Below are 55,172 nucleotides of genomic sequence, written 5' to 3'. Positions count from 1 at the left end.
TTTATCGCCTCTGCTGTTGTTGCTCTTGCTGCCATGGGTAGCTCCGGTGCTTTTGCCCAGAACAATCTGTACGGTGAAGCCGCTCTGGCCATCAATCTCGTGGCCACAGCCAGCAATGTGAGCCGTGCCGAAGTGACCGGCCAGTACCTGCAGGCCCGCCAGGCTGGTGCCCTGCCCGTCAGCCAGGAAGCTGCTTTTGCTGCGGCTCCTGCTGCTCCTACCGCCCTGACCCGTGCTGAAGTGCGTGAAGAGGCTCGTCACTATGTCATCCTGGACGGCAGCAATCGCAAGATCTACCGCTAAGTCCTCTCAACCACCGCCGGGCTCCTCTCCTGGCTGGCTGAGAACAACAAAAAGCCCCGCTTTGCGGGGCTTTTTGTTTTCGGGCGTCCCAAACAACAGACGACTTAAAAACTCTCGTGCGGAGCCAGGTAACGCCACTGACCGACGGGCAGATGGCCAAGGTTGACGCGGCCAATCCGCACGCGTTTGAGCCCCGTCACAAACAGGCCCACCTGCTCGCACATGCGCCGGATCTGGCGCTTTTTGCCTTCGGTCAGCACAAACCGCAGTTGCTCGGGGTTCTGCCAGCTCACCTGCGCGGGCCGCAACGCCTGGCCGTCCAGGCTCAGGCCATGGCACGGCAGCGCTAGTTTTTCGCGCGGGAAGGTCGCCTGCACATTCATCGTTTCGGCGCCGTAGCTGACACGCACCAGGTACTCCTTTTCGATGTTTGAATCTTCGCCAATCAGCTGCCGCGCCACACGCCCGTCCTGCGTCAGCACCAGCAAACCGATGGAATCAATGTCAAGCCGCCCGGCCGGCGCCAGGCCGCGCAATTGCTCATGGCCCCAGCGCATGCGGCTATTGCATTCCGACCAGCGGTTTTGCGGCTGCACCAGCACCACGGCGGGTTCGTGGCCGTCTTCGGCCTGGCCACTCACGTAACCGACTGGTTTGTTGATCAAAATCGTGACCTGCTGGCGTTGCTGCTGCTCGGCCTGGCGATCTACCTCGATACGCGCATCCAGCGCGACAGGCTGCCCCATCACCGCGGGCGCGCCATTCACGCGCACCCAGCCGCGCGCAATCCAGTCATCGGCCTCGCGCCGCGAGCACAGGCCCAGCTCGGCCATGCGTTTGTTCAGGCGTATGGTGGTGCCGGTGGAAGCGCCGGGGGAGCCGGCAGGCAGGGCAGCCGCTGCGCGTATGCGTACAGCGGCGGGAGCAGGTGGTTTGGGGGGAGTGGATTCAGCCATGGGATATGGCTGATTTTAAGGCCGGGCTACCCGTTTGGCTCAAGCCAGGGGATTGGTGAGCAGCCGGTAGCCGACAGCCGTTTCAGTCAGGAGGTGCTGCGGCTGCGCCGGGTCCGTTTCGAGCTTCTGGCGCAGGTGCCCCATATAGATACGCAGATAATGGCTTTGCTCGGCGTGCGACGGCCCCCAGACCTCACGCAACAGCTGGCGGTGCGTGAGAACCCGGCCAGCGTTGGCCATCAGCACACTCAGGAGGCGGTATTCGATCGGCGTGAGATGCACCTCTGCGCCGCCGCGCCGCACAAGCCTGGCCTGCCGGTCCACCTCAACCTCGCCAAAACGGAACACCGGGTCGGATTCTTCAGGGCTAGCGTGGTCACCCGTCACGGCACGAGGCCGGCGCAGGTTGGCGCGCACACGCGCCAGCAGTTCGCCGACGCCAAAGGGTTTGGTCAGGTAGTCATCTGCACCCGCGTCCAGCGCAGCAATCTTGTCGGCCTCATCGCTTCTGGCCGACAACACGATGATGGGCACACCCGACCAGCCGCGCACATCACGAATCACATCGAGCCCGTCGCCGTCGGGCAAACCCAGATCCAGCACAAGCAAATCAGGCTTGCGCGTGCCTGCTTCGGTGAGTCCTTTTTTGGCCGTATCAGCCTCATGCACCTGCCAGCCTTCGGCTTCGAGCGCAGAGCGCACAAAACGGCGAATCTGCGGCTCGTCTTCAATCACAACAACAATGGGGCTGGGCATGAAAGGAGTTTAGGCCTGTTCAAACGCGGGCGGCTCTCGGCGCGGCAGGATCACGCGAAACTCTGCGCCGCCACCGATCGCATTGGCCGCCTGGATCTGCCCCCTGTGGGCATCCACCACGGCCTTGCAAATCGCCAGCCCGAGCCCCACACCTGGTGTGGCCGACTCAACCTCACCACGCGTGAATTTGTCAAACAGGCCAGCCTCACCGCCCTGAAGCTGGGCAGGCAAACCCGGCCCGTGGTCACGCACGGTGAACACCAGCGTGTCGGCTGTCACGCTGGCGCTGACAACAACAGGCGGCGCGCCGTACTTGGCGGCGTTCTCCAGCAGGTTGACGAGTACACGCTCCATCAGCACAGCATCAAATTCAACCAAAGGCAAATCCGCCGCTACATCGGTTTGCACCTCGCATCCGGCCAGCGCGTGCCGAGCCGCACGGATCGCGGAGCCCACCACTTCCTCGGCGGATTGCCATTCCCGTCGCAACTGAACCCCGCCGTTTTGCAGGCGCGCCATGTCCAGCAGATTGGTGACCAGGGCGCTGAGCTGGCGCGCCTGCTGCGTCATGGCCCTGGCTGTCTCTGCCTGCGGATCGCCCAGCGGTGGCGAAGAGCGCTCCAGGGACTCCGCCAGCCCGATCAAGGCCGTCAGCGGCGTGCGCACATCATGTGAAATGGCCGCCAGCAAGGTATTGCGCAGGCGCTCTGACTCCATCTGCACCACGGCCTGCTGGGCAATCTCTACATAATGAACCCGCTCCAGCGCAATCGCGATCTGCCGGGCCAGCGTGTCGAGCTGCTGCAACTGTTCGGGAATCAGCAGCCAGCGCGACTGGGCAGGCCGCAAGGCCAGCACGCCACGCACCCGCATCGGCGCCTTGAGCGGCACGTAATGCCAGGGTTGCGCCGACAGGGTTGAGGTGGCCAGGCCTGCCGCCTGTTCATTGCGAAAGGCCCAATCAGCCACGCTGCTGTCAAAACCTTGTGGCGCCGACGCCGAATCGGCCGGCAGGGCCAGCTGGTCATTGGCATCGGTGACCAATACCAGGGCCTCCCCGCCGAAGTTGCGCCGCACGGCGGCCTCGCTCAACTCGGCGACCTGCGTGCTTAAAAGGGCCGCCGAGAGGTCGCGCGTCAACTCAAACAGTGATTGGGCCCGGCGTTCCCGGCTGGAAGATACACCAGCCTGAAAACGCAGGCCCGCCGTGAGTTGCCCGGTCAGCAGGCCCACCACCAGCATGACGCCAAAGGTCACCAGGTATTGCACATCGCTCACGGCAAACGACATGCGCGGCGCCACAAAAAAATAATCAAAGGCCGCCACATTCAAAAAGGCCGCCAGCGCGGCCGGGCCGCGGCCGAACTTCAGCGCGACCAGCACCGTACCCAGCAAAAACAGCATGACGATGTTGGCCAGGTCAAAAAAGCTCAGCAACGGCAACGCCAGCAAGGTAATTGCCACGCTGCTGCCCACCGCCCAGGCGTAACGCGGCAGGTTGTCGTGCCAGGCCGCGGCACTGTCTTCTTCGGGGTTGCGCCGCACGGCACTGCCCAGGCGCCGCGCGCTGTCGGCGCGGCCTGCCTCCACGATGTCCAGCGTAGGCGCCAGCGCGGCCAGCCGGCGTGTCATGGTGCGCCCACCCAGGAGCCCCAACCGGCCGGCCCAGCCAGGCAAGTGAGGACGCCCCACCACCAGCGTGGCGCAATTCTGCAGCTGCGCCTGCGCGACCAGTTCCATGGCCGCATCGCTACCGCTGAGCACGGCTGTAACCGCCCCCAGTTCTTCGGCCAGCTTGATCACCGCCAGGACCCGGTCGCGCTGCGCGACTTTCAGCCGCTGCAGGCGGGGTGTTTCGACGTACACCGCGTGCCAACGCACATTGAGCTGGCCCGCCAGCCGGGCAGCCGTGCGCACGGTTTGCTCAGCGCCTTCGTGCGCGCCTATGCAGGCCAGGATGGCCCCTTCGGTGTTCCAGACAGAAGCGATGGATTGTTCAACACGGTAGCTGCGCACGTCGTCTTCAACGTGCTCGGCGGTGCGCCTCAACGCGATCTCGCGCAAGGCAATCAGGTTGCCCTTGCGAAAGAAGTTCTGCGCCGCACGCTCGGCCTGGTGCGGCAGGTAGACCTTACCGGCCTTCAGGCGCGCCATCAGTTCGTCGGGCGTGACATCCACCAGGATGATTTCATCCGCATCGTCCAGCACCGTGTCCGGTACCGTCTCATGCACCCGGATGCCGGTGATGGCACCCACCGTGCCATTGAGGCTTTCCAGATGCTGAACATTCAGCGCCGACCAGACATCGATGCCGGCCTCCAGCAGTTCCTGCACGTCCTGCCAGCGTTTGGCATGGCGCGAGCCCTCGACGTTGCTGTGCGCCAGCTCATCCACCAGCAGCACCCCCGGCTTGCGCGCCAGCGCAGCGTCCAGGTCAAACTCCTTGAGCAGTCGCCCCCGGTAAGGCACATCGCGCAGAGGCAGGGCCTCAAGCCCCGCCAGCAGTTCTGCCGTGTCGTCGCGGCCGTGTGTTTCGACCACTCCCACCAGCACATCACGGCCCGCCCGGCGCTCGCGCTGGGCGGCGCTGAGCATGGCGTAGGTTTTACCCACACCGGCGCTGGCGCCAAAATAAATGCGCAGCTTGCCGCGGCGCGCACGCGCTTCGTCACCGCGCAGTTGCTCCAGCAACTGGTCCGGGTCGGGACGATAATCCGCGTTATAGGCCATCAGGTGAATGCTTGCGCGTCAGGTGGTACATGCAAAAGCGTAACACCTTGGCGCAGGGCGGCTGCGAATATCCTCTCCGCATCCGCGTACATCAAAAGGTTTTGCTTGCGGACAGCAGCAGGCCTGGCCTGGCTACCTGACGGGCATTGAGTCCGGCCGAGTCGCCCGTCTGGTAAAAGCGGCGGTCGGCATTGGTCCCCACCAGCGCCAGGCTCAGATTCACACCTGCAAACTCCTTGCCCACCGACACCTTGTAGTCGGTGTATGACAGTTCCCCGTAACGGCGAACGCTGGCGTGCCCGGCGTGCAGGCCCAGCGTGACCTGCCGGCCCAATTCGATGTTGTAGTTCAGGTCCAGATAGGTAGTTCCTTTTGAACTGCCGCGGTCAGGCAGGGCGCTGAAAAAGGCATACCCCGCGGTACTGCCGTTCAGGCCAAAGTAGTCACTCACGGCATATGACAATTTGCCGTTGAAGCCCCCCTGCGTCAACCCAAAATAAATCTCCGTCGTGTTGTATTTGTTGCCGGTCGGCGTTGCCGGCGCGCTGTTGAGCCGGGCCTGTGGATACAGGTAATGGAGTACCCCGATATCGCCGCTCAGGTCTTTTGTCACTGGAAAGCGAAAACCGCCGTACAGATCGACCTCAAGGCTGGCACCGTTGTTGTAGGCATTGGACGAAACACTGGAATTCCAGTTACCCAGGTAAAAGCCGCTGGCATGCGTGTAATCAAAGCCGCCCTGTATGGCCGGCTGGCGATAGCTCTGGGAGACGCCGCGAAAGCGGTAATCGGAGACCAGCGCGACATTGCCTGTAAGGCTGTGCGGCGATACTGTATCGGCGGCCGATGGCCCGGGTGTTTGCGCCTGCGCAGCGCCCATGGCGCACAGCATGCCGGCGGTTACGGAAAAAAGGCGGTTTTTTAAAATTGCTTTCATCTGTCTTCTTCTGTTTAAAAATGATTAAAAGGGGAACGTTGCGTTGTCAGGACCCCTGCCGCCACCGGCATCAGTCCCTGTGTTTGCGTTTTTTTGCCGAATCGCCGCGCCACACAATCAGCCAGGCCACGCCAAGCGGCAGCCCAAACATGGCGAGTGCACAGAGCGCGTACAGCAGGTCAGACGCCATGCGTCAGGCCATGCCGCTGCAGGTGGTGCCGCCAGGAACTCAGGTGGCCGATCTCTCCGTCCGGAACGCAGGCCATGATGCGATTCATGACCTCGTCCGCCATGTGTTCGGGCAGGCGTATTTCCAGCCGGACGCGGTTTTCGTCGAGCCGCGGAATGCAGCGCAGAATGCCTGCCCCCTCACACTCAGCCAGCGCGCGGCGCACGAACAGCGCATCCCGGCTGTGGACGGTGACATCCAGTACCAGCCAGGTGAGGCCGGTTCTTGAGCCTGAAAAGGAAACAGTTGATCCAAACGATTCACGGTAAGCGGCATAGGCCATGGTTGTGTCTCTTAACGAAGAGCCTCCAGCGCCAGATTGAGCTTGAGGACATTGACCCGTGACTCGCCCAGAACACCCAGTAAGGGCGTCTCGGTCTGGGCATCCACCAGACCCTGGACTTTTTCAGGTGACAGTCCGCGCGCTTTGGCGACGCGGCCGACCTGGTAGCGTGCGGCCGCTGGACTGATGTGCGGATCCAGCCCGCTGGCCGATGCGGTAACCAGGTCTACCGGCACGGGTGCCGTATTGCCGGGGTCGGCAGCGCGCAAGGCGTCTACGCGGCCCTTGACGGCATCCGTCAGCGCAGGATTCAAGGGCCCCTGGTTGGAGCCGCCGGAAGCCGCCGCGTTGTAGGGCATGGGGCCAGTGGCCGATGGACGGCCCCAGAAATGTTTCGGGTCGCTGAAGTTCTGGCCTATCAGCACCGAGCCAACGGGTTTGCCGTCACGCAGGACCAGGCTGCCTGCTGCCTGCTCCGGAAACAGCATCTTTGCCACACCGGTCACCACCAGCGGGTAAGCCACGCCGGTAATAAGGGTGAGCAAAAGGAATAAAACGAGTGCGGGACGAAGTATGTTTTTCATGATTTTCTTTCTTGTGGCCAGGGCGTTACAGGCCGGATCAGGCCAGGTTCATGGCGACAAGCAGCATGTCGATCGCCTTGATGCCAATGAAGGGCACGAGCAGGCCGCCAAGTCCGTAAATAAGGAGGTTCCGGCGCAGCAGCGCGGCGGCACCCACAGCGCGGTACTTGATGCCTTTAAGTGCCAGGGGAATCAGGAACATGATGATCAGTGCGTTAAAGATCACCGCCGACAAGATGGCCGATGACGGGCTGCCCAGATGCATGACGTTCAGCGCCGAAAGCTGCGGATAGGTGGTCACAAAAATCGCCGGGATGATGGCGAAATACTTGGCCACGTCATTGGCAATCGAGAACGTCGTCAGCGAGCCGCGTGTCATGAGCAGCGCCTTGCCGGTTTCGACAACCTCGAGCAGCTTGGTCGGGTTCGAGTCAAGATCCACCATGTTGCCGGCCTCCTTGGCCGCCTGGGTGCCGCTGTTCATGGCAACAGCCACGTCGGCTTGCGCGAGCGCCGGTGCGTCGTTGGTACCGTCGCCCGTCATGGCGACGAGCCGGCCTTCGGCCTGGTACTGGCGAATCAGCTTGAGTTTGTCTTCGGGCGTAGCCTCGGCCAGGAAATCGTCCACGCCGGCCTCTGCAGCAATAGCCGCCGCCGTGAGTTTGTTGTCGCCGGTGATCATCACCGTCTTGATGCCCATGCGGCGCAGTTCCCCAAAGCGCTCCTTGATACCGGACTTGACGATGTCTTTCAGTTCTACCACGCCCAGCACGGTTTTGCCGTCAGTCACGGCCAGCGGCGTGCTGCCGCGGCGCGACACCTCGTCGGATGCACGAATGACCTCTGCGGGCACACTGCCGCCCAGTGCCTCCACATACTTGCGTATTGCATCAACGGCACCCTTGCGCAACTGGCGCGTGCTGCCGTCAGGCTGCCTGACGTCAATCCCGCTCATCCGGGTCTGGGCGGTAAATGGCACTTCGGCCGTCGAGCCAAGCAGCGGCGTCGCAGCGTTGAGCTTGTGGGCCAGCGCCACAATACTGCGGCCTTCGGGGGTTTCATCAGCCATGGAGGCCTGCATGGCGCAGCTTGCAAGCGTGAGTGCCGGCACACCGGGTGCAGGCAAAAAGGCCGACGCCTGGCGGTTGCCGTGGGTGATGGTGCCGGTCTTGTCGAGCAGCAATACATCCACGTCACCGGCAGCTTCCACCGCGCGGCCCGAAGTTGCAATCACATTCGCCTGCATCATGCGGCTCATGCCGGCCACGCCGACTGCGGACAGCAGGCCGCCTATGGTGGTGGGAATCAGGCACACCAGCAGGGCGACCAGAGCTGTGACACTCACGGCCGAGCCGGCCTTGACCGCCTCGACGCTGAATATCGAGTACGGCAACAGCGTCACCGTCACGACAAGAAACACAATCGTCAGCGCCACCAGCAAAATCGTCAGCGCGATTTCATTCGGTGTCTTGGCGCGTTTGGCGCCCTCGACCATGCTGATCATGCGATCCAGGAAGGATTCGCCCGGGTTGACCACGATGCGCACCACCAGCCAGTCGGACAGGACGCGCGTACCGCCGGTCACGGCCGAGAAGTCACCACCGGACTCGCGCACCACAGGCGCCGACTCCCCGGTGATGGCGCTCTCGTCCACCGTGGCCACGCCCTCAATGACCTCTCCGTCGAGCGGCACCATGTCACCGGTTTCAATGAAGACGACATCACCTCTTTTCAGGTTCTCCGCCTGCTCAGGCAACCAGCTTTTGCCATGAAAGGTTTTGGCGGCCGGATCGGTGTACTTTTTGGCCCAGCTGCTCTTTTTCAGGCCGCGCAACGATGCGGCCTGGGCCTTGCTGCGGCCTTCGGCCAGGGCTTCGGCAAAGTTGGCAAACAGCACCGTAAACCACAGCCATACGGCCACGGCAAAGATAAAACCCGCCGGGGCCTCACCCGCGCCCTGGAGTGCCTGCAGGCCCAGCAGTGTGGTGAGGATGCTGCCGATATAGACAACAAACATCACCGGGTTGCGCCACTGCACACGCGGGCTCAGTTTGGAAAACGCCGCAAAGATGGCGGGCTTGAGCAGCGCCGGATCCAGCAGTACGAAAGGTTTTTTTTCAGTCATGTTGTTACTCTTTTCCATCACGCTCATTTGCCGGGCCAGAGCATCAGGTGCTCAACCACCGGGCCCAGGGCCAGTGCCGGTACGTAATTGAGCAGGCCCACCAGCAGCACCGTACCGATCAACAGCATCACAAACAGCGGGCCGTGGGTGGGCATGGTTCCCGCCGTGACAGGCAGACGTTTTTTTCGTGCAAGCGCACCGGCAATCGCCAGCACCGGCACGATCACGCCGAAGCGGCCCAGCCACATGGCCAATCCCAGCATCGTGTTGTAGAACGGCGTGTTGGCGGACAGGCCGGCAAAGGCGCTGCCGTTGTTGTTGGCAGCCGAGGTGAAGGCATAGAGGATTTCGGAGAAACCGTGCGCACCCGGGTTGGCCACGCCTATCTTGCCGGCACCCGACATGACGGCGATAGCCGTTCCCGCCAGCACCACCACAGGCGTCACCAGGATGGCGATCGAGGTCAGCTTCATCTCATGCGACTCGATTTTCTTGCCCAGGTACTCCGGCGTCCGGCCAATCATCAGGCCCGCAATGAACACTGCCAGGATGGCGAAGATCAGCATGCCGTAAAGACCGGTTCCGACACCACCGAATACCACTTCGCCGAGCTGCATCATCACCATGGGTACCATGCCGCCCAGCGGCGTGAAGGAGTCGTGCATGGCGTTGACCGCGCCGCAGGAGGCCGCTGTCGTGATGACCGCGAACAGGCTGGAGGCATTGATGCCGAAGCGCGTTTCCTTGCCTTCCATATTGCCGCCAGCCTGCAGGGCGCTGACGCTCTGGTCCACGCCCAAGGGAGGCAGCAACGGATTGCCCGCCTGTTCGGCCGGCGTGATGGCCACGACGGCAAGCACAAACATCACCGTCATCGCGGCCAGCACGGCCCAGCCCTGGCGCTGGTCACCCACCACGCGGCCAAAGGCAAAGCACAGCGCTGCAGGGATCAGGAAGATCGCCAGCATTTGCAGCATATTGCTCAGTGCGGTCGGGTTCTCGTACGGATGGGCCGAGTTGGCATTAAAGAAGCCTCCACCGTTGGTGCCCAGCATCTTGATGGCCTCCTGCGATGCGACCGGGCCCATTGCAAGCGTTTGCGTGCCAGATGTCATGTCCTCCACGATCGGGTTGCCCTTGTCGTCTTTCAGTTGCTGGCCATCGGCGCCATTTTTAGGCACCTGATAACTCGTGGTCTCCAGCGTGGCTACTTCCTTGTAACTGTCGAAGTTCTGGATCACGCCCTGACCCACCAGCGTCAGCGCCAGCACCAGCGACAACGGCACCAACAGCCAGGCCGTGACACGTGTCACGTCGACCCAGAAGTTGCCTATGACCCCAGTGGAACGCGCGACAAAACCGCGAAACAGGGCAAAGACCACCGAAATACCGGTTGCAGCCGAGAAGAAGTTCTGCACTGCCAGCGCCAGCATCTGCGTCAGATAGCTCATGGTCGACTCACCGGCATAACCCTGCCAGTTTGTGTTGGCAACAAAGCTGATGGCAGTGTTAAACGCCGAGTCCGGCGAGACATTGCCCATGCCGGCCGGATTGAGTGGCAGCCAGAACTGGAAACGCTGCAGCGCATAGACCGCCAGCACGCCCACAGCATTGAAGGCCAGCAGCGCCAGCGCGTACTGCGACCATTTCATGTTGGCACCGGCAGAGGTGCCGGCCAGGCGGTACAGCGGAGCTTCCACCTTGTACATCCAGCCGGGGAGCTGGCCGGAATACAGCCGGACCAGCCAGATCCCCAGCGGCCAGGCAGTGACCAGCAGCACGCCGAGAAAAAGGGCCAAAAGACCCCATGAAGAATTGCTCATCAAAACTCCTCGGCGCAGATCAGCGCATAGACGAGGTAGGCGAGCAGCATGATGGCGCAGACGCCGCCAAAGCCGTACAGAATGTCGAGACTGATCATGAGCGGCCTCCTTCGGGCTTCTCGAGCTTCTGGAAGCCCCAGACCAGCAAGACCATCACACCCCACAGGGCGGCGGCACCAAGAATAAAAGCGAGATCCATGACTTTCTCCAACTAGCTGATAACGATGGAGGGAGTTTCGGATTCGGCGTGTAAAAACGGGGTTGAAAGACCGGTGGCCGGTATAAAGAAAGCGTAAAAATCCGGGGTTTCGGGTCTGCCCAGGCGCAAGCTGGGTCTTTTTTCAAGCCCCCGTATGAGACTTCATCACCACCCGCAAGTGCAGCGCGCGCAGGACGTCGATGTCGTCCAGCAGGTTCAAAGCCAGCGGCAGCAAGGACACATCCGGGTCACCGGCATCCTCCAGCAGCAAGGCCAGACACGCGGCCTTGGCGTGAAGCACCTCCATGGCCTGAGACACCCCTGCCTGCGTTTCCATCGCACGGCCCGGCTAATGCATCAAGCCGCGAGCCAGCATGTAAAGGCCTATGAGCAGCAGCCCCGAAAAAAACAGCCGCTTGAAGCCCTTCTCGCCTACATGCCAGCGCAGTGCCTGGCCCGCAGCCATGCCGAGCAAGGCGGCCGGCAGGGGCAGCAGCAGACTCCAGCCGCCGGGCATTTGCCCCACGCCAAAGGAACCGTCAAACACCAGGCGCAGGAAAAGCGCAATTGTGGAAACCGTGAAAGACAGGCCCAGCGCCTGCACGAGTTCATTTTTCTTTAGGGACAAAGCCTGCAGGTAAGGCACGGCCGGAAACACAAACACGCCTGTGGCCGCGGTGATCACGCCTGTCGCCAGTCCGGTGGCGAAGGAATACACCCCCTCACCACGACGCGGCACCGCCAGTGGTGTCGCAAACAGTCCCAGCAGCGCATAGACAATCAGCGCAGCGCCCAGGCCAACCGAGGTGAGGTGCGCATCCAGCGTAACCAGGCTGACCGGTGCCCACAGCGTTCCCAGAATCACGCTCAGCTGCAGCGGCCACAGGCGCCGCAACAAACCGGCCAGCGCGGCGCCACCCCACATCTGCCAGGCATTCGTCAGCAACGAAGGCAGGATCAGGATGACCGCAGCCTGCGCGGGCGGCATGACGCCGGCCAGCAAACCCATGGACAGCGTCGGCAGCCCCAGGCCGACCACACCCTTGACCAGTCCTGCGAGCAGGAATACAACGGCAACAATGCCCATCAACAGTGTTTCCTGTCCCGTGCCGGTGATGTGGGTCAAGTTCATGCGGTCGATTCTGCGTGGTGCGGAGCCCGCGCTCAAGCGGTAATATCCGCCTGGAGCCTTCGCCATTTCCGAAGGCAAAAACTGTTCTTGCACCACCATGCCCGCCAGCATCCGTTTTGACCTTATCGACCTCCGGCTTTTCCTGCACGTCATCGACATGGGCAGCATCACGGCCGGCAGCAAGCGCTCGCACCTGGCACTCGCCTCGGCCAGTGCGCGCATACGCGGCATGGAAGACGCGCTGGGCGTGCCCTTGCTGGAGCGTCTGCGCGCGGGTATCAAGCCCACCAAGGCCGGCCTGGCCGTGGCCCACCATGCGCGGCTGGTGCTGCAGCAGATCGAACGCATGCACGGCGAGATCGACGACTATGCCGGTGGACTGGCGGGCAGGGTCCGCCTGCTGTCCAACACCGCCGCCATCACTGGCTACCTGCCGCAGGCGCTCGCGGATTTCCTCAACACCCACCCGGCCATAGACGTCGAGCTGGAAGAGCGCCCCAGCCATGTGATCGTGTCTCAGTTGCTGACCCAGATCGCCGACCTCGGCATCGTGGCCGATTCGACCGACGTTTCCAGCCTCGAGTCCAAAGCCTTCCGGCGCGACCGGTTGGTGCTGGTGGTCCCGGCCAGCAGCGGATTTGGCAGGCAGCGCCAGATCGCGTTTGCGCAGGCGCTGGCCCATGATTTTGTCGGGCTGGATGAAGACAGCGCCATGCATCAACACCTGACACTGCAGGCCGAACGCCTGGGGCTTCGCATGCGCACACGCATACGGCTGCGCAGCTTTGAGGCGGTCTGCCGTATGGTGGAGGCCGGTGTCGGCGTGGCCGTGGTGCCGGCGATCGAGGCCGAAAGCCATGCGGGCACGGGCAAGCTGCGCATTCTCAAACTGGCGGACCCGTGGGCAGACCGGCAGTTGCTGGTCTGCGCGCGCCGGTTTGACCAGCTGTCGACGCCGGCGATCCGGCTGGTGGAAGCGCTGTGCGCGCCGGCCCCGGCCGAGGCACCCGCACCCACCCTCGGGACATCAAGGCGATAAAGTCATGCCCATGAACGCACCAGCCGATCCCCACGCCATCACCAGCCTGACGCAACTGGAGGCGCTGTTCGGCGCCGTTGCCGCACCGTCTCTCCAAAAAGAGGTCGACTACCTGCACCCGGCCTATCAGGCGCTGATTCAGGCCTCGCCGTTCGCCGTGCTCGCCACCGTGGGGCCCGGCGGGCTGGACGCCTCGCCGCGCGGAGACCCGCCGGGTTTTGTGGCGATCCAGGACGACAGGACGCTGCTGTTGCCGGAGCGGCGCGGCAACAACCGCATCGACAGCCTGCGTAACCTGCTGGTCGACCCGCGCGTGGCGCTGCTGCTCCTGATTCCCGGTGTCGGCGAGACTCTCCGCGTCAACGGCCGGGCCCGCATCACGACCGGGCCCGATATCCTGCAACGCTTCTCAATGGAAGGAAAGCCGCCGCATTGCGTCATCGTGATTCATGTCGAATCGGTGTTCTTCCAGTGCGCGCGCGCCATACAGCGCTCAAGGCTCTGGCAGGCCACGCCACCAGGCCGGCCGGACGTGCCCACGCCAGGAGCCATGCTGCAGGCGCTGACGGCGGCGGCCATTGACGGCGAGCAATACGACCGCGAATTGCCTGCACGCCAGAAATCCACGCTGTACTGAAACTGCGAGCGGCCATCACCCCCAATTCAATCGCATCTAACACCGGCCGGCTTAGGTCCGGTCCTCGCCCTTGACCGCAAACACGCTGGATCGTAGCGCGTCCAGATCCAGCACGCGCAGGCCGCCGTATTCCACCCGTATGGTGCCCTGCGCCTCCAGGGCGGCCAGTGCCTCGTTGACGCGCTGGCGCGACAGGCCGACAAGATAGGCCATCTCCTGCTGCGTGATGCGCAACACCTCGCCCACGCCCGGGTACAGCACCGGATTGAACAAGGCCGCCAGGCTGCGGGCCACACGCGCATCAGGATTGTTCATGCGGTCAATCTCGCGTGCGGCAATGAACTGGCCCAGGCGTTCATTGAGCTGATTCATCACAAAACGGTTAAAGCCGATGGAGTGGTCCAGCAGCCAGTGAAAGGTATCGACCGGCAGGCCGGCCACCACGCTTTTACGCAATGCCTGGATGTTGTAGCGGTAAGGTTCGCGCTTGAGCGCCGTGCCTTCGCCAAACCAGCCACCAGGCGGCACACCAGTGAATGTCATGGTCATGCCCTGCGCGTTGTCGCTGCTCATCTTGAGCAGGCCCTGCACCACACCAAACCAGTAGGTCACCGGTTTGCCAAGACGGCAGACATAGTCACCGGCCGCAGCATCCCCCACCTGCAGCTCCGCCACGGCGCGGGCACGCTCGCCCGGCTGCAACAGGCGCAGCCAGGGTATCGCCTGCAGCTCATCCGCCGTGGGCGGCCTGCGGCGCTGGTGAAGGGTCAGGTCAATGGGCATGTTTTGCATCCAGACAGGGAAAACACGGATATGGGAAGGTATTGGGGTCCAGGCGGCTTTGCCATGCCCACCCCCGATGGACGCCTTATCCGATAAAAGTCGCCATCCCCGGGCACACCCCAGTAGGACTTACCCGGAAATTGTCGTCGTAATGACACCATGACGTCAAATGCAGTCCTACTATCCGTTCCATACCAGCAGCATGTCCTTAACCGGGCGCTGCCTAAAAACGGAGACAAGAACCGAATGCAGACCACGTTTCCCCGACTGCTGCTCAAACACGCTGCCGAGCGCCCCGACGCGCCCGCCATGCGCGAGAAGGAATACGGCATCTGGCAGGCGCACAGCTGGGCAGGCATGGCCGCCCTGGTAGAACACATTGCCTGCGGCATGCACCACGCCGGCCTGCAGCGTGGCGAGCACATGGTGGTGGTCGGCAGCAACCGCCCGCGCCTGTATGCCACCATGTTGGCAGCGCAATCACTGGGCGCCATACCGATCCCCCTTTACCAGGACGCGGTAGCCGCCGAATGCGTGTTCCCCATCACCAATGCAGACGTCCGTTTTGCGATGGTGGAAGACCAGGAGCAGGTCGACAAGCTGCTGGAGATACGTGACCGTTGTCCGGACCTTTCAAACATCGTGTTTGACGACCCGCGCGGCCTGCGCAATTACAACGAACCCGGGCTGGTTTCGCTGGACCAGTTGATAGCGGCCGGCAAGGCCTTTGCCCTCAGCCAGCCCGGCTGGTTCAGGGCTGAAGTCGAGAAGGCCGGCCCCGACGATGTGGCAGCGATGTTCTTCACTTCGGGCACTACCGGCAACCCCAAAGGCGTGGTGCACACGCACAACACCCTGCTGGACCGCGCGCGCGCCGGCGCCGACTTTGACAAGCTCACATCACAAGAAGAAGTGCTGGCGTATTTGCCGCCGGCATGGATAGGGCAAAACATCTTCAGCTACGCGCAATGGCTGGCCTGCGGTTATGTGGTGAACTGCCCGGAGAGCGCGAGCACGGTCACGATTGACCTCAAGGAAGTGGGCCCGACCTACTACTTTGCACCGCCACGCATCTTTGAAGGCCTGCTGACCACCGTCATGATCCGTATGGAAGACGCCGGTCGCATCAAGCGCGGCATGTTCGACTTCTTCATGGCTGTCGCCAAACGTGTTGGCCCCGATCGCATGGATGGCAAGCCGGTGGGCGCACTGCAGGCACTGCTTTACGGCCTGGGCAATCTCATGGTGTATGGCCCGCTGCGCAACACCCTGGGCTTCTCGCGCGTACGCGTAGCCTATACCGCCGGAGAGGCCATAGGCCCGGACCTGTTCACGTTTTACCGCTCTATCGGCATCAACATGAAGCAGCTTTACGGCTCCACCGAAACCGCCGTGTTTGTCTGCCTGCAGCCGGACAACGAGGCACGTGCCGATACCGTCGGCGTGCCCATCCAGGGCGTGCAGATCAAGGTGGCCGACAACGGCGAGATCCTCGTCAAATCGGCCGGCCTGCTCAAGGAATATTACAAAAACCCGGCAGCCACCGCCGAAGTGCTGACCGCCGACGGCTGGTACCACACCAGCGATGCCGGCTTCCTGGATGCCAGCGGCCACCTGAAGATCATTGACCGCGTGAAAGACGTGGGCCGCATCAGAGGCGGCGCCAACGACGGCGCCATGTTTGCACCCAAGTACGTGGAAAACAAACTCAAGTTTTTCCCTTACATCAAGGAAGTCGTGGCCTATGGCGATGGCCGGGAAAAGGTCTGCGTCTTTATCAACATCGACTTTGATGCGGTCGGCAACTGGGCCGAAAGGCGCAACCTGCCCTATGCGGGCTACACCGACCTGGCGCAAAAACCGGAGGTCTACCAGCTCATCAAGGAGTGCGTCGAAAAAGTCAATGCCGACCTGAGCGCAGACACCTTGCTGGCCGGCTCTCAGGTCAGCCGTTTCCTGGTGCTGCACAAGGAGCTTGATGCCGACGACGGCGAACTGACACGCACCAACAAGGTCCGACGCGGATTCATCGCGGACAAATACCTTCCGCTGGTCGACGCACTGTACGGCGGCAAGGCCGAACAGTTTATTGAAACCGTGGTGAAGTTTGAAGACGGCCGCAGCGGCAGCGTGAGCGCTACGCTTAAGATCGGCGACAGCCAGACTTTTGCGCCGGTAAAGGCAGCAGCATGAGCAAAAAAATAGGCGATGTCATCCTCGACATCAACAACATCAGTTTGAGCTTCGGCGGTGTCAAGGCACTGTCGGACATTTCCTTCAACGTCAGGGAGCATGAGATACGCGCCATCATCGGCCCCAACGGTGCCGGCAAAAGCTCCATGCTCAACTGCATCAACGGCGTCTACTCCCCCCAACAGGGCTCCATCACCTTCCGCGGCCAGACCTTCAAGCACATGAACAGCCACCAGGTGGCCGTCATGGGTGTGGCCCGGACCTTCCAGAACCTGGCGCTGTTCAAGGGCATGAGCGTGCTCGACAACATCATGTCGGGCCGCAACCTCAAGATCAAGAGCAACCTGCTGCTGCAGGCGCTGCGCATAGGCCCGGCCGAAAAAGAAGAAATCAAACACCGCGAAGCGGTGGAGAAGATCATCGACTTCCTTGAAATCCAGGCCTACCGCAAGACCCCCGTGGGCCAGTTGCCCTACGGCCTGCAAAAGCGCGTGGACCTGGGCCGCGCGCTGGCCATGGAGCCGCAGGTGCTGCTGCTTGACGAACCCATGGCCGGCATGAATGTCGAGGAAAAGCAGGACATGTGCCGTTTTGTCCTGGACGTCAATGACGAATTTGGGACCACGGTGGTGCTGATCGAACACGACATGGGCGTGGTGATGGACATCTCCGATCGCGTGGTGGTGCTGGACTACGGCAAAAAAATCGGCGACGGCACGCCCGACGAAGTACGCAACAACGAAGACGTGATCAAAGCCTACTTAGGCACCAGTCATTAAGCGGCAGGACTAACAAGATGGCTTTTTTCTTAGAGACACTCCTTGGCGGCCTGATGGCCGGCATGCTGTATTCGCTGGTCGCGCTGGGCTTTGTGCTGATCTTCAAGGCCTCCGGCGTCTTCAATTTCGCGCAGGGTGCGATGGTGTTGTTTGCGGCGCTGGCGATGGCTCGCTTTTCGGAATGGATTCCACAATGGACCGGCATCAGCAGCCTGCTGCTGGCCAATGTCGCCGCCTTTGTGATCGCCGGCGCCATCATGTTCGTGGTGGCCTGGCTGATCGAGTTCCTGGTGCTGCGCCACCTGGTCAACCAGGAGGGCGCGACCCTGCTGATGGCCACGCTGGGCATTGCCTACTTTCTCGAAGGCCTGGGCCAGACATTGTTCGGCAGCAGCATCTACAAGATCGACATCGGCATGCCCAAGGAGCCTATCTTTGTGCTGGAGTCGGCCTTCCAGGGCGGCGTGCTGATCAATAAAGAAGACCTTTATGCCGCGCTGATCGCCGCGGTGCTGGTGGCTGCACTCAGCGTATTTTTCCAGAAGACGGCCACCGGGCGGGCCCTGCGCGCCGTGGCAGATGACCACCAGGCCGCGCAGTCCATCGGCATCCCGCTTAACCGCATCTGGGTCATCGTCTGGTGTGTGGCGGGTGTGGTGGCTCTGGTGGCCGGCATGATCTGGGGCAGCAAGCTCGGGGTGCAATTCTCGCTCGCCACCGTGGCCTTGCGCGCCCTGCCGGTCGTGATCCTAGGCGGCCTGACTTCAGTGCCGGGCGCGATTATTGGCGGGCTGATTATTGGCGTGGGTGAAAAACTTTCCGAAGTCTACCTGGGCCCCTTTGTCGGCGGCGGCATTGAAATCTGGTTTGCGTATGTGCTGGCGCTGGGTTTCCTGCTGTTCAGGCCACAAGGCCTGTTCGGCGAAAAGATCATTGACCGCGTCTGAACATGACAACCCCCACGTTTTCCACTTCGTGTAATGCACTGCCCCCCGAGGGGGCGGGCCTTGCTTGGGGCGGCCCGGCGCTGCGTCCGTTCCCTCCTTTTTACATCGCACATCGTTAAGCGCGCACTCCTATGCTTTACAGAGAAAACGGCCAATTCAAAACCACCTACCGGGCAGACCAGCAGATCTTCCCAATCCTGCAGGACCGCATCGTCGTTGGCCTGTTCCTGGTCTTTGCATTTGCCGCTGTGCCCTTGCTGGCCAGCGACTACCTTTTTCGCGCCATCCTGATTCCGTTTTTGATCATTTCGCTGGCTGCGCTGGGTGTCAACATCCTGGTCGGCTACTGCGGCCAGATCTCGCTGGGTTCGGGCGCCTTCATGGCCGTGGGGGCCTACGGGGCCTATAACTTTTTTGTGCGTGTGCCCAACATGCCGCTGATCCCGGCGCTGATACTGGGCGGGCTGTGCGCGACCTTCTTCGGCATTTTGTTCGGCCTGCCCAGCCTGCGCGTCAAGGGCCTGTACCTGGCTGTCGCCACGCTGGCAGCACAATTCTTCAGTGACTGGATGTTCCTGCGCATCAAGTGGTTTACCAATGACTCGCCTTCCGGCTCGGTATCGGTCGCGGACCTGCAGGTGTTTGGCCTGCCAATTGACAGCGCACAAAGCAAGTACTGGCTGTGCCTGTCCATCCTGGTGGTGATTGCGCTGCTGGCCAAAAACCTGGTACGTGGGGCGATCGGCCGGGAATGGATGGCCATACGCGACATGGACGTCGCCGCCGCCGTCATAGGCATACGCCCCATGTACGCCAAGCTCAGCGCCTTTGCAGTCAGTTCCTTCATCATTGGCGTGGCCGGAGCACTGTGGGGCTTTGTACACCTGGGCTCCTGGGAGCCGGCGGCATTCTCGGTGGAGTTTTCCTTCCGCCTGTTGTTCATGGTGATCATCGGCGGCCTGGGCTCCATCCTGGGCGGCTTCCTCGGAGCCGCCTTCATCACCATCCTGCCGATTGTGCTGAGCCAGGCCCTGCCGGCCCTGACGCGCCTGTTTGGTTATGAAATGGGCACTGCCGGCGTGTCGCATGCAGAGCTCATGATTTTTGGTGGCCTGATTGTCTGGTTTTTGATTGTGGAACCGCATGGCCTGGCCAAGCTGTGGGCGGTGGCCAAGCAAAAACTGCGCTTATGGCCCTTTCCCCATTAAGGTTTCGTGTGATTCGGGATTTAGCTTCACCCGGAAATGCTCGCAAATACCAATGTGCTTTAGGGGGTTTGTTCGTTTACTCAAGTGTCCGTCTGGCGTTTTTCCAAGTGTTCGATTTTTAATTTTCAGGAGACAACCATGAAGATACGTAATTTGATTCTGGCAGTGGCGGCAGTTGCCGCTGGCGCCTCGTCCATGGTGACGACCAACGCATTTGCCCAGGCCAAGGAGCAGTTCTTCCCGCTGCTGTCCTATCGCACGGGCCCCTATGCACCCAACGGCGTGCCATGGGCCAATGGCAAGCAGGACTACCTCAAGATGGTCAATGCCCGCGACGGCGGCATCAACGGTGTCAAGCTGACCTACGAGGAATGCGAGACCGGTTATGCCACCGACCGTGGCGTGGAATGCTATGAACGCCTCAAGAGCCGCCCCGGCGTCGCGATTTTCGACCCTCAGGCCACAGGCATCACGTTTGCGCTGACCGAGAAAGTAGCGGCCGACAAAGTCCCCCTGATCACACTGGGCTACGGCTTGTCGGTTGCGCAGGATGGCCAGGCCTTCAAATGGAACTTCCCGCTGATGGGCAGCTACTGGACCGCCGCCGACATCCTGATCCAGCACATTGGCAAAAAGGAAGGTGGCCTGGACAAGCTCAAGGGAAAGAAGATTGCGCTGGTCTACCACGACTCACCGTTTGGCAAAGAACCCATTCCCCTGCTGCAGGAGCGCGCGAAGATGCAGGGATTCGACTTGCAGCTGATTCCGGTAACCGCCCCTGGCGTTGAGCAGAAATCAGCCTGGCTGCAAGTACGCCAGAGCAGGCCGGACTATGTGCTGCTGTGGGGCTGGGGTGTGATGAACTCCACCGCCCTCAAGGAAGCGCAAGCCACGGGCTACCCCCGCGACAAGATGTACGGCGTGTGGTGGGCCGGTGCGGAGCCTGATGTGAAGGACGTCGGCGAAGGCGCCAAGGGCTACAACGCACTGACGCTGAACACATCCGGCCAGCAACCCAAGGTCATTCAGGACATCCTGAAGTACGTGCATGCCAAAGGCCAGGGTACAGGGCCAAAGGATGAAGTCGGCTCCGTGCTCTACACCCGCGGCGTGATCATCCAGATGCTGTCCAACGAGGCGGTACGCCGCGCGCAGGAGCGTTTTGGCAAGGGCAAGGTCATGACCGGCGAACAGGTTCGCTGGGGCATGGAAAACCTTGCGCTGGACCAGAAGCGACTGGATGCGCTGGGATTCTCCGGCGTGATGCAGCCGCTGTCCACCTCATGCGCCGACCACATGGGCTCCACCTCTGCGCGTGTGCAGACATGGGACGGCAGCAAATGGAACTTCAGCTCCGACTTCATCCAGGCCGATGAGCAGATTCTCAAACCCATGATCAAGGCCGGAGCCGACAAGTACCTGGCTGACAAGAAGATGACGCGCCGTACTGCGGCCGACTGCCAAAGCTAGGTCCGCGTTGCCCTTGCCTTGAAATCCTCCTGCCGGGCAGGAGGAGCGCGGCTCTCACGAGCCGCCAAATGGAAGGCTTGCATGCAAGCCTTCCATTTGGTCAGGAAAGATTATGGACACACAAAAAATTGTTCTCAGCGTCAACGGCATAGAGGTCATCTACAACCATGTGATCCTCGTGCTCAAGGGCGTTTCACTGCAGGTGCCGCAGGGAAAAATCGTGGCCATCCTGGGCGGCAACGGTGCAGGCAAGACCACGACGCTGCGCGCCATCTCCAACCTGCTACAAGGTGAGCGCGGCGCAGTCACCAAGGGCTCCATCGAGTTGCGCGGGGAACGCATTGAAAACCTCTCACCTGCCGATCTTGTGCAACGCGGCGTGGTGCAGGTCATGGAGGGCCGGCACTGCTTTGCCCACCTGACGATAGAAGAAAACCTGCTCACGGGGGCCTACACCCGCAAAAGCAAAGCCGAAGTTGCCGCCAACCTGGAAAAGGTCTACGCCTACTTCCCGCGCCTGAAGACACGCCGCACCTCACAGGCGGCCTACACCTCGGGAGGCGAGCAGCAGATGTGCGCAATCGGCCGCGCACTGATGGCCAGCCCCAGCATGGTCTTGCTGGATGAGCCCTCCATGGGCCTGGCACCGCAGATCGTGGAAGAGGTCTTTAACATCGTGCAGGACTTGAACCAGAAAGAAAAGGTCACCTTTTTGCTGGCCGAGCAAAACACCAACATGGCGCTGAAATATTCCGACTACGGCTACATCATGGAAAGCGGCCGTGTTGTGATGGACGGCGCAGCCGCCGATCTGGCCAGCAACGAGGATGTGAAGGAGTTTTACCTTGGCGTGGGCGGCGGCGAGCGCAAGAGCTTCAAGGACGTGAAGAGCTACAAGCGGCGTAAACGCTGGCTGGCATGAGCCCCCACGGTCGCTCACTTCGTGTAGCTTCCTGCCCCCCGAGGGGGCCGCTGCGCCTGCGGCCTGGCAGAGCCAGTTCCGCGGCCCCTGCTTGAACTGACAGCCAGCTACTTACCGCACTGCACTCGGCCATCTGAAAAGAATGAGATGACAACAACGCACTACGACACGCTCGAATCACGCAGTCCCGAACAACGCGAAGCCGCGCTGATGGCTGCGCTGCCGCAACAGCTTGCCCATGCACAAAAACATGCGCCGGCCTTTGCCGCCATTCTTGATGGGATAGACGCCGCGGCCATCACCTCACGCAAGGCGCTGGCAAACCTGCCCGTCACGCGCAAATACGAGTTGCTGGAACGCCAGCAGGCGGCACGCCAGGCCGGCGGCGGGGAGGATGTTTTCGGCGGCTTCAGCGCGCTGCGTTTTGGCGCCCACATGCCTCATGTGTTTGCCAGCCCCGGCACCATCTATGAACCCGAAGGCACACGCAAGGACTACTGGCGCATGGCAAGAGCCATGTACGCCGCAGGTTTTCGCCCAGGCCAGCTGATCCACAACAGTTTCAGCTACCACTTCGTACCCGCCGGCTCCATGATGGAAACCGGCGCACATGCACTGGGCTGCACGGTATTTCCCGGTGGCACAGGGCAAACAGAGCAGCAGGTGCAGGCCATGGCCGAACTCCAGCCTGCGGGCTACATCGGCACGCCCAGCTTCCTGAAAATCATCGTCGAGAAAGCCGCCGAGATGAAGGTGGCACTGCCCACCGTTACCCGGGCGCTGGTGTCCGGCGAGGCTTTTCCGCCCAGCCTGCGCGACTGGCTTGCCGCACGCGGTATCACCGGCTACCAGTGTTATGCCTCGGCTGATCTGGGCCTCATCGCCTATGAGACCGAAGCCCGCGAGGGGCTGGTGCTGGATGAGGGCGTGATTATGGAAATTGTGCGTCCCGGCACCGGCGACCCTGTAGCCGAAGGCGAAGTGGGTGAACTGGTGGTGACCACCTTGAACCCCGACTACCCGCTTATCCGTTTTGGCACAGGCGACCTGTCTGCCGTGTTGCCGGGAAGCTGCCCAACCGGCCGCACCAACACACGCATCAAGGGCTGGATGGGCCGGGCAGACCAGACCATCAAGGTCAGGGGCATGTTTGTGCACCCGGGCCAGGTGGCGGCCATAGCCAGACGATTTCCCGAAGTGCTCAAGGCCAGGCTGGTAGTCAGCGGAGAAATGGCCAACGACAGCATGGTCTTCCGGGTCGAATCGAGCTCGACGCAGGCGGGACTGGACCAGCGCATAGGTGAGGCCATCCGTGATGTCACCAAGCTGCGCGGGACGGTGGAACTGGTCGCGCCGGGCAGCCTGCCGAACGACGGCAAGGTGATTGAGGACGCCCGCAGTTACCAATAACCCTTCGCCAAACACGCGAATAAAGGGGATTGCCCTTACGTAGTTCCCGCGATACACAAGCTACCGCTGTACCGTAAGCTTTACCTGTTTTTTACACAGGAGACGAAACATGAAACGCCTGCTCATTCTGGCAGCTGCTGCGACAGCCTTTTTTGCCAATGCACAAACCTTCCCTGGTCCCAAGCCGATTACCTTTGTGGTTCCCTTTGCAGCAGGCGGCCCGACCGACCGCGTTGCACGCGACCTGGCAGAAGCCATGCGCAAGTCCATGGGTGGCGGAGCCAACTTCGTGGTGGAGAACGTCAACGGTGCCGGCGGCACGATTGGCGCGGCGAAGGTTGCCAAGGCGAATCCTGACGGCCACACCCTGTTGCTGCACCATATCGGCATGGCGGCCGCGCCCGGCCTGTATCGCAAGCTGCCTTACAAGCCTCTCGATGATTTCGAGTTCCTGGGCATGATCAACGAAGTGCCCATGACCATTATTGGCAAGCCCCAGTTGGCTGCCAACAATTACCGTGACCTGGAAAACTACATTCGCACCAACTCCGGCAAGCTCAACATCGCGCATGCCGGCCTGGGTTCAGCCTCGCACCTGTGCGGCCTGATGTGGCAGGCGGCCATCAATGCCAAGGAAGCCATGACCACCATTCCGTTTGGCGGCACGGCGCCGGCCATGAATGCGCTGGTTGGCGGCCAGGTGGACATGATGTGCGACCAGACCACCAACACCACCGGGCAGATTGAAGCCGGTCGCGTCAAGGCCTACGCCGTCACCACGTCCAGGCCCCTGTCAGGCAACAAACTGCTCAAGGACTACCCCACCCTGCAGGAAATGGGCCTCAAGGGCTTTAACCTGACGATCTGGCACGGCCTGTATGCCCCCAAAGGCACGCCTCCTGCCGTGATGGCCCAGCTCAATGCAGCCCTCAAGATTGCGCTGAAGGACCCTGACTTCATCAAGAAGGAAGAGGGCCTGGGCGCCGTGGTGGTGACCGACAACCGTGTCGAGCCAGCAGCCCACAAGGCCTTTGTCGCCGCTGAAATCAACAAACTCAAACCCGTCATCGACGCTGCCGGCAAATACGCCGACTAAGCTCTGGGCCCCCACCACAAGCCGCCTGTGCCAACCAGCCAGGCGGCTTTTTTCATGCCCGGGATTTACCCACTTGAAGCAGCGCCCGCGACACGGTATCTTTTCCTGCCAGCACTGCCCAGACCGCACCGGAGACCCCATTGAAGCCATTTTTACAATCAAATCGCCTTCTGGCCCTCGCCAATTGCGCGCTGCTAGCTATTATTTTAATAGCAAACTCCGCAACAGCACAGAGCACGTGGCCGACCCGGCCGGTGAAGATCGTGGTGCCTTTTGCGCCCGGCGGCACCACCGACATCCTGGCCCGCGCCATGGCGCCCGAACTCTCCAAAGCCTTTGGCCAGCCGTTTGTAGTGGAGAACCGGGCAGGCGCCGGTGGCAACATCGGCGCTGACGTCGTCGCCAAATCGGCTCCCGACGGCTACACCCTGCTGATGGGAACCGTGGGCACGCACGGCATCAACAAGGCGCTTTACCGCAAGATGGCGTATGACCCGCAAAAGGACTTTGCCCCCATCACGCTAGTCGCCGGCGTGCCCAACGTGATGATCGTCAACACCGAAAAGGCAAAAGCCGCGGGCATCAACAATGTGGCTGACTTCATACGAATTGCCAAAGCCAATCCCGGCAAGCTCAACATGGCGTCCAGTGGCAACGGAACATCCATCCACCTGGCGGGCGAGCTGTTCAAGACCATGAGCGGCACTTACATGACACACTTCCCGTACACCGGCTCCGGCCCCGCGCTGCTGGCCATGGTGGGTGGAGACATGGATGTGATGTTCGACAACCTGCCGTCCTCCATGCAACTCATCAAGTCCGGAAAACTCAAGGCGCTGGCCGTGACAAGCTCGCAGCGTTCAGCCGCCCTGCCCGATGTCCCAACGGTTGAACAGGCCGGCGGCCCGGCGCTCAAGGGATTTGAGGCCAGCTCCTGGTTTGGCCTGCTGGCGCCTGCGGGCACACCGCCGGATATCGTCAACAGGGTCCAGCAGGAGGTCACAAAATCCCTGGGAACGCCGGCCATCAAGGAAAAACTGCTGGCACAGGGCGCCATCCCCGGCGGAGACACGCCACAGCAGTTCACCGACTTCATCAATGCCGAACACCGCAAGTGGGCCCAGGTGGTGAAAGCCTCCGGCGCCAAGGTCGACTGACCCGGCAGGTTTGTGGCGCACCAAGCAAAAAGCCCTGGTAACAGGGCTTTTTTGTTCCTTCACGTCAACCACCAGTCCTATACGCCCCAGACCACGTCGTCGCCCGACTGGTAGTTGCGCTGCAGCATGTCGATGAAAGGCATGGCGCGCTGGCGCAAACCCAGGCCATCACCCGGAACGTGGGCATCGTCATGGTTTTCGTCCTTGGACTCCTCCAATGCGATGGCCGCCTGAAGCGCCGCAATAGCTGCTGGCATCTGCTCGGGCAGGATGATGCCTTTCGGCCCGGCATCCTTGCCGATGATTTCCAGCACCTTGCGGCCGTTGGACTCCAGCATGATCACGTCGCCGGCATTTTTTGATTTGAATTTGTACAGCATCGAGCGCTCCGATGGTTAAACAGTCCTTCATTATGGGCAGCTTTTCGGTCCCTGTGTGTAGGCCTGTTTCACCTCATGGCGGCGATCACGCCGGTGCGGCAGCCAGCTGGCCGGCTTTCTCGCGATTGGTCCGCTGTACCGCAACCACGTCAATAATCAGGGCGACGTTGCCATCGCCCAGGATGGTCGCGGCGGAAATGCCCGGTACCTTGCGGTAGTTGGTTTCCAGGTTCTTGACCACCACCTGGTGCTGGCCGACCAGTTGGTCAACCAGCAGCGCGAACCGGCCGCCATCAGCCTGCACAATCACCGCAATGCCCTGCATCGGATTGAGCACCGCACCCGAGACGTCAAACAGCTTGTGCAACTCGATCAGCGCCAGGTACTCGCCACGCACATGCATGACATGCTCATCGCTGGTGATCGAATGCACATCCTTGGCGAGCGGCTGCAGGGACTCAATGACGTAATTCAGGGGCAGGATATAGACCTCGTTGCCGACCTTGACCGACATGCCGTTGAGGATGGCCAGCGTCAGCGGCAACACGATGCGGATCGTCGTGCCCCGGCCTTGTGTGGAGGCGATTTCCACATGCCCGCCCATTTCATGGATATTGCGCTTGACCACGTCCATGCCCACGCCCCGGCCCGAGACGTCGGTCACGGTCTCGGCCGTGGAAAAGCCCGGGGCAAAAATCAGCTGCCAGACTTCTTCATCGGAAATGGTTTCGCTGATCGCCATACCCTGCTGGAGCGCCTTGGCGATGATTTTTTCCCGCACCAGGCCGCCGCCGTCATCCTTGACCTCGATCACGATGCTGCCGCCCTGGTGCTGGGCGGAAAGCGTCAAGCGGCCGACCGGATCCTTGCCAGCCATGGCGCGCTGTTCAGGCCCTTCAATGCCGTGGTCAAGGCTGTTGCGCACCAGGTGGGTGATCGGGTCGATGATGCGTTCGATCAGCCCCTTATCGAGCTCTGTTTCCTTGCCGACAGTGACCAGCTGGATCTGTTTGCCCAGCTTGGCGGACAGGTCGCGTATCAGGCGCGGGAAGCGGCTGAAAACATAATCCATGGGCATCATCCGGATGGACATCACCGACTCCTGCAGGTCGCGTGCATTGCGCTCCAGGTGCCCCATGCCGCTGAGCAGGCGCTCATGCAGCACCGGGTCCAGTGTGGATGCGGTTTGCGTCAGCATCGACTGGGTAATCACCAGCTCTCCGACCAGGTTGATGATCTGGTCCACCTTTTCAACATCCACACGGATGGAGCTGGACTCCTTGCCGTTGGCCGCAGCAACCACGGCAGCAGTCGCTGCGGCGGCGGTAGCCGTGGCGGGCATGTCAGGAACCGCCGCCACAGGCACAACCGGCGTCACTTGAGGAGCGGGCACCTCAACGTCTTCCTTTGCAGTCACGAGCGGGGCCGCCGGATGGGCGCTGATCTCGATCTGGTCGGCTTCAACGATAAAGCAGCACACAGCAATCAGGTCATCCGCATCACAGGCCGTTTCCAGCCAGATGGTCAGGCTGCTGTCGGTCTGGGTTTCTGCCACCACGCTGCCCAGGTTTCCCAACTCTTCGCTGAGCAGCTTGCGGTCATTCTCGGAAACCTTTGAAAAATGCACCTTTAGCGCACCACCCGCTGCCGGAGTGGCCGGAGCCGCGACAGGAACAGGGGCCGCTACAGGCGCAGCGGCCGGGACAGGCACTGGCGCAGCCGTCAGGGCCGGATCGGTTCCACCGCTTTCCAGCGCCAGCTGCCGCAATATCGCGCAGATGCGCGCAACCATTTCCGGCTCGGGTTCACCGCCATCACGATAGGCGCTCAATTGTTTTTGCAACACGTCTTTGGTCTCCAGAAAAGCGTCAATCATTTTGGTGGTCAGCTGCAACTCACCATGGCGCGCCCGGTCCAGCAGGTTCTCGGCCAGATGGGTGGTATCGGTCAGCGCCACAAAACCAAAGGTGGCCGCGCCGCCCTTGATCGAATGCGCGACACGAAAGATGGCATTGAGGTGTTCGCTGTCCGGCGCCTGCGGATCCAGGCCCAGCAACAGTTGCTCCATTTCGGCCAACAACTCATCGGCCTCTTCAAAAAATGCCTGGTAAAACTGGGTAATGTCCATCTCGTGCTCTTCTTTATTAGGGAGCCGGCCTGCCGCCCGGGAACCCGGACAGACAAGGCGGCGCACCATGCGGCCGGCATGGTGTCGTGAATCGAATGCAGGTGCCCATCAAACGCTCAAGGGTCCACCACGCGCATCAGGCTACCGACCACTGCCAGCAGTGTTTCCGTATCGATCGGCTTGCAAAGCCAGCCGTTGGCGCCGGCCTTTCTGGCCTCGGCCTTGCTCGCATCACCGTTGACAGTGCTCAATACCAGGATGGGAACAGGTTCGTCAGCCGGCAGTTGGCGCAGCTGGCGCGTCAGTTCGCCGCCATCCATGGGACTCATGGTCCAGTCGGTCAGGACAAGGTCCACCTCGCCCTTGCGCACCTGCGCCAGCGCACTCTCCCCGTCCCCGGCCAGCAATACCTGGTAGCCGCCGGTTCCCAGCATTTCAGAGATCAGCTGGCGCATAACGGCCGAATCGTCGACCACCAAAATTGTTTTCTTTTTCATCAGATCCGGCGTTCAGGCTGGGTGACGGACAGGTTTGTCGCAGATTGCGCCTTGGTCCCAGACTCAGCTACAGGCGCCGCGGGTTTGGTGCCGGCGTTAGCGGCACCCGCGGGGTTGGCCGCATTGGCTCGTTCGATTTCCGCTTGCGCGCGGTGGTTGAGCACCACAATGCTGATGCGCCTGTTAACCGGCGCAAAAGGGTCGTCCTGGTTCAAATGCATGCTGGAGGCAACACCCATGACACGCAGCACCCGCCCGTCCTCCATGCCCCCGGCAATCAGTTCACGCCGCGAGGCATTAGCACGGTCGGCCGACAGCTCCCAATTGCTGTAGGATTTGTCGCCCTGCGAGTACTGCGTCGCATCGGTATGGCCAGACAGGGTGATCTTGTTGGGTTGCTGGTTCAGGACAGGTCCGATCTCCCGCAAAATGCTGCGCATATAGGAAATCACGACGGCGCTGGAGCGGTCAAACATCGGCCGGTTGTTGCTGTCGACAATCTGGATGCGCAAGCCTTCCGGAGTGATGTCTATCAGCAGTTGTGGCCGGAACTGCTTGAGCACCGGACTGGCCTCGATCATTTCGTCCAGCTGCTTTTTCAGGCCGTCCAGGCGCCTGAGATCGTCCGCATCACGTTCACTGTCGGACTGCCTGACTTCCCCCTTGACCTCCATCACGTCGGCACCGCCACCGGGAATCATGCTGCTACTCAGGCTGCTTTTTTCCCCTCCGCTGATCGCCACCCGCAAAGGCATTTTGAAGTGCTCGGCGATGCCCGACAGCTGTTTGGGCGTCGAGATGGCCAGCAGCCACATGACCAGGAAAAAGGCCATCATGGCCGTCATGAAGTCCGCATAGGCGATTTTCCAGCCCCCGCCATGGTGGGCCGCAGCCTTGACTGGCCGCTTGATGATGATCCGGGGTGCAGCGTCGCTCATAAAGATTCAGTCACTGCGCCTTAACGGCTCTTCACATCGCGAACGTGCCCGTCCAGTTCAAGGAATGAGGGGCGCTCCGTCGAGTACAGGATTTTCCGGCCGAACTCCACAGCCAGCTGCGGTGCGTAGCCGTTCAGGCTGGCCATCAGTGTCACCTTGATGCACTGGTAGACCTTCAGGGACTCCGCCACCTTGTGCTCAATCAGCGAGGCCAGCGGTGAAACAAAACCATAGGCCAGCAGGATGCCCAGAAAAGTGCCCACCATCGCATGGGCAATCAGCTCGCCCATCACCGAGGGCGGCAGGTCTGCAGAAGCCAGCGCATGCACCACGCCAAGCACGGCCGCGACAATACCCAGCGCCGGCAACGCATCGCCGACGCGGGTCAGGCTGTGCGCCGGTACTTCGGCTTCGTGTTTGTAGGTTTCGAGCTCATGGTCCATCAACTGCTCGATCTCAAAGGGATCTGTATTGCCGCTGATCACCAGGCGCAGGTAGTCCGTCAAAAACTCCATGACGCGCGCATTCCCCAGGATTTCCGGATAGGGCGCAAACAGGGCGCTGGCCTGAGGGTCGTCAATATCCGACTCAAGCGCCAGCATGCCGTCCTTGCGGCCTTTTGCCAACAGCACGTACAGCAGGGCAAGAAGCTCCATGTAGAGCGCCTTGTCGTGCTTTCTTGAGCTGCGCAGTAGTTGCGGCAACACCTTCACGGTGGCCCGGATGGTCTTGCCATCGTTGCCCGCAACAAACGCGCCCACGGCAGCACCGCCGATCATCAGCAATTCAAGGGGCTGAAACAGCGCGCCGAAATGCCCCCCCATCAGCGCATATCCGCCAAACACGGACGCCAACACCAACAGATAGCCAACAATTACAAGCACCACGCACTCCCGCTGAAAAACCTTGAGGAACCAAAACTCCGGACCAGGCCGCGATACATCAGGCGCGAGCCCCATTCATCACGTCTGCAAGCCATTGCGACGGCGAAGGCACCGGCCTTTGCACGCCAACAACACGCGGGGACTCAACCACATCATGGTTAATCTTGCGCGTCTTGCCTGCGCGCGATGGCGGCCGGCACAACACACACACGTAATTGCGCTGAGGGTCATGCGCATGTGCAACAAACAGGCCCGTGCAACGGGTGCAGGTGCTCAGCTGCAGCATGTCGCTGTCGAAAAACCGGACCAGCGTCCATGCCCGCGTGAAGTCGAGCACAGGCTCTCCGCCCTGTTGCGCCACCTGCTCCAGGTACAGCCGATAACTCTTGATGACGGCGGCAATCCTGGTGCAGCCCCCGTGGGTCACCATGAACCGGTAGATGTTGTAAAACATCGACGAATGGATGTTGGCGAGCCAGGTCATGAACCAGTCTGTGGAAAATGGCAACAGGCCCTTGGGCGGTGAAGTGCCTTTTATTTCCTTGTACAGCTTGATCAGGCGATCCCGGCTCAGGCTGGTTTCCGCCTCCAGGAATTGCAGGCGCGCCCCCAGCTTGATCAGGTCTATCGCGAGATGGATTTCCCGCGCCTCATGAATGACACTTTTAGTTGCCATGATGCCCCGAACCGCAGAAAGGACGCCGATCGCCTCCGGCACGTGCAACACGGCACATCACCGGGCTACCTCGATTTGCTGGCCAGACAGAAGAATGGCGGCATGCGCCTGCTGCAATGCGAGGTTTTTTCCATCAGTCGTCAATGCCGACAGGACGGGATGATCATCAAACCTGAACCGGCACAGCAGCAAACTGGACGCAGCCAGCTTCACGATCTGCGACAGCGACAGGTTACCCAGCAGGTCGGCCAGCTCCCTGCTCAATCCCAGACGGAACATGGCCGTCGCAAGATCTTCCCGCACCAAACGCTGCGCCAACAGCAGGTAGGCCAAATTCAAATCACCAATTTCGTTGGTGTTACCAGTCTCAACCACTCTGTACTCCTAGTTCTTTGACAATTTGCACTTGGCGGATACGGGCAAATTGCATAAAACCCCACCGCCCTTGAAGACCCGGTAATACGGAATACCATAATCCCCAAGTGGTGATTTTTAACATATTTTCATCAAATTACACAAATAATAAACATCTTTATCAATTTTGTTTCAATTAAACATCAATTTTGTTAGATTAAACAAATGTGACAAAGGAATTTATATTGACCTTTTGATTGAATTCATCTAGCCGCGCACTCCGCCAGGAACTGCACTGGAACCGTTCTCCAGCTGGTACAACCATGCCAGCACACCCGCAACGGCAAGATACAACTCGGGCGGGATTTGTTCGTCCAGGTCCACATGCATGAGCAGCTTGACCAGGTCCGGCGAGGCATGCACATAGAGGCCGTTGTCGCGGGCACACTGGACGATGGCGTCCGCTGCGGCACCGTAACCCTTGGCCACCACGATAGGCGCCTTGTTTTTATCCGCATAGGAGAGCGCGATGGCACTGGGCCTGTCAGGCCGCCCCTGTGCCCTCAAGCCATCGTCCACGGCATTAGCTGGCATCAGCATCCTCAGGCGACGGCTGTGGCGCAGCCGCTACAGGCAAGGTTTCAAGCTGCAGCCCGGTGAGCTGCAGGCCCAGATCGGCAAAACGTCGGGGCAGCTCATCACGCCCCGCGCCAAGCAAAGCCACGGTGGCAACTTCACGGGCGCCCAAATTCACCTGCAGTGAAGAGCCGGAAAGGCTCAGACGCACTTCGACGTCCTTGAGGGTCGGCAAGGTAATGGCCAGGCGCGTACTCCATGTCCGCTGGGCCGCATCAGTTTGCGTCCCGGCCTGCGTATCTTTTGGCTCTTCACGGATCTCCCACTCCATGGGCGTGCCAGGCCAGGCCTCGCCACCCCAGCGAAACGCCGGCATGGCAAGCACATCCAGTTGCTGGCGTACCAGGGGCACCGCGTCGGGGTGGATGGTGGCAGCACTGTGCTCGCCGCTGCGCGCCGGACCCAAAGTCGGCGCCGAGTCTTTTTGCAAGCGCCCGGACGCATCCTCAAACCCGTCTGGGTGCACTTCCTTACCCGCAAGCAGCGCCGGGGGAGCAGGGACATCCACAACACGCCGGGCTCCATAGGCGGCATCCACCCGGCCGGCAGCACCTGGGCGCGGCCCGTCGTCCGGCACGGCTTTTTGCGCATCCGGCGCGTCCTTGCCCGCTGCTTGCGGGTTGGCGGCAGCCTGCGTTTGGGCGCCCACACCGGGCGCAGTCATGACAGGCTCACCAGCCACCGTACCAGCGCCTGCGCCCGTCAATGCGGCAATCACCTCCGCTGTCGTCGCGGCGCCTTTCGCACCCGGGCTCAACCACATCGCGTCATTGCCTTGCATGGGCGTGAATAACTCGGGGCGGCTTCTGGCCAGCGCGCCAAGCCTGGCTTGAGGCTCCTGCGCCAGCAGCGCCAGGGGCCGCGTCCCTGTAGCAAGCTGCTGCAGGTGCGACTCATAAAACAAGCCGCTGGTCGCCACAACACGCGCCAAAGCACCAGCAAGTTGCACCGGCAGGGGTGCAGCGGGTGCGGGCCAGACTGGCGCTGCGCCGCGTACGCCGGCGACCCTGTCAGGCGTCGCGCCGAGAATGGCACTGATCGCGCGCGCGGCCACGCTCAGTGTGGTGGCCTCACCAAAACGCGAAGCCTGCTGCGCATGCCCGGGCTCTGTACGCCCCAGATCAGCCCCCAACAGTTGCTGCATCGCCTCACGCGAAGGCAGGCGCACATCATTGGAGACCGTCGCAGTCCCCGGAACAATCCCTGGCCCCGCGATGTCTGCCGACAGCTTGAGCCCTTGCAGCCTGTCAACAAGCAATGGCGCAACAACATTCATGGCTGCATCCCATTCCTACTGGCCGTAGATCTGCTGCAGGCCACGGCTGCGCTGCAGGCTCTCAAGAATGGCGCCCAGTTGGGCAACCTGCGGACTGACGATGGCCACAATCGCGTCACGATCCGCCTTCAGGCGGCTGAGCAACCGGTATTTGTGCAGGCGCTGATCGTCATCGAGCCCCTCAAACTGCTCTATGACTTTCAGCCGCTCAATGATGACACTGCACTGCGTCTCTAGCCCCGGCAGCGCACCCCACTCGCGCGCACGCGCCAACTCATGCATGCGCGCCGCCAGCGGAATCAGTTGCTCGTAGCAATGAATTACTTCGCTTTGTGAACCCATGTTATTGCCTCACCGACAGCGATTCGGGCACAGCCGCGCCAGCGCCTATTTCACGCCAGGCCGAGCTGACACTTTCCAGCAGCTTGCTGGCTTCTTCCAGCATGGCCGGGTCATTGCGAAGGTTGGCATACATCAGTCGCTGGTTGATGTAGTCATACAGCGCCGACAGATTGGTCACCAGTTCTTCGCCATCCTTGCCGGTCGTGGTCGCATCAAGACTCGCCTTCAGGCCGTTATCCACAATGTTGATGGCCTTGGAAATGGCATTACCCTTGGCAACCGTGTCGCCGCTGGCCATATAGTGCCGGGCCATGCTCATGGCCGCCTTGGCGCCGTCGAACAACATCACGATGAGCTGGTGTGGAGATGCACTCATGGCGCCGATTTCAAGGCCCACCCTTGCGTAGGCACCGGCGCCACTGTTAAAACTCTGGGGGCTGTACATGGGTTCCATGCTTATTTTTTACTTCCGTTCATGGCGTCAAACTGAGCGGTCAGGTAAGCGGTCGTGTTGTTCATTTTGGCCATCAGCACGTCCAGCTGGGTGAACTGGGCGCGATACCGGTCCACCGTGGAGTTGATCCGCGTATCCATGGCGTCGTACTGTTTATCGAGCTTCTTGATGGCGTCCGTCACCCCTTCGGTGGCCACAAGCAAGGAGCCGCCCTTGCCTGTCAAGCTGTCAGTCAGGGCTGTCAATTGCTTGCCGTAGCCAGCCTTGTCGGTGGCTGTGCCAGCAAGTAACTTGCCCACCCCCTCCAGGTTGGTGCTGAGCGCCTTTTCCAGCTTGACGGAATCCAGGGACAGGGTGCCATCTTTCTGAAACGACACGCCAATATCCGACAGCACGGTGAGGTCGGAAGAACTGCCGGAAACCTGCGGGGAAATCAGGGCCTCGCGTATGCGGACCTGGAGCAGGCGCAAGGTGGAGTCCCCCGTCAACGGGGAACCGGTTTTGGTATCCGGATCGTAAGCCGTCAGCGCTTTCCCGGTACTCAGCAAGCCGTTGTAGGCCGTGACAAGGGCATTGACCGCCGACGAAATACTGGCTGTATCGCGTGCCACCGTCAGCGTACTTTCACCGGCCTTGACCAGATTGAGCGTCACGCCCTGCAAGGACTCCGAAACGGTATTCGTGGCACTGGATATCTCCAGGCCATTTACTGTGAGCTTGGCATTTTGGGCCGCCGCGGTTTCCTTGAGGCCCACTCCTGCCACGGGATCATGGTTCAGCAAAGTACCCAGGTCCGTATTACTGCCCGACACCGAGATCTTCATGCTCGAGGTTTCCCCGGTTGCGTCGGACGTCAGCACCAGGCGATTCGGTGCACCACTGCCGTCATTCACGATACTTGCGGTGACGCCGGCCTTGGCGGCATTCACCGCATCACGAATGCCCTCCAGGGTATTGTTGTTTGCATCAATCGCAACAACGGCTGGCTTGTGGCCGGCATCCACGGCAAAAGACGCGGGTGTACCCAGGCCCACATCAGCGGGAGTGAAGGTTCCAAAGTCAATGGTGATCGTGGCTGCACCCGTACCGATCGCCGCCTTGGCATCGACCACGCCTGCCGTCGCCAGCGATTGCGCCTGCGCCAGCTGGCTCACCTTGATGGCGTAGTTTCCTGCGACTGCGCTGGCCGTGGCACTGGCAGTCAGAACCGTGGCGAAACTCGACGATGCCTTCGCGCCCTGGAACAGGTCCAGGCTGCCCAGCTTGCTTGAGGCAGTCTTCAGGGCGGCCAGGGAATCCTGCAGTTTTCCGTAGGCTGACAGTTTGGTGGTATAGCTGGCAGCTTGGGCTTTCAGGGCCAGCAGCGGCTGCCGCTCCGTGTTCTCAAGATCCTTGAGCAACCCGCTCAAGTCAAGTTTGGAGCCAACGCCCAGACTGCTAATTGATGCCATGCCAACTCCCGGTAGTAACGTGTCATGGCGCCCCTTGGTGGTACGCCCGAATGACACAAGCTAAAAATAAAATCCTGCTCAGGCGGTTTCGCGCACCAGCATGCCTTGCATCTTGCCCAGCACCTTGGCGATGCGGATGACTTCCTCGGAAGGCATCTGGCGAATCGTCTCGCCCGTTTCCTTGTCAATCACCTTGACGACCATCTTGTCGGTGTCTTCGTCCACCTCAAACTCCAGGCCAATCGCCTTGAGCGAGGCATTGACTTCACGCAAGGCACTTTCGGTTTGCACCGGTGTGGCGTCCTGCACGGCGTCGGTGGCGCTCAAACCAGCCACGCCGTTCAAGCCACTCACCCCATCCGCCTTTTGCGGTGCCCCGTTGTTGGCTGAAGGCCCTGCCACCGTCGAAGCTGAGCCTCGGGCCACCGCCGAAATTGCGCTATCCATCATTTTTCTTATCTCCAGAATTCTTCACTGTCCACTGGCCTCTCTGCGCGGCGTCAAACAGCCAGGCCTGAATACCAGTGGACAGTGCAGGCAGCCTCGCAGCCGCCTGACACTGTCGTGGTGGCTCGCAACCAGGGTTGCAAACCACCTTTGAAACACCTCTTCAGATCGCAAGAGGTATCCGTCCACCAAGCGATTAACGCAGGAGGGACAACACGCCTTGCGTGGTCTGGTTGGCCTGGGCCAACACCGAGGTGCCAGCTTGTTGCAGGATCTGTGCACGCGTCATGTTGGAAACTTCAACGGCGTAGTCAGCATCTTCAATGCGCGAACGCGAAGAAGACAGGTTGGTCACCGTGGTACCCAGATTGGCGATCACCGAGTCAAAACGGTTTTGCACCGCACCCAGCGAGCTGCGCAGGGCGTCCACTTTGGACAGGGCAGCATCCAGCGCCTTCAAAGGATCGACCGTTGCGGTGGAGTCGCTGACAGTTTTCGTGGTCAGCTTGCCGGGTTTTGTGGAATCGGCAAACACCTGGTTTGCAAACGCGTCGGTGACAACACCGTTGGCGTTCAGCTTCAGCGTTTCCAGTGCGGTGGTCGTCAGACCGCTGGCACCCATGAAAGCACCCGTCAGGGCGCCGCCGGCGACTGCGGTGTAATCAACACCAGCGCTGGTAGCGGCGTCGAAGTCGACGGTGCCACCGGTGGTGGTCAGCTTGGCAGCAACGACGGCAGACGAAGCCGTCTCACCGGCCACGGTGAACGTGGCGCCAGCCGAGGTGTAGGTCGCGCCGGTTGCGCCGACCTTGATCGTGTCGCCAGCCTGCATACCAGTTGCAGCAGCAGTCAACGCCGTGACGGTAGCAGCCGTGGAAGCCGTGCCGGTCTTGGTCAGATTCTTCGTTGCATCAAAGTACAGGGCGGAGCCGTCGTTCGCATCGGTCAAGGCGCCATTGCTGTCAATCTTGACGTCTTGCGACTTGCCACCGATGGTGACGGTAGCGGTCACGCTGCCGCCGACTGGTGGGGTCAGCGAGGCGTTCGTCGCAGCAAGCGTACGGGCGCTATCGGCCACAGCGTAGTTCTTGGTTGCAGCGTTGTAGGTGAAGGTTTCCGTGCCTACAACAACCACGCCTTTGTCCTGCATCAGGGCCAGGGCGTCTTTTGCCACAGCGCCATTGGCCGCTGCCGTCAGGGTACGGTCGTAAGACGTCACGCCGCCAGCAGTTCCCGTGGAAGCAAAACCTGCGACCAGCAAATCGGTTGCCGTGGCAGCCTTGTTGGCGGCGCCCTTGCCGTCGACGTTGAAGCCTTCGAGGCCCAGGGTCTTGGCGCTGATTTCTTTCAGGTCGATGTCGATGGTCTGGCCGTCGTTGGCGCCAACCTGAACCGTCAGCTTGCCAGCGTCAGCCGACAGCACTTTCACGCCGTTGAACTGGGTCTGTTCCGACACGCGGTTGATTTCGTCAAGGCGCAGGCCGATTTCATCCTGGATCGACTTCAAGTCGCTGCTGGAGTTGGTGCCGGTGGCAGCTTGCACAGCCAGTTGACGAACGCGCTGCAGGTTGTTGTTGACTTCGGTCAACGCGCCTTCAGTCGTCTGGGCGATGGAGATGCCGTCGTTGGCGTTACGCGTGGCTTGTGTCAGGCCCTTGATGTTGGCGGTGAAGCGGTTGGCAATGGCCTGACCAGCTGCATCATCCTTGGCGCTGTTGATACGCATGCCGGAAGACAGGCGCTCAATCGCCGTGTTCAAGGCCGACTGCGATTTGTTGAGGTTGTTCTGCGTGAGCAGGGAAAGGGAATTGGTATTAATGACTGATGCCATGAGGACTCCTGAATACAAAAAAAGGTTTGTAGACTCCGGCTAACTCGCCGTCACGTTGGCCTTGCTTGCTGAAACAGTTTGCAAGCCCCCGTTATTCAGGATATCGGCCGGTGCGGGAAAAACCTTTAGGGCCTTTCTGCAAAAAGTTGGCGCTCCACCCGACAACCCGGCCACCGCTCCGGCCCACACCGCCCCTATCCCGGCAAGACAAGCACCAAGTGGACCAGGCAACCACATCATTACCATCAACCCGAAATTTTCAATGAAATTGGCCTGTAGCCCCTGAATAAAGGGCGCAACCAGCTATCAATAAAGGAGCACGCCATTCAGGCAGGCATGTTCATGATTTCCTGGTAAGCCTGAACTATCTTGTTGCGCACCTGCAGGCCGGTTTGAAAGCCGATGCCGGCTTTTTGCAGATCCACCATCACATCATTGAGCGCCACGCCGGGCTTGCCCAGCTCAAACGCTTCGGCCTGCGCAGATGCGCTTTGCTGCGCGTCGCTGATGCGGTCCAGTGATTTTCTCAACTCACCGGCAAAACCACCGACAGGCACATCCCCGCCGGCCGCCGCGGGGCCCTCCATCATTGGAGCAAGCGCCCGCATTTGCTGCAAAACAGATTCGATTGACGCAATCGCCATATTTTTTCTCCGGCGCAGACGCGCCCATGTTTGATACTGACTGTCACTGATTCAGGGCCTGAAGCGTACCAGCCACCCCGCCCCGGCATCACGTCAAAAGACGGCAAAACCCCCGGTTATTCGCCCGATCAAGGGCCACACCGCGCTTGGACAATCACTCGCAAGGCTGGGGGTGCCTGGACCGGGATTGCCGGGCCAGCCTCTTGCCCTTCTCTATTAGCAATAACTGTCGTATGTCATCAGTCGTTTTGCCGCGCAGGCACCGATCACCCGCGCGCTATAGCGCCATGCAGGTGAACACATGAGTGCCACCGCATCAGTCGCCAACACGGCAAAGCCCGGAATCCGGCCTTTGCTGGAGCAGTTGCGCGCCAACCCGAAATTACCCTTGATGATTGGCGCCTCGGCCGCCGTGGCTGTTGCGGCCGCACTGCTTCTCTGGAGCCGTGCGCCTGACTATGGCGTGCTGTACAGCAATCTGTCGGACCGTGATGGTGGCGCGATCATCGCCTCGCTCCAGCAGATGAACATCCCGTACAAGTTCGCCGAGGGCGGCGGCGCCTTGCTGGTGGCGGCCAACAAGGTACCCGAGGCACGCCTGAAGCTGGCCTCCCAGGGCCTGCCCAAGGGCGGCACTGTCGGCTTTGAACTGATGGACAACCAGAAGTTCGGCACCAGCCAGTTTGCCGAACAGGTCAACTACCAGCGTGCGCTGGAAGGCGAGCTGGCTCGCTCCATCAACTCCATCTCGGCCGTCGAATCGGCGCGTGTGCACCTGGCCCTGCCCAAACCGTCCCTGTTTGTACGCGAGCAGAAAAAACCCAGCGCCTCGGTGGTTTTGTCACTGCACCGAGGGCGCAGCATAGACGAAGGCCAGATCAGCGCCATCGTGCACCTGATCTCCAGCAGCGTGCCTGAGCTCTCAGCCAAAAGCATTACCGTGGTGGATCAGGCCGGTAACCTGCTGTCGGCCGCCAATGCCGGTACACGGGGACTGGATGTCAGCCAGCTGAAATACACGCAAGAGATCGAGCAAGGCTATATACGCCGCATTGAGGCCATCCTGTTGCCCATCGTCGGTGCCGCCAATGTGCGCGCCCAGGTGGCGGCCGACATTGACTTCTCGACCGTCGAGAACACGGACGAAAAATACCGTCCGAACCAGGAACCGGGCAGCGCGGCCATTCGCAGCCACCAGTCCAGCGAGTCCAGCCAGCAAGGCACGACGCCGCCTGGCGGCGTGCCGGGCGCACTGACCAACCAGCCACCGGTCAACCCTGTGGCCCCTATCGTCAACCCTCCGGCACCAGCCCGCCCAGGCACACCAGCCGCAGACCAGCTCAGGATGAGCACGGAGCTGGCCGCAACAAGTGCGGGCCTGGCACCGCGTGTGGCCTCGGGTTCGGGTCGCAAAGACTCCACCACAAACTATGAGCTGGATCGCTCCATCCGCCATACCCAGCAAGCGGCCGGTGGTGTCAGGCGCCTGTCGGTGGCGGTTGTCATCAACTACCGAAACACCGTCGGTGCCCAGGGCAAGCGCGGGGCGCAGGCGCTGTCAGCCACAGAATTGACGCAGATCAACAACCTGGTCAAGGAAGCCATGGGCTATAGCGCGGAGCGCGGTGACTCGCTCAATGTGGTGAACAGCCCGTTTGCCTCCGACAACAGCGAAGTCGCGGATCTTCCCGTGTGGAAACAGCCTGAAAACATAGACCTGGCCAAATCGCTGGGCAAATACCTGCTGTTGGGCATGCTTGCCCTATGGTTGTGGTTTGCAGTACTGCGGCCCCTGCTGCGCAAACACCTGCAACCGCCAGCGGTGCTGCCGCCCGTGGTTATCACTGAGCAAACACCGCCACCGAACACCGAGCAGAACGAGGCAGCACAGGAGCGACAGGCAAAACGCCATTTGGACAACCTCCAGTACGCCAAGGAAAGCGCCAACACAGATCCCCGCATGGTGGCCATGCTGATCAAGCACTGGATGACTAAACATGTTGGATGAAGCAGGCATAAGAAAAGGCGCCATCCTGCTGATGACGCTGGGTGAGGAAGCCGCCGGCAGCGTCCTGCAGCATCTGTCGCAAACCGAAGTCCAGGCCATGGGCGAGGCCATGGCGGCGCTGACGCAGGTCAAGCGAGGTGAAGTCGACGAGGTTCTGGAGGAGTTCCGGATGGAAACCGAGCAGTACTCGGCCCTGCACCTGGACTCGGGCAGTTATTTGCGCGCCGTCTTGAACAAGGCGCTGGGCAACAACCGCGCCGCGGACGTGCTGGACAGCATTTTCCAGACCAGCGATTCGGCAACCGGCATGGAGCGCCTGAACCAGCTCGAAGCCACTGAAATCGTCGAGCTGATCCGCGACGAACACCCGCAGATCATCGCCACCTTGCTGGTCCACCTGGACCGCAACAAGGCAGCAGATGTGCTGGAGCAACTCCCCGAGCGCGTGCGCCACGACGCAGTGCTGCGAGTGGCCACTTTCGGCGGCGTGCAGCCGGCCGCACTCAAGGAGTTGACAGAGGTACTGACCGGCATGCTGTCGGGCGAAGGCGCCAAGCGCAGCCGCCTGGGAGGCATACGCGCCGCCGCCGAGATTGTCAACATGATGGGCAGTGCGTCGGAGGAAAGCGTGATCAAGCATGTGCGCGAACACGACGAGTTGCTGGCGCAGAAGATGATCGACGAGATGTTCCTGTTCGAGAACCTGCTGGGCCTTGAGGACCGCGCCATCCAGATGGTTCTGAAGGAAGTGGAATCGGAATCGCTGATCATTGCCCTGAAAGGTGCACAACAGGAGTTGCGCGAGAAGTTCCTCAAGAACATGTCGCAGCGTGCCGCCGAAATGCTGCGCGAAGACATCGAAATGCGTGGCCCGGTGCGGGTCTCGCAGGTCGAATCCGAGCAGAAGAACATTCTGCAGATCGTGCGCCGCCTGGCCGATGCCGGCGACATCCTGCTGGCGGCAAAGGGCGACGACTCTTATGTATGACAAGCCCCTGCCTTCACGGCCAGTCAACACCGGCAGGGTTTTGCCGGGCGCAGCCCCAAAACGCCGGGCCTCTGGCCCCAAGGAAACACTGACCGCCTGGCAACGCTGGGAAATGACATCCTTCGCCGAAGAGGCACTTGCCGGGCTACGCGAGGCGGAAGCGGTGGCGCCCGAACCCGAGGTGGCGCCATTTGTGCCGGCCTTGCTTATCGATGAAGCCGAACTCACGCGTTTGCGCAGCGAGGCGCAAAATGCCGGCGAGGCGCTGGGCTATCCCATTGGCTACGAACGCGGACAGGCTGCGGGTCATGCCGCAGGCCTGGCAGCCGTGCGGGAGCAGGCGGCCAACCTGCATGCGCTGACCAGCGCCCTGCCGGCCGCTCTGCGCGCGGCAGAGCGTTCAGTCGCAGAAAACCTGCTCGCCCTGGCGCTGGACATTGCGCGGCAAATCGTCGGCCAGAGCCTGGTTGCGGATACGCAAGCCATCCTGCCCGTGGTACGTGATCTTCTTCACGCCGAGCCGGCGCTGTCTGGCGCACCACAACTGTTGCTGCACCCCGATGATGCCGCACTGGTCAAGGAACAGCTGAAAGAAGAGTTGCAGTCTGCCGGCTGGCGCATACGCGTGGACAACCAGCTGCAGCGTGGTGGTTGCCGGGTGCTGGCAGCCAGCGGCGAACAGGACGCCACGCTGGAGACCCGCTGGGAGCGGGTCACGGCGGCACTGGCACTGACCGCATCCACTACCCCGTCGGTCTCCCATGACTGACCTGTCCGGTTCAGTCGTCGCAAACCCGCACCTGGGCACCTGGCAGAACGTGCTGGGCGAGGCCAAAGCTGCCGTCAACCAGAATGTCCCGACTCGCACCTACGGCCGCCTGACACGCGCGGTCGGGCTGGTGCTCGAAGCCGTCGGCCTGCGCCTGCCGGTGGGCAGCGACTGCCTGATTGAACTGCCGCCAGGCTACCCCCAGAAAACGGCTGACGCCGAGGTGGTGGGTTTTGCCGGCGACCGCATCCTGCTGATGCCACTCAGCGTGGTGGATGGCCTGCTGCCGGGTGCCCGCGTCTACGCGCTGGAGTCGCCCGCCGGCCACGGTAGCGGTGCCGGCCCCAGAACCAAACGCCTGCCGGTGGGTATCGGCATGCTGGGCCGGGTGGTCGATGCCGCGGGCCGGCCGCTGGACGGCCTGGGTCCGCTAAGTTTTGAACGTGAAGTCCCGCTCGCAGCAGAGCCCATTAACCCGCTGACGCGTGCCCCCATTGAGGCGGTGCTGGATGTCGGTGTACGCGCCATCAATGCCATGCTGACCGTGGGACGCGGCCAGCGCATGGGCCTGTTCGCAGGATCAGGCGTAGGTAAAAGTGTGCTGCTCGGCATGATGGCCCGCTACACCAGCGCCGATGTGATTGTGGTCGGCCTGATCGGTGAACGCGGCCGCGAAGTCAAGGATTTCATAGAAAACACACTGGGCGAGGAAGGCATGGCCCGCGCCGTGCTGGTCGCAGCACCGGCAGACACCTCGCCACTGCTGCGGCTGCAGGGCGCAGCTTACGCCACCTGCCTGGCCGAATATTTCCGGGACCTGGGGAAAAACGTCCTGCTGATCATGGATTCGCTGACACGCTACGCCATGGCCCAGCGTGAAATCGCGCTGGCCGTGGGCGAGCCACCGGCCACCAAGGGGTACCCGCCCTCGGTGTTTGCAAAACTGCCGGCCCTTGTGGAGCGCGCAGGCAATGGCGCACGCGATGGCGGCGGCTCCATCACAGCGTTCTACACGGTATTGACTGAAGGCGATGACCAGCAGGACCCGATTGCCGATTCGGCCCGCGCCATCCTGGACGGCCATGTGGTGCTCTCGCGCAGCCTGGCCGAGTCCGGCCATTACCCGGCCATCGACATCGAAGCCTCCATCAGCCGCGCCATGACAGCCCTGATCGATCCGGCACAGTTTGAAGCGGTGCGCAGCGTCAAACAAATGCTGTCGCGCTACCAGCGCAACCGCGACCTGATCAGCGTGGGCGCTTACGCCCCAGGCCACGATGCGCAACTGGACAAGGCAATTGGGCTGTATCCAAAAATCGAAGCCTTCCTGCAGCAAACCATGCATGAATGCACAGACTACGCAACGGCCGTTGGCCAGTTGCGCGGTTTGACTCACGACGACTAGCCGCTAAACGCACGGAGAAAACGCCATGCCTCAAAAGTTGCCGCTTGCCACACTGATCGAGTTGGCCCAGAAAAAATCCGACGAAGCCACCCGGCGTCTGGGTGAGTTGCAAAACGCCCACCTCAGCGCGACCCAAAAACTCGAGATGCTGCTGCAGTACCGCCAGGAGTACCTGGACCAGTTGCATGGCCAGATGCAAGGCGGCGTGCCTTCGGCCTATGTGCGCAACTTCCAGAACTTCATAGGCACGCTGAATGGCGCAATTGAACAGCAACGTGCATTGACCTTGCAGGCCGACACCCGGCTGGGGCACGGCCGCAGCGACTGGCAACACACCAAACGGCGCCTCAACTCCTTTGACACCCTGGCTGACCGGGTACGACAACAGGACATGCTGGCCAGAAACAAAAAGGAGCAACGGGAAAGCGACGAACGCTCGGCCCGGCAGTTCTACCTGCGCTCCGCCACCTGAAGCAAACACATTTAGCAAAGCCCCCTACCGCCATGTCTATCTCTCTTCCGTCCACCACTGCACCCAGCCTGTCTGGCAGCCCCAACACCGGCGCGACGACACGCCAGGACGAACAAGGACAGAACAAGCCCGGCAGTTTTGGCGAGGCCTTGTCCCGCTCCATGGCGCCCGCGCGCGAAACCCCCGAAAAAACCGATACGAAGGTGGTGAAACCGTCAAACACCCGACGACTGTCCGAGGAAAAGAAAACCGGCGCAGACGACCTGGTCAATGCAATGACATTGGCACTCCCCCCCCTGGACGCCAGAACAGCCAAATTAGCAACGCCTGCCGGCGGCACCAGCACGCTCGCCGACAACACAAAACCAGGCTCCGCAGCATTGCCCCTGGCAGATCTGCCGGCAAACACTGCAACGCCAGCCGACACACCAGCCCAGGCACCTGAAGTTGATGCAAATGCCGCTCTTGAATTGACACCACCGCCAGCGCTGGCCCTGGCCGGGCAAAAGGACATGGGACAGGCTGCGCTGAAAACGGAACTCCCTCCTGTGAATGACGGCCCGGCTATTCAACTCGAACCTGGCAAGATTGGCAACCAGCCATCCACAGGAGACAAGGACACATCTGACCAGTCTGCCGGACGCAATGACACGAAAGATCCCAGCGCGAGTGTGCCCACTGAAGCAGGTACAGGCCTGACACCGGGCACGTCCAGAAATGCAGCCAAAACACCCCCGGCCAGCACAACGGCCTTAACGCCTGAAGCCATGGTGAACAGCCCGGTTGCCAGCCAGGCCGCACCCGAGGCCGTGGCCAGCACCAATGGCACTGCCCCCATGAGTCCCATGAGTCCCATGATCACAGGCATGCAGGGATCAGGCCCTGTTTCTGCGCCCATCGCAGCAACGCCTGTCGCCAGCGCAATGCTCAGGCCTGAAGTTGGCAGCAGTGAATGGGGCAAGGCTCTGGGCCAGCAAGTCATCCAGATGGGGACATCCGGGCACCAGGTCGCGGAGCTCCAGCTGAATCCACCGGGACTGGGGCCCCTGAAAATCACACTGAGCATGAACGAACACCAGGTTCAGGCCATGTTCGCGTCTGCGCACGCTTCGGTTCGGGCCGCAGTAGAAGCGGCCTTGCCGCAATTGCGCAGCACGCTGGCCGATAGCGGCATCAGCCTCGGAAACACATCGGTCAGCTCCGGCAGCCAGCAGCAAGCCGCATTTGCAGGAAAACAGGACGAGCAGCCCGGCAGCCGCACCTACCAGGACGAACGTGCAGCAGCACCCACTCCTGCAAGTCCGATTGCAGGGTTACCTGCGCGCAGCAGCAGGACCGGCCTGGACACTTACGCCTAGTGAAGGGCCCCCGTAGACAGATTGCATACGGCCTTGCCGCAAATGCCGGAGTTGACGCGTTTTCTACCTTTTTATCGACCCATAAATCCAGAGGCTTCTGGCAAACAATCCTTTTTCAAACTTATCCAGCACCGTCATGGCTACAAGCACCCCCCCAGTGAAGACCCCAAAGACTCGCACGTTCAGTGTCCTGCTGATTGTGCTGCTCGCGCTTGGCGTGACAGCAACAGCCGCAGCAGCAGCCTATTACCTGGGCAGCAACCATAGCGACTCACCCGCGGTCGTAAAGCCTGAAGAACCTATTTTTGTCGCGCTGGAACCGCTGACCGTCAACCTCCTGCCCAATGGCCGGAGCCGTTTTTTGCACGTTGGCGTGACCCTGAAAATTGCCGATGCCAAATCCCAGGGCCAGATCGCCCAGTATTTGCCCGAAGTCCGCAGCCGGGTCCTGACCGTGCTGTCGAACCGTGAAGGCGACACGCTGGTCACCCCGGAAGACAAGGGCAAGCTGGCCAGCGACATCATGGCGGCGCTGAACCAGCCACTGACGCCCAGCCAGCCAGCCCAAAAAATATCCAGCGTGATGTTTACCACTTTCATGCTGCAATAAATCCGCCCAATGAAATTCGCCAATGGCCTATGAACAGCAGCTGTCTCAGGACGAGGTAGATGCGCTCCTGAAGGGCGTCACCGGTGAACCCGATGCGGTCAGCACACCACCGCCGGCCCCTGAAGGGCCGCCAGCCTATAACCTTGGCTCCGACGAGCGTATCGTGCGCAGCCGCATGCATACGCTGGAAGTCATCAACGACAGGTTTGCCCGGCACCTGCGTGGAGCGCTGCTGACCTTTATGCGCCGTAGCGCCGATATTTCGGTAGGTGCAGTGCAGATCCAGAAGTACGGTGACTACATCCGGAATTTGCCAGTACCGGCGAATATCAACCTGATGCAGATGAAGCCATTGCGCGGCACTGCATTGTTTGTGTTCGACCCGAAACTGGTGTTCCTGGTCGTCGACAACCTGTTTGGCAGCGACGGGCGTTACCACGTCCGGGTGGAAGGCCGCGACTTCACGCAGACCGAACAGCGCATCATCAAGCGCCTGCTGAACCTGACGCTGGACAGCTACGGCAGCGCCTGGCAGCCGGTCTACCCGCTGGACTTCGAGTTTGTGCGTGCTGAAATGCATGCCCGGCTAGCCAACATCGTGACGCCCAACGAGGTGGTTATCAACACCACCTTCCATATCGAATTCGGGCCTGTCGGTGGCGCACTGAGCGTCTGCATTCCGTACTCGATGATCGAGCCGATCCGCAACCTGCTGTCCAACCCGCTGCAGGATGAGATCGAGGTGGACAAACGCTGGGTCAAGCAGCTGTCACGCCAGGTCAAGAATGCCGACGTCGAGCTTCGGGCACAGTTCCTGACGCTGCAGTCGAGCATCGGGCAGCTGCTCAAGCTCCAGGTCGGCGATGTGCTGCCGATAGACATCCCGGAAACGATTGTTGCCAAGGTCAATGGCGTGCCGGTCATGGAGTGCGGCTACGGTACCTCCAACAAACACTATGCCCTTCGGGTACAGAAAATGATCAACCACCAAAGCGGTGATGCAAGCAAGGGAAGCGAACATGAGTGAAGGCAACAAAGAGGATCCGTCCGCAGCAGAAGACGACATCTGGGGCAGCGCATTGGCCGAGCAGGCGCAAGCCACACAAGCCGCTGCCGCGCCGGCGGCTGCATCCACGGCCGCAGCCGAACGGGTTTTTCAGCCGCTACAGGGCAATACCGGCACAGAAATCGCCAAGGGCGATATCGACCGGGTGCTGGATGTTCCCGTGCAATTGACCGCAGAACTGGGCCGCACTCGCATCACGATCAAGAACCTGCTGCAGCTGTCACAAGGTTCGGTGGTTGAGCTCGATGGCCTCGCAGGTGAACCCATGGACGTGTTCATCAACGGCTACCTGATTGCCCAGGGCGAAGTGGTGGTGGTGAACGAAAAGTTCGGCATCCGGCTGACCGACATCATCACGCCGTCCGAGCGGATCCAGAAACTGAACCGATGAAGCGCTTGCGCCTTCAGCAACTGGCGGCCGGGCTCTTGTCCGGCATTTGTGCGGCCGCCCACGCGGTGCTGCCCACCGTGCCGGCGCCCGCGGCGGAACCAGCCCGGTCCTTCGGCGCGGCCGGATTGCTGCAGGCCGGCTTTGGCCTGGCGGTGGTGGTGGCGCTGATTTTCCTGTGCGCCTGGGCGGCCAGGCGCTTTGGCCTGCAGGCACCGGGCAGCGGCCGCTTGCTGAAGGTGGTCTCCAGTGCCATGGTCGGGCAACGCGAGCGGGTGGTGGTGGTGGAGATTGGTGATTCATGGCTGGTGCTCGGCGTTGCCGCCGGCCAGGTGCGCGCCCTGCACACCATGCCTGCAGGCAAACTCAGTGAAGCGCCCGCAGCATCCGCCTTGCCGGGTATGACGACCGCGAGTGCCTTTTCGCAAAAACTGCTCGAATCCCTGGGCAGACTCAACAAGCCACGAAAGCCGGACTGATGGACATGATTTCCGGCCGCCTGGGTGTGCGCACCCGGCGGCATTTTCCTGCGCGTTGGGCTACCGCACTTTTGCTGCTGACCTTGCTTGCACTGCTGGCATGGCCCGCCGTGACACTGGCCCAGGGCATGCCGGGCATTACCAGCACCCCAGGCCCAGGCGGCAAACAGACCTGGTCGCTCAGCGTCCAGATGCTGGTGCTGATGACCTCGCTGTCCTTCCTGCCGGCCATGCTGTTGTCGATGACCAGCTTCACGCGCATCCTGATCGTCCTGGGACTGCTGCGCACGGCCATAGGCACGCAATCCTCCCCGCCCAACCAGGTGTTGGTCGGACTTTCACTGTTTCTCACTTTTTTTGTCATGTCCCCGGTGTTCGACAAGGTGCACAGCGAGGCCTACAAACCCTTCGCCGAAAACAAGATCAGCGCGGAAAAGGCGCTGGAGCGCGGGGTGGAGCCCTTCAAGCAATTCATGCTCAAGCAAACCCGGGAAGCCGACCTGGCCCTGTTCGCCAAGCTGGCCAAGGCGCCGGCCATGGACGGGCCGGAGCAAGTCAGCTTGCGGATTTTGCTGCCCGCTTTTGTGATCAGCGAACTGAAAACCGCCTTCCAGATCGGCTTCACCATCTTTATCCCTTTCCTGATCATTGACCTGGTGGTGGCCAGCGTGTTGATGTCCATGGGCATGATGATGGTGCCGCCTGCCACCATTGCACTGCCCTTCAAGCTGATGCTGTTCGTTCTTGTGGACGGCTGGCAGCTGCTGATAGGCGCGCTGGCGCAGAGTTTTTACACCTGACCCCATTAACGACACAAGGATGAGCTGAAATGACGCCTGAGTCAGTCATGGCCATGGGCTACGAAGCGATGAAACTGTCGCTGCTGCTGGGCGCGCCGCTCTTGCTGGTTGCGCTGGTAAGCGGTTTGCTCATCAGCCTGTTCCAGGCGGCCACCCAGATCAATGAAATGACCCTGTCCTTCATTCCCAAGTTGCTGGCGGTGTTTGCCACGCTGGTGATTGCCGGGCCATGGATGTTGGGACTGGTGCTGGATTACATGCGCAACCTGTTCTCGTCGATTCCCCAACTGGTCGGCTGATGCCGGCAGTTTTCTCCGTCAGCTCGGAGCAACTGAGCATCTGGCTGGTGGCGTTCCTCTGGCCTTTTGTCCGCATACTGGCGCTGATCAGCACTTCGCCTGTTTTTGGCGAAAAATCGGTGCCGCGCCGGGCCAAGGTTGGCCTCGCAGCCTTGCTGGCGATCGCCATCGCTCCCACGCTTGGTGCCTTGCCCGCAGTTCCGCTGGTGTCCGCCGGCGGTATCTGGATACTGATTCAGCAGGTGCTCATTGGCGTAGCCATGGGCTTTTCGATGCGCCTGGTGTTCACCATTGTGCAGGCCGCGGGTGAATATACGGGCCTGCAGATGGGCTTGTCCTTCGCATCCTTCTTCGACCCCACCAGCGGCGGCAACACCATGGTGGTCTCGCGCCTGCTGAACGTGATGGCCATCCTGATTTTTCTGGCGGTCGACGGCCACCTGGCGCTGATCACCACGCTGGCCGAGAGTTTTCACACCCTTCCAATTGCCGATACCCCACTGGCGGCCAGTGGCTGGTTTCTGCTGGTGGCCTCGGCCAACCAGATTTTTGTCGGTGGCTTGATGCTGGCTTTGCCGCTGATTGCAACCCTGTTGACCCTGAACCTGGCCATGGGCATTTTGAACCGGGTGTCACCCCAGTTCAGCATCTTTGCAGTGGGTTTTCCCATCACACTGCTGGCAGGCCTGGCCATGCTTCAGATGCTGATGCAATACCTGGCGCCCTTCCTTGCAACCCGGTTTGCCGAAAATTTTGGTTTCATCGATCAGTTTCTGCAGGGCCTGCGGCCCTGAGCGTGCGGTCCAGGTGGCCCTCAACGACCGACCTGCAGCGATCGAAATCTCAAGCCTTTCAGGGCCTCACCCCTTACAAGACAAGCGCAACCAGCTACTTAAATGATAGCATCCAGCCATCGAAGGCCAGGCCTACGCAACTTACAGATAGTTGAACAGCGCAATCTTCTGGATGCTCACAAAAGTCTGCTGGCTGGCCTGCAGCGCGGTCTGGCGCTGGTAGAACTCGGCAATCGCAGCGGGATAGTCCAGATCCTGCAAGTCGGACAGGTAGCTCTTGTCGTACAAGGTGCGGCCGGCACCGGTGGTTTCCAGCGCGTCCAGTTCCTGCAGGCGTGAACCGACCGAGGTGCGCACGGTCAGGACGTTGTCGTGGGCATTGGTGATCTTGCGGTTGGCCGTGCTCAGGGCATTCAGCACATTGGCTTGGGCGCCTGGGCCGGCATTGTCCATCGGCTTTTTCAGGGCATTGATCACGTCGCTGATGGTGGCAAAAACGTCTGTGCCTGCATTTTTTGCCGTGGAGACCTTGAAGCTGTCGCCCGCGGCAGGCGTTCCGCTGATGTTGAGTTGCAGGCCGCCGAAGCTGATCGGGCTACCCGCAGTAAAGACAGCAGGGGTCGGAGGAATGGCCTGCGCGGGAACCGTATCCAGCGCATACATCAGGGGATCGGCCGCCGTGCCGGTGCCCGAAAACGTGATGGAGAAATCCTTACCGTAATCCGCATGGGCCAGGTCAACAACGGAGGTCGCACTGAACACGCCGCTGCCGGTATTGGTGGCCCCGGAGGTGGTCACATAACCTGCGCCGCCCTGCACACTCTGGAAAATGCTGCGGCCATCGTCGGTACCGGCCATCTGACGCGACACATCCACCTGCATCATGCGCTGGCCCTGGTCACCGGCGTACACGACATTGCCGCCCTGGTTGACAAAAGGTGCGCTGCCGCTCTTGAAGCCGGCAAAAAGGAACTGGCCATTGCCGTCATCGGTGTTGGCCAGTCCTTGCAACTGGTCCATATTGCTTTTCAGTTCCGTGGCAATGGCGCCGCGATCCGCATCGGTCAGCGTGCCACCGGCTTTCACCAGTAATCCCTTGATGTTTTGCAAAATGGTGGTGACGCTGGACAAGGCATTGTCTTCCAGCGAAAGCGTCTGCTTGGCCTGCCCCCGGCTGGCCGAATACTGCGCGCCCAGGGCAATCGACTGCGACACGGCCAGGGCACGGGTGGCGCCCAGCGGATCGTCGGACGGCGCCAGGATCTTGGTCATCGCACCAATCTGTTGCTGTGTGCGCAGCAGATTGGTCTGCAGCGAGTTCATCGCAGACTGGCTTTGTTGATAGAAGGATTGGGTGCTGACACGCATCGTAATTTCCTGAATGACGTTTAGTTGGCAATGCCCAGGACTGCATCAAACATGGTCGATGCGGTCTGGATCACCTTGGCGTTGGCCTGGTACATCTGCTGGAACATCAGCAGATTGGCGGTTTCTTCGTCCTGGTTGACACCTGAAACAGACTGCTGGAAAGCCCCGATCTGGTTGGTCAGACTGGTCTGCGCCTTGTTCGAGATCTCGACCTGCCGGGCCTTGTTGCCCACGGTGCTGACCAGTTGGCCGTAAGAGCCACTGAAGCTGGACGTGCCGTTGGCCATGGTGTTTTTATTCTGCAAGGCGCCCATCAGCAAGGCGTTGCTGCCATCAGATACACCGCCGGTATTTTTGCCGATGGTGAAGGTGTCACCATTCGATGGAGCGCCGCTGACACTGACCGTGATGCCGTCGAAGCTGATGGAGGCACCCGCCGTATAAGGCACGCCAGCAAACGGTCCCGAGGGTGGCACAGTGTCATAGTTTCCTGCGCCGTCCGGGTTGTAGGTCGTTGCAGTCCCGTCGGCCAGCGTCACAGTGACAGGAGACGTGGCAGGAAAGCCGGACAGGGTACTGGGTGGCCCACTCTGATATGCCAACGTCACACCGGCCGCAAGTGGCGTCGCCAGATAGTTGGCATCAACCTTGCCGGCGCTGATCGCGCCGCTGCCCTGGTTGCTCGCCGTCTTGCCAGTGATGATGGGTGATGCGGCCGCGACCTTCGCAGGGTCGGTCAGCAACACCGTCATGTCGCGCGCGCCCGTACGGGTGGGCTGAATCAGGAAGGAGTCTCCCGCCTTGGCCGTGCCGCTGGCTGCGTCGAGCTGTACGCCATCAAATTTGATGGGGAAAGTAGCAGAGGAAGCGATGTCCTTGTTATCGGACAGACGCGTGACCGTATATTGCAGACCACCGGCCCCGTCATCCTTCACACTGAGCGTGTAGTCGCTGGTGGTCAGCGCGCCGATATCACTGAATGATGGCGTCAGCGCCAGGTTTCCCTGATTACGCGCGTTATTGATCAGGCCCGGACTGGCCTGGGAGAAAAAGTCCCCGCCCAAGGCCCCGTTGAGATCCATCCCCAGGTTCTGTTGTGCGTTAAAGGCGTCGGCCATCGCAATGGCGATACGGCCCAACGAGTTTTGTGCGTTCGTGAGTGTCTCGCTGCGGAACTGCAACAAACCGCCCAGCGAACCACCGGAAAGCCCCCCCTCCTGCAGTTCGATGGCTTTGCCAGCTGCGTTGATGGTGGCAACAGTCGTGCGGCCTGGATCACTGGCTGAATTGACAGCCGCCAGTTTGTTGGCCTTGTCGCCCAGCACCAGGGTTTGGCCATTGCCGATGAAAACGTTGTATTGGCCGCCGTCCTGCACCACCAGTTTGGTGCCCACCAGCTTGCCCAGCTCATTGACCAGTTGGTCACGCTGGTCCAGCAAATCATTGGGCGCCTGACCGCCCGAGGCATTGCTCAGCATGGCTACCTGCTTGTTCAGGTTGGCAATCTGCTGCGCATAGGTGTTGATTTGCTCGACATGGCCGACAACCTGCTCGTTGACGCTGGCATTGAGGCCAACCAGGTATTCATCCATGGAGCGAAACTGGTTGGTCAGGGCCTGGGCGGAGCTGAGCAGTTGCTGCCGGGCGGCCGGGTCGGCCGGTGTATTCGCAACCGCCTGGACCCCGGTGAACAGCGACTGCATCTGCACGGCCACGCCCGTTTTTTGATTGGCCAGCAGATTGTCAATCTGGCTGATCTGCGTGTAGTAGGTGTTCAGCGAATGATTCAGCGACTGCGCCTGGTTGAGTTGCGTGGCCAGATACTGGTCGTAATTACGCGTGACATCCGCCACCTTGGCGCCACTGCCAAAAAAACCGACACTCGGGCTGTAAACACCGCCGGCAGACGAAATCTGCACCGATTGACGGCTGTAGCCTGCTGTATACACGTTGGCTGTATTGTGACCCGTAGTCACCAGCGCGCCCTGCGCCACATTCAAGCCGCTAAGCCCGGTATAAAACATGCTATTTGACATAAACCTGATCCTCTAATTCAACGACGCGTACCTGACGGCCTTCTGCGACCTCTTGGTACATAACGACAAGCTCAAGAAATTTTTAAGGGCATGGCCTCTTTATTTGCAGCCTTTCGCTGCAAAAAGATGGCGGCCGGGCCTTGCAGCTGATGGTCAGACCCGTTCCGGCCTCCGCACACCAGGAATGGCAAGGGCCAGCTGTTTTACAGCCGGGATCCCCTGTCCTTTCTGGTGCGCACTCATGGGATGGAGCGGCTCCTCTGCATCCTCGTCATCGAGTTTGAACACGCTAACCACCTGTGACAAGCCACTGGCCTGCTCCTGCAGGGATGCCGCTGCAGCTGCGGCTTCTTCCACCAAAGCTGCGTTCTGCTGGGTCACCTGGTCCATCTGCGTAATCGCCTGGTTGATCTGCTCAATCCCCGAGGTCTGCTCCTGGCTGGCCGCTGTGATCTCGGCCATGATGTCTGTCACGCGTTTGACGCTATCAACAATCTCATCCATGGTCTTGCCGGCTTCGCTGACCTGTTTGCCGCCGGCTTCGACTTTCTCCACGGAGTCGTCGATCAGCACCTTGATCTCTTTGGCGGCAGCCGCGGAGCGCTGGGCCAAGTTGCGCACTTCGGCGGCGACCACTGCAAAACCTCGTCCCTGCTCTCCGGCCCTGGCGGCTTCGACTGCAGCGTTCAAAGCCAGGATGTTGGTCTGGAAGGCTATGCCGTCTATCACGCCGATGATGTCGACGATCTTTCTGGAGGAGGCGTTGATCGAGCCCATGGTGTCCACCACCTGGGACACGACGCTGCCACCTCTGACTGCAACGTTTGAGGCAGAAACCGCCAGTTGATTGGCCTGGCGGGCGTTGTCGGCATTCTGTTTGACGGTGGAGGTCAACTCTTCCATGGAAGCTGCGGTTTCTTCCAGTGAGCTGGCCTGCTCTTCTGTCCTTGAAGACAAATCCTGGTTGCCAGAGGCTATCTCTTTCGATGCCACCAGGATCAAATCAGCCGATGCCTTGATACGAGTGACCAGGTCGGTCAAGGTATCTTCCATTTCACCCATGCTGAGCAACAAGCGACCAAACTCCCCTCCACGTTCAGTGCTGAATTCCTGACTGAGATCGCCGGAGGTCACGGTCTCGGCGATGTAAATCGCCTCTTCAAGAGGCCGCACGATGCTGCGCACGAGTCCATAGGTGAAGCCCATGCCAGCCAGCAGCGCCAGGAGACCCAAACCGATCATCAGCTTGCGCGTGACCCCCGCGCCTTGTTCCGCCGCCAGGGCAACAGCCTTTGCCTGCGCACCCTGCATCTCGGCCAAAACCCTGACCTGCTCCTGTAGTGCATCCAGGCCCGCGATCCCCAGCACTACCAGCGCCATCATGAGCAGCAGCACAACGCCAAACCCCACTCCCAGCCGCGTGCTGAGTTTCAGGTTTTCAAAAATCATTTGAACGTCTTTCGCAAGTCTCATGGTGATGTTCTTTCTTCTCAACGTTTCAGTAAAAACCGAAAACCCACTCAACACAAACTGCGGCTCGCATGATGGCCCGCCGGTATTTCTGTAACCCGGCGCCTCTTAGAACGTCTCCCACTCTCCCTCTGCAACCATCCGGGAATTGCGCTGGGGCGCAGCAATCGCCTGCTTGGCCGCTGGTGGCTGCTTGGGGGCGCTTTTTGGCTTGCTACTGCTGGCA

The 55,172-nt window shown here is 61.0% G+C and carries 55 protein-coding genes; 25 read left to right on the top strand and 30 right to left on the bottom strand.

Annotated features, from left to right (window positions below; all coding sequences use genetic code 11):
• The coding region (locus ACFQND_RS14230; protein ID WP_377413953.1) for a hypothetical protein at window positions 1-303 on the top strand (303 nt) is incomplete at its 5' end.
• Window positions 304-407: 104 nt separating this feature from the next.
• On the opposite strand, the gene ACFQND_RS14225 is transcribed toward ACFQND_RS14230, so the two are convergent.
• The 11 genes from ACFQND_RS14225 to ACFQND_RS14175 all read right to left on the bottom strand — a co-directional run bounded on the left by ACFQND_RS14225 (window position 408) and on the right by ACFQND_RS14175 (window position 12,057).
• Window positions 408-1,259: a pseudouridine synthase gene (locus ACFQND_RS14225; RefSeq protein WP_377413950.1), complete on the bottom strand. Its 852-nt coding sequence runs from the start codon at window positions 1,257-1,259 to the stop codon at window positions 408-410.
• Window positions 1,260-1,298: 39 nt separating this feature from the next.
• A complete protein-coding gene (gene kdpE, locus ACFQND_RS14220) occupies window positions 1,299-2,015 on the bottom strand; it encodes a two-component system response regulator KdpE (protein ID WP_371437488.1) in 717 nt (238 codons plus the stop codon).
• Between the two features lie 9 nt (window positions 2,016-2,024).
• Window positions 2,025-4,745 carry a DUF4118 domain-containing protein gene (locus ACFQND_RS14215; RefSeq protein ID WP_371437489.1) on the bottom strand — a complete coding sequence of 907 codons (2,721 nt, stop codon included), beginning with the start codon at window positions 4,743-4,745 and terminating at the stop codon, window positions 2,025-2,027.
• A 91-nt stretch (window positions 4,746-4,836) separates the two neighbouring features.
• Window positions 4,837-5,682 carry a TorF family putative porin gene (locus tag ACFQND_RS14210; RefSeq protein WP_371437490.1) on the bottom strand — a complete coding sequence of 282 codons (846 nt, stop codon included), beginning with the start codon at window positions 5,680-5,682 and terminating at the stop codon, window positions 4,837-4,839.
• A 179-nt stretch (window positions 5,683-5,861) separates the two neighbouring features.
• Window positions 5,862-6,194: a hypothetical protein gene (locus ACFQND_RS14205; RefSeq protein WP_371437491.1), complete on the bottom strand. Its 333-nt coding sequence runs from the start codon at window positions 6,192-6,194 to the stop codon at window positions 5,862-5,864.
• Window positions 6,195-6,205: 11 nt separating this feature from the next.
• On the bottom strand, window positions 6,206-6,778 hold the full coding sequence (gene kdpC / locus ACFQND_RS14200; protein WP_371437492.1) for a potassium-transporting ATPase subunit KdpC: 573 nt from the start codon (window positions 6,776-6,778) through the stop codon (window positions 6,206-6,208).
• A 37-nt stretch (window positions 6,779-6,815) separates the two neighbouring features.
• Window positions 6,816-8,903 carry a potassium-transporting ATPase subunit KdpB gene (gene kdpB, locus ACFQND_RS14195; protein ID WP_371437493.1) on the bottom strand — a complete coding sequence of 696 codons (2,088 nt, stop codon included), beginning with the start codon at window positions 8,901-8,903 and terminating at the stop codon, window positions 6,816-6,818.
• A gap of 23 nt (window positions 8,904-8,926) precedes the next feature.
• A complete protein-coding gene (gene kdpA / locus ACFQND_RS14190) occupies window positions 8,927-10,726 on the bottom strand; it encodes a potassium-transporting ATPase subunit KdpA (RefSeq protein ID WP_371437494.1) in 1,800 nt (599 codons plus the stop codon).
• Window positions 10,726-10,824 (bottom strand): potassium-transporting ATPase subunit F, encoded by a 99-nt coding sequence (locus ACFQND_RS14185; protein ID WP_371437495.1) that lies wholly within the window; start codon window positions 10,822-10,824, stop codon window positions 10,726-10,728. The genes kdpA and ACFQND_RS14185 overlap by 1 nt, the downstream gene beginning before the upstream one ends.
• Before the next feature lie 243 nt (window positions 10,825-11,067).
• The gene (locus ACFQND_RS14180; protein ID WP_371437496.1) at window positions 11,068-11,262 is read right to left on the bottom strand and encodes a hypothetical protein; all 195 of its coding nucleotides are present in this window, start codon (window positions 11,260-11,262) and stop codon (window positions 11,068-11,070) included.
• A gap of 12 nt (window positions 11,263-11,274) precedes the next feature.
• Window positions 11,275-12,057, bottom strand: a complete 783-nt coding sequence (locus ACFQND_RS14175; protein ID WP_371437497.1) for a sulfite exporter TauE/SafE family protein — start codon at window positions 12,055-12,057, stop codon at window positions 11,275-11,277.
• Window positions 12,058-12,166: 109 nt separating this feature from the next.
• Between ACFQND_RS14175 and ACFQND_RS14170 the strand changes: the two genes are divergently transcribed.
• On the top strand, window positions 12,167-13,096 hold the full coding sequence (locus ACFQND_RS14170) for a LysR substrate-binding domain-containing protein (protein WP_371437536.1): 930 nt from the start codon (window positions 12,167-12,169) through the stop codon (window positions 13,094-13,096).
• A gap of 10 nt (window positions 13,097-13,106) precedes the next feature.
• The gene (locus ACFQND_RS14165) at window positions 13,107-13,733 is read left to right on the top strand and encodes a pyridoxamine 5'-phosphate oxidase family protein (RefSeq protein ID WP_371437498.1); all 627 of its coding nucleotides are present in this window, start codon (window positions 13,107-13,109) and stop codon (window positions 13,731-13,733) included.
• Window positions 13,734-13,784: 51 nt separating this feature from the next.
• Here the strand turns inward: ACFQND_RS14165 and ACFQND_RS14160 are convergent, their stop codons facing one another.
• Window positions 13,785-14,516 carry a Crp/Fnr family transcriptional regulator gene (locus tag ACFQND_RS14160; RefSeq protein ID WP_371437499.1) on the bottom strand — a complete coding sequence of 244 codons (732 nt, stop codon included), beginning with the start codon at window positions 14,514-14,516 and terminating at the stop codon, window positions 13,785-13,787.
• 246 nt (window positions 14,517-14,762) lie between these two features.
• Between ACFQND_RS14160 and ACFQND_RS14155 the strand changes: the two genes are divergently transcribed.
• From ACFQND_RS14155 to ACFQND_RS14115, 9 genes are all read left to right on the top strand, one after another.
• The gene (locus ACFQND_RS14155) at window positions 14,763-16,709 is read left to right on the top strand and encodes an AMP-dependent synthetase/ligase (protein ID WP_371437500.1); all 1,947 of its coding nucleotides are present in this window, start codon (window positions 14,763-14,765) and stop codon (window positions 16,707-16,709) included.
• Window positions 16,706-17,488, top strand: a complete 783-nt coding sequence (locus tag ACFQND_RS14150) for an ABC transporter ATP-binding protein (protein WP_371437501.1) — start codon at window positions 16,706-16,708, stop codon at window positions 17,486-17,488. Before ACFQND_RS14155 ends, ACFQND_RS14150 begins: the two co-directional genes overlap by 4 nt.
• 17 nt (window positions 17,489-17,505) lie before the next feature.
• Window positions 17,506-18,435 carry a branched-chain amino acid ABC transporter permease gene (locus ACFQND_RS14145; RefSeq protein ID WP_371437502.1) on the top strand — a complete coding sequence of 310 codons (930 nt, stop codon included), beginning with the start codon at window positions 17,506-17,508 and terminating at the stop codon, window positions 18,433-18,435.
• Between the two features lie 131 nt (window positions 18,436-18,566).
• The gene (locus tag ACFQND_RS14140) at window positions 18,567-19,643 is read left to right on the top strand and encodes a branched-chain amino acid ABC transporter permease (protein WP_371437503.1); all 1,077 of its coding nucleotides are present in this window, start codon (window positions 18,567-18,569) and stop codon (window positions 19,641-19,643) included.
• A gap of 138 nt (window positions 19,644-19,781) precedes the next feature.
• Window positions 19,782-21,113, top strand: coding sequence for an ABC transporter substrate-binding protein (locus tag ACFQND_RS14135; RefSeq protein ID WP_377413941.1), 1,332 nt, complete (start codon window positions 19,782-19,784; stop codon window positions 21,111-21,113).
• Window positions 21,114-21,225: 112 nt separating this feature from the next.
• Complete coding sequence (locus ACFQND_RS14130; protein ID WP_377413938.1) at window positions 21,226-22,035, top strand: ABC transporter ATP-binding protein; 810 nt, start codon at window positions 21,226-21,228, stop codon at window positions 22,033-22,035.
• Between the two features lie 147 nt (window positions 22,036-22,182).
• Complete coding sequence (locus tag ACFQND_RS14125; RefSeq protein ID WP_377413935.1) at window positions 22,183-23,445, top strand: phenylacetate--CoA ligase family protein; 1,263 nt, start codon at window positions 22,183-22,185, stop codon at window positions 23,443-23,445.
• 109 nt (window positions 23,446-23,554) lie between these two features.
• Window positions 23,555-24,541, top strand: a complete 987-nt coding sequence (locus tag ACFQND_RS14120) for a tripartite tricarboxylate transporter substrate-binding protein (protein ID WP_377413932.1) — start codon at window positions 23,555-23,557, stop codon at window positions 24,539-24,541.
• Window positions 24,542-24,711: 170 nt separating this feature from the next.
• Window positions 24,712-25,698 (top strand): Bug family tripartite tricarboxylate transporter substrate binding protein, encoded by a 987-nt coding sequence (locus ACFQND_RS14115; protein WP_377413956.1) that lies wholly within the window; start codon window positions 24,712-24,714, stop codon window positions 25,696-25,698.
• A 77-nt stretch (window positions 25,699-25,775) separates the two neighbouring features.
• Here the strand turns inward: ACFQND_RS14115 and ACFQND_RS14110 are convergent, their stop codons facing one another.
• From ACFQND_RS14110 to fliE, 15 genes are all read right to left on the bottom strand, one after another.
• Window positions 25,776-26,078: a DUF1840 domain-containing protein gene (locus ACFQND_RS14110; RefSeq protein WP_377413929.1), complete on the bottom strand. Its 303-nt coding sequence runs from the start codon at window positions 26,076-26,078 to the stop codon at window positions 25,776-25,778.
• A gap of 85 nt (window positions 26,079-26,163) precedes the next feature.
• Complete coding sequence (gene cheA / locus ACFQND_RS14105) at window positions 26,164-28,206, bottom strand: chemotaxis protein CheA (protein WP_371437509.1); 2,043 nt, start codon at window positions 28,204-28,206, stop codon at window positions 26,164-26,166.
• 116 nt (window positions 28,207-28,322) lie between these two features.
• Complete coding sequence (locus ACFQND_RS14100; RefSeq protein ID WP_371437510.1) at window positions 28,323-28,703, bottom strand: response regulator; 381 nt, start codon at window positions 28,701-28,703, stop codon at window positions 28,323-28,325.
• Window positions 28,703-29,641: a flagellar motor protein MotB gene (gene motB / locus ACFQND_RS14095; RefSeq protein WP_371437511.1), complete on the bottom strand. Its 939-nt coding sequence runs from the start codon at window positions 29,639-29,641 to the stop codon at window positions 28,703-28,705. Before motB ends, ACFQND_RS14100 begins: the two co-directional genes overlap by 1 nt.
• Before the next feature lie 20 nt (window positions 29,642-29,661).
• Window positions 29,662-30,525 (bottom strand): flagellar motor stator protein MotA, encoded by an 864-nt coding sequence (gene motA / locus ACFQND_RS14090; RefSeq protein WP_371437512.1) that lies wholly within the window; start codon window positions 30,523-30,525, stop codon window positions 29,662-29,664.
• Between the two features lie 58 nt (window positions 30,526-30,583).
• Window positions 30,584-31,201 carry a flagellar transcriptional regulator FlhC gene (flhC, locus tag ACFQND_RS14085; protein WP_371437513.1) on the bottom strand — a complete coding sequence of 206 codons (618 nt, stop codon included), beginning with the start codon at window positions 31,199-31,201 and terminating at the stop codon, window positions 30,584-30,586.
• A 57-nt stretch (window positions 31,202-31,258) separates the two neighbouring features.
• Window positions 31,259-31,576, bottom strand: coding sequence for a flagellar transcriptional regulator FlhD (flhD, locus tag ACFQND_RS14080; RefSeq protein ID WP_371437514.1), 318 nt, complete (start codon window positions 31,574-31,576; stop codon window positions 31,259-31,261).
• Window positions 31,577-31,822: 246 nt separating this feature from the next.
• Window positions 31,823-32,149: an EscU/YscU/HrcU family type III secretion system export apparatus switch protein gene (locus ACFQND_RS14075; RefSeq protein ID WP_371437515.1), complete on the bottom strand. Its 327-nt coding sequence runs from the start codon at window positions 32,147-32,149 to the stop codon at window positions 31,823-31,825.
• On the bottom strand, window positions 32,139-33,467 hold the full coding sequence (gene fliK / locus ACFQND_RS14070) for a flagellar hook-length control protein FliK (RefSeq protein ID WP_371437516.1): 1,329 nt from the start codon (window positions 33,465-33,467) through the stop codon (window positions 32,139-32,141). Before fliK ends, ACFQND_RS14075 begins: the two co-directional genes overlap by 11 nt.
• Window positions 33,468-33,482: 15 nt before the next feature.
• Complete coding sequence (locus ACFQND_RS14065; protein ID WP_371437517.1) at window positions 33,483-33,809, bottom strand: flagellar protein FliT; 327 nt, start codon at window positions 33,807-33,809, stop codon at window positions 33,483-33,485.
• Between the two features lies 1 nt (window position 33,810).
• Window positions 33,811-34,254: a flagellar export chaperone FliS gene (gene fliS, locus ACFQND_RS14060; RefSeq protein WP_371437538.1), complete on the bottom strand. Its 444-nt coding sequence runs from the start codon at window positions 34,252-34,254 to the stop codon at window positions 33,811-33,813.
• Window positions 34,255-34,265: 11 nt separating this feature from the next.
• The gene (gene fliD / locus ACFQND_RS14055) at window positions 34,266-35,714 is read right to left on the bottom strand and encodes a flagellar filament capping protein FliD (RefSeq protein WP_371437518.1); all 1,449 of its coding nucleotides are present in this window, start codon (window positions 35,712-35,714) and stop codon (window positions 34,266-34,268) included.
• A gap of 78 nt (window positions 35,715-35,792) precedes the next feature.
• A complete protein-coding gene (locus ACFQND_RS14050; protein ID WP_371437519.1) occupies window positions 35,793-36,161 on the bottom strand; it encodes a flagellar protein FlaG in 369 nt (122 codons plus the stop codon).
• Window positions 36,162-36,357: 196 nt separating this feature from the next.
• Window positions 36,358-37,992 carry a flagellin N-terminal helical domain-containing protein gene (locus tag ACFQND_RS14045; protein WP_371437520.1) on the bottom strand — a complete coding sequence of 545 codons (1,635 nt, stop codon included), beginning with the start codon at window positions 37,990-37,992 and terminating at the stop codon, window positions 36,358-36,360.
• A gap of 326 nt (window positions 37,993-38,318) precedes the next feature.
• Window positions 38,319-38,636 (bottom strand): flagellar hook-basal body complex protein FliE, encoded by a 318-nt coding sequence (gene fliE / locus ACFQND_RS14040; RefSeq protein WP_371437521.1) that lies wholly within the window; start codon window positions 38,634-38,636, stop codon window positions 38,319-38,321.
• A gap of 301 nt (window positions 38,637-38,937) precedes the next feature.
• On the opposite strand from fliE, the gene fliF reads away from it, so the two are divergent.
• The 13 genes from fliF (at window position 38,938) to fliR (ending at window position 50,072) form a co-directional block, all read left to right on the top strand.
• Window positions 38,938-40,644, top strand: coding sequence for a flagellar basal-body MS-ring/collar protein FliF (gene fliF, locus ACFQND_RS14035; protein WP_371437522.1), 1,707 nt, complete (start codon window positions 38,938-38,940; stop codon window positions 40,642-40,644).
• Window positions 40,634-41,632: a flagellar motor switch protein FliG gene (gene fliG, locus ACFQND_RS14030; protein ID WP_371437523.1), complete on the top strand. Its 999-nt coding sequence runs from the start codon at window positions 40,634-40,636 to the stop codon at window positions 41,630-41,632. Before fliF ends, fliG begins: the two co-directional genes overlap by 11 nt.
• Window positions 41,625-42,401, top strand: coding sequence for a flagellar assembly protein FliH (gene fliH, locus ACFQND_RS14025; RefSeq protein ID WP_371437524.1), 777 nt, complete (start codon window positions 41,625-41,627; stop codon window positions 42,399-42,401). The genes fliG and fliH overlap by 8 nt, the downstream gene beginning before the upstream one ends.
• Entirely contained in the window at window positions 42,394-43,806 is a 1,413-nt protein-coding gene (gene fliI / locus ACFQND_RS14020; protein ID WP_371437525.1) for a flagellar protein export ATPase FliI, read from the top strand. Before fliH ends, fliI begins: the two co-directional genes overlap by 8 nt.
• A 25-nt stretch (window positions 43,807-43,831) precedes the next feature.
• Window positions 43,832-44,278: a flagellar export protein FliJ gene (gene fliJ, locus ACFQND_RS14015; RefSeq protein WP_371437526.1), complete on the top strand. Its 447-nt coding sequence runs from the start codon at window positions 43,832-43,834 to the stop codon at window positions 44,276-44,278.
• A gap of 32 nt (window positions 44,279-44,310) precedes the next feature.
• Window positions 44,311-45,636 carry a flagellar hook-length control protein FliK gene (locus tag ACFQND_RS14010; RefSeq protein WP_371437527.1) on the top strand — a complete coding sequence of 442 codons (1,326 nt, stop codon included), beginning with the start codon at window positions 44,311-44,313 and terminating at the stop codon, window positions 45,634-45,636.
• Between the two features lie 157 nt (window positions 45,637-45,793).
• Complete coding sequence (fliL, locus tag ACFQND_RS14005; protein ID WP_377413918.1) at window positions 45,794-46,246, top strand: flagellar basal body-associated protein FliL; 453 nt, start codon at window positions 45,794-45,796, stop codon at window positions 46,244-46,246.
• 22 nt (window positions 46,247-46,268) lie between these two features.
• On the top strand, window positions 46,269-47,273 hold the full coding sequence (gene fliM, locus ACFQND_RS14000; protein WP_371437529.1) for a flagellar motor switch protein FliM: 1,005 nt from the start codon (window positions 46,269-46,271) through the stop codon (window positions 47,271-47,273).
• Window positions 47,266-47,703 (top strand): flagellar motor switch protein FliN, encoded by a 438-nt coding sequence (fliN, locus tag ACFQND_RS13995; protein WP_371437530.1) that lies wholly within the window; start codon window positions 47,266-47,268, stop codon window positions 47,701-47,703. The genes fliM and fliN overlap by 8 nt, the downstream gene beginning before the upstream one ends.
• Window positions 47,700-48,179, top strand: a complete 480-nt coding sequence (fliO, locus tag ACFQND_RS13990) for a flagellar biosynthetic protein FliO (protein ID WP_371437531.1) — start codon at window positions 47,700-47,702, stop codon at window positions 48,177-48,179. Before fliN ends, fliO begins: the two co-directional genes overlap by 4 nt.
• A 5-nt stretch (window positions 48,180-48,184) precedes the next feature.
• Window positions 48,185-48,979, top strand: coding sequence for a flagellar type III secretion system pore protein FliP (fliP, locus tag ACFQND_RS13985; RefSeq protein ID WP_371437539.1), 795 nt, complete (start codon window positions 48,185-48,187; stop codon window positions 48,977-48,979).
• 29 nt (window positions 48,980-49,008) lie between these two features.
• Window positions 49,009-49,278: a flagellar biosynthesis protein FliQ gene (gene fliQ / locus ACFQND_RS13980; RefSeq protein ID WP_371437532.1), complete on the top strand. Its 270-nt coding sequence runs from the start codon at window positions 49,009-49,011 to the stop codon at window positions 49,276-49,278.
• Window positions 49,278-50,072 carry a flagellar biosynthetic protein FliR gene (gene fliR / locus ACFQND_RS13975; RefSeq protein WP_371437533.1) on the top strand — a complete coding sequence of 265 codons (795 nt, stop codon included), beginning with the start codon at window positions 49,278-49,280 and terminating at the stop codon, window positions 50,070-50,072. Before fliQ ends, fliR begins: the two co-directional genes overlap by 1 nt.
• Before the next feature lie 141 nt (window positions 50,073-50,213).
• Here the strand turns inward: fliR and flgL are convergent, their stop codons facing one another.
• The 3 genes from flgL to ACFQND_RS13960 form a co-directional block, all read right to left on the bottom strand.
• Window positions 50,214-51,440 carry a flagellar hook-associated protein FlgL gene (flgL, locus tag ACFQND_RS13970; RefSeq protein WP_371437534.1) on the bottom strand — a complete coding sequence of 409 codons (1,227 nt, stop codon included), beginning with the start codon at window positions 51,438-51,440 and terminating at the stop codon, window positions 50,214-50,216.
• Window positions 51,441-51,460: 20 nt separating this feature from the next.
• Window positions 51,461-53,476: a flagellar hook-associated protein FlgK gene (flgK, locus tag ACFQND_RS13965; RefSeq protein ID WP_371437535.1), complete on the bottom strand. Its 2,016-nt coding sequence runs from the start codon at window positions 53,474-53,476 to the stop codon at window positions 51,461-51,463.
• A 153-nt stretch (window positions 53,477-53,629) separates the two neighbouring features.
• Complete coding sequence (locus tag ACFQND_RS13960; protein WP_371437540.1) at window positions 53,630-54,856, bottom strand: methyl-accepting chemotaxis protein; 1,227 nt, start codon at window positions 54,854-54,856, stop codon at window positions 53,630-53,632.
• Window positions 54,857-55,172: the final 316 nt, after the last annotated feature.

Source organism: Polaromonas aquatica (genome assembly GCF_042659145.1).
Classification (GTDB): domain Bacteria; phylum Pseudomonadota; class Gammaproteobacteria; order Burkholderiales; family Burkholderiaceae_C; genus Polaromonas; species Polaromonas aquatica.
This window is presented reverse-complemented; position numbering and strand designations above follow the sequence as displayed.

What these genes read in the sequence shown, in the direction of transcription:
- fliF (WP_371437522.1), top strand. Translation starts at nt 38,938, where the DNA reads ATGAGTGCCACCGCATCAGTCGCCAACACGGCAAAGCCCGGAATCCGG.
- ACFQND_RS14185 (WP_371437495.1), bottom strand. Translation starts at nt 10,824, where the DNA reads ATGATCAGTCTCGACATTCTGTACGGCTTTGGCGGCGTCTGCGCCATC.
- ACFQND_RS14050 (WP_371437519.1), bottom strand. Translation starts at nt 36,161, where the DNA reads ATGGATAGCGCAATTTCGGCGGTGGCCCGAGGCTCAGCTTCGACGGTG.
- kdpB (WP_371437493.1), bottom strand. Translation starts at nt 8,903, where the DNA reads ATGACTGAAAAAAAACCTTTCGTACTGCTGGATCCGGCGCTGCTCAAG.
- flhC (WP_371437513.1), bottom strand. Translation starts at nt 31,201, where the DNA reads ATGGCAACTAAAAGTGTCATTCATGAGGCGCGGGAAATCCATCTCGCG.
- fliD (WP_371437518.1), bottom strand. Translation starts at nt 35,714, where the DNA reads ATGGCATCAATTAGCAGTCTGGGCGTTGGCTCCAAACTTGACTTGAGC.
- flgL (WP_371437534.1), bottom strand. Translation starts at nt 51,440, where the DNA reads ATGCGTGTCAGCACCCAATCCTTCTATCAACAAAGCCAGTCTGCGATG.
- cheA (WP_371437509.1), bottom strand. Translation starts at nt 28,206, where the DNA reads ATGGACATTACCCAGTTTTACCAGGCATTTTTTGAAGAGGCCGATGAG.
- ACFQND_RS14135 (WP_377413941.1), top strand. Translation starts at nt 19,782, where the DNA reads ATGAAGATACGTAATTTGATTCTGGCAGTGGCGGCAGTTGCCGCTGGC.
- ACFQND_RS14110 (WP_377413929.1), bottom strand. Translation starts at nt 26,078, where the DNA reads ATGCTGTACAAATTCAAATCAAAAAATGCCGGCGACGTGATCATGCTG.
- ACFQND_RS14140 (WP_371437503.1), top strand. Translation starts at nt 18,567, where the DNA reads ATGCTTTACAGAGAAAACGGCCAATTCAAAACCACCTACCGGGCAGAC.
- fliG (WP_371437523.1), top strand. Translation starts at nt 40,634, where the DNA reads ATGTTGGATGAAGCAGGCATAAGAAAAGGCGCCATCCTGCTGATGACG.
- fliM (WP_371437529.1), top strand. Translation starts at nt 46,269, where the DNA reads ATGGCCTATGAACAGCAGCTGTCTCAGGACGAGGTAGATGCGCTCCTG.
- fliP (WP_371437539.1), top strand. Translation starts at nt 48,185, where the DNA reads ATGATTTCCGGCCGCCTGGGTGTGCGCACCCGGCGGCATTTTCCTGCG.
- fliR (WP_371437533.1), top strand. Translation starts at nt 49,278, where the DNA reads ATGCCGGCAGTTTTCTCCGTCAGCTCGGAGCAACTGAGCATCTGGCTG.
- ACFQND_RS14100 (WP_371437510.1), bottom strand. Translation starts at nt 28,703, where the DNA reads ATGAAAAAGAAAACAATTTTGGTGGTCGACGATTCGGCCGTTATGCGC.
- fliH (WP_371437524.1), top strand. Translation starts at nt 41,625, where the DNA reads ATGTATGACAAGCCCCTGCCTTCACGGCCAGTCAACACCGGCAGGGTT.
- ACFQND_RS14215 (WP_371437489.1), bottom strand. Translation starts at nt 4,745, where the DNA reads ATGGCCTATAACGCGGATTATCGTCCCGACCCGGACCAGTTGCTGGAG.
- ACFQND_RS14225 (WP_377413950.1), bottom strand. Translation starts at nt 1,259, where the DNA reads ATGGCTGAATCCACTCCCCCCAAACCACCTGCTCCCGCCGCTGTACGC.
- ACFQND_RS14180 (WP_371437496.1), bottom strand. Translation starts at nt 11,262, where the DNA reads ATGGAAACGCAGGCAGGGGTGTCTCAGGCCATGGAGGTGCTTCACGCC.
- ACFQND_RS14045 (WP_371437520.1), bottom strand. Translation starts at nt 37,992, where the DNA reads ATGGCATCAGTCATTAATACCAATTCCCTTTCCCTGCTCACGCAGAAC.
- ACFQND_RS14160 (WP_371437499.1), bottom strand. Translation starts at nt 14,516, where the DNA reads ATGCCCATTGACCTGACCCTTCACCAGCGCCGCAGGCCGCCCACGGCG.
- kdpE (WP_371437488.1), bottom strand. Translation starts at nt 2,015, where the DNA reads ATGCCCAGCCCCATTGTTGTTGTGATTGAAGACGAGCCGCAGATTCGC.
- ACFQND_RS14125 (WP_377413935.1), top strand. Translation starts at nt 22,183, where the DNA reads ATGACAACAACGCACTACGACACGCTCGAATCACGCAGTCCCGAACAA.
- ACFQND_RS14010 (WP_371437527.1), top strand. Translation starts at nt 44,311, where the DNA reads ATGTCTATCTCTCTTCCGTCCACCACTGCACCCAGCCTGTCTGGCAGC.
- ACFQND_RS14145 (WP_371437502.1), top strand. Translation starts at nt 17,506, where the DNA reads ATGGCTTTTTTCTTAGAGACACTCCTTGGCGGCCTGATGGCCGGCATG.
- ACFQND_RS14205 (WP_371437491.1), bottom strand. Translation starts at nt 6,194, where the DNA reads ATGGCCTATGCCGCTTACCGTGAATCGTTTGGATCAACTGTTTCCTTT.
- motB (WP_371437511.1), bottom strand. Translation starts at nt 29,641, where the DNA reads ATGAGCGACGCTGCACCCCGGATCATCATCAAGCGGCCAGTCAAGGCT.
- ACFQND_RS14130 (WP_377413938.1), top strand. Translation starts at nt 21,226, where the DNA reads ATGGACACACAAAAAATTGTTCTCAGCGTCAACGGCATAGAGGTCATC.
- kdpA (WP_371437494.1), bottom strand. Translation starts at nt 10,726, where the DNA reads ATGAGCAATTCTTCATGGGGTCTTTTGGCCCTTTTTCTCGGCGTGCTG.
- ACFQND_RS14175 (WP_371437497.1), bottom strand. Translation starts at nt 12,057, where the DNA reads ATGAACTTGACCCACATCACCGGCACGGGACAGGAAACACTGTTGATG.
- fliN (WP_371437530.1), top strand. Translation starts at nt 47,266, where the DNA reads ATGAGTGAAGGCAACAAAGAGGATCCGTCCGCAGCAGAAGACGACATC.
- fliO (WP_371437531.1), top strand. Translation starts at nt 47,700, where the DNA reads ATGAAGCGCTTGCGCCTTCAGCAACTGGCGGCCGGGCTCTTGTCCGGC.
- fliI (WP_371437525.1), top strand. Translation starts at nt 42,394, where the DNA reads ATGACTGACCTGTCCGGTTCAGTCGTCGCAAACCCGCACCTGGGCACC.
- ACFQND_RS13960 (WP_371437540.1), bottom strand. Translation starts at nt 54,856, where the DNA reads ATGGCGCTGGTAGTGCTGGGGATCGCGGGCCTGGATGCACTACAGGAG.
- fliJ (WP_371437526.1), top strand. Translation starts at nt 43,832, where the DNA reads ATGCCTCAAAAGTTGCCGCTTGCCACACTGATCGAGTTGGCCCAGAAA.
- ACFQND_RS14065 (WP_371437517.1), bottom strand. Translation starts at nt 33,809, where the DNA reads ATGGGTTCACAAAGCGAAGTAATTCATTGCTACGAGCAACTGATTCCG.
- ACFQND_RS14210 (WP_371437490.1), bottom strand. Translation starts at nt 5,682, where the DNA reads ATGAAAGCAATTTTAAAAAACCGCCTTTTTTCCGTAACCGCCGGCATG.
- fliE (WP_371437521.1), bottom strand. Translation starts at nt 38,636, where the DNA reads ATGGCGATTGCGTCAATCGAATCTGTTTTGCAGCAAATGCGGGCGCTT.
- kdpC (WP_371437492.1), bottom strand. Translation starts at nt 6,778, where the DNA reads ATGAAAAACATACTTCGTCCCGCACTCGTTTTATTCCTTTTGCTCACC.
- fliK (WP_371437516.1), bottom strand. Translation starts at nt 33,467, where the DNA reads ATGAATGTTGTTGCGCCATTGCTTGTTGACAGGCTGCAAGGGCTCAAG.
- ACFQND_RS14155 (WP_371437500.1), top strand. Translation starts at nt 14,763, where the DNA reads ATGCAGACCACGTTTCCCCGACTGCTGCTCAAACACGCTGCCGAGCGC.
- ACFQND_RS14150 (WP_371437501.1), top strand. Translation starts at nt 16,706, where the DNA reads ATGAGCAAAAAAATAGGCGATGTCATCCTCGACATCAACAACATCAGT.
- ACFQND_RS14075 (WP_371437515.1), bottom strand. Translation starts at nt 32,149, where the DNA reads ATGCCAGCTAATGCCGTGGACGATGGCTTGAGGGCACAGGGGCGGCCT.
- ACFQND_RS14120 (WP_377413932.1), top strand. Translation starts at nt 23,555, where the DNA reads ATGAAACGCCTGCTCATTCTGGCAGCTGCTGCGACAGCCTTTTTTGCC.
- flgK (WP_371437535.1), bottom strand. Translation starts at nt 53,476, where the DNA reads ATGTCAAATAGCATGTTTTATACCGGGCTTAGCGGCTTGAATGTGGCG.
- ACFQND_RS14165 (WP_371437498.1), top strand. Translation starts at nt 13,107, where the DNA reads ATGAACGCACCAGCCGATCCCCACGCCATCACCAGCCTGACGCAACTG.
- fliQ (WP_371437532.1), top strand. Translation starts at nt 49,009, where the DNA reads ATGACGCCTGAGTCAGTCATGGCCATGGGCTACGAAGCGATGAAACTG.
- fliS (WP_371437538.1), bottom strand. Translation starts at nt 34,254, where the DNA reads ATGTACAGCCCCCAGAGTTTTAACAGTGGCGCCGGTGCCTACGCAAGG.